51 protein-coding genes, 1 pseudogene and 1 riboswitch (1 of these 53 only partly in view) are annotated in these 55,932 nt (G+C 68.3%); of the genes and pseudogenes, 30 read left to right on the top strand and 22 right to left on the bottom strand.

Annotated elements, in window-relative coordinates; genetic code table 11:
• From adh to AC1RS9_RS10200, 3 genes are all read right to left on the bottom strand, one after another.
• Positions 1 to 1,417, bottom strand: the 5' portion of a protein-coding gene (gene adh, locus AC1RS9_RS10210) for an aldehyde dehydrogenase (protein WP_038566502.1). 107 nt of this gene lie to the left of the window's left edge; the window shows 1,417 of its 1,524 coding nt (coding positions 1-1,417); the start codon lies at positions 1,415 to 1,417; its stop codon lies off the left edge, out of view.
• Between the two features lie 117 nt (positions 1,418 to 1,534).
• Complete coding sequence (locus tag AC1RS9_RS10205) at positions 1,535 to 2,653, bottom strand: GAF domain-containing protein (RefSeq protein WP_083603982.1); 1,119 nt, start codon at positions 2,651 to 2,653, stop codon at positions 1,535 to 1,537.
• 134 nt (positions 2,654 to 2,787) lie between these two features.
• On the bottom strand, positions 2,788 to 3,597 hold the full coding sequence (locus AC1RS9_RS10200) for an acetoacetate decarboxylase family protein (protein WP_074040943.1): 810 nt from the start codon (positions 3,595 to 3,597) through the stop codon (positions 2,788 to 2,790).
• A 219-nt stretch (positions 3,598 to 3,816) separates the two neighbouring features.
• On the opposite strand from AC1RS9_RS10200, the gene AC1RS9_RS10195 reads away from it, so the two are divergent.
• Positions 3,817 to 5,184 (top strand): glutamine synthetase family protein, encoded by a 1,368-nt coding sequence (locus AC1RS9_RS10195; RefSeq protein ID WP_062256238.1) that lies wholly within the window; start codon positions 3,817 to 3,819, stop codon positions 5,182 to 5,184.
• A 65-nt stretch (positions 5,185 to 5,249) separates the two neighbouring features.
• The gene (locus AC1RS9_RS10190) at positions 5,250 to 6,551 is read left to right on the top strand and encodes a cytochrome P450 (RefSeq protein ID WP_074040944.1); all 1,302 of its coding nucleotides are present in this window, start codon (positions 5,250 to 5,252) and stop codon (positions 6,549 to 6,551) included.
• A 143-nt stretch (positions 6,552 to 6,694) separates the two neighbouring features.
• On the opposite strand, the gene AC1RS9_RS10185 is transcribed toward AC1RS9_RS10190, so the two are convergent.
• Entirely contained in the window at positions 6,695 to 7,186 is a 492-nt protein-coding gene (locus tag AC1RS9_RS10185; RefSeq protein ID WP_131940319.1) for a hypothetical protein, read from the bottom strand.
• Positions 7,187 to 7,416: 230 nt separating this feature from the next.
• Between AC1RS9_RS10185 and AC1RS9_RS10180 the strand changes: the two genes are divergently transcribed.
• Complete coding sequence (locus AC1RS9_RS10180; protein ID WP_074040945.1) at positions 7,417 to 8,856, top strand: ATP-grasp domain-containing protein; 1,440 nt, start codon at positions 7,417 to 7,419, stop codon at positions 8,854 to 8,856.
• A 190-nt stretch (positions 8,857 to 9,046) separates the two neighbouring features.
• Here AC1RS9_RS10180 and AC1RS9_RS10175 read toward each other — a convergent pair whose 3' ends face one another.
• Positions 9,047 to 10,666, bottom strand: a complete 1,620-nt coding sequence (locus AC1RS9_RS10175) for a pyridoxal phosphate-dependent decarboxylase family protein (RefSeq protein ID WP_074040946.1) — start codon at positions 10,664 to 10,666, stop codon at positions 9,047 to 9,049.
• 160 nt (positions 10,667 to 10,826) lie between these two features.
• Here AC1RS9_RS10175 and AC1RS9_RS10170 point away from each other — a divergent pair, with 160 nt between their 5' ends.
• Positions 10,827 to 11,744, top strand: coding sequence for a LysR family transcriptional regulator (locus AC1RS9_RS10170; protein ID WP_074040947.1), 918 nt, complete (start codon positions 10,827 to 10,829; stop codon positions 11,742 to 11,744).
• A gap of 224 nt (positions 11,745 to 11,968) precedes the next feature.
• On the opposite strand, the gene AC1RS9_RS10165 is transcribed toward AC1RS9_RS10170, so the two are convergent.
• Positions 11,969 to 12,679, bottom strand: coding sequence for a type 1 glutamine amidotransferase (locus AC1RS9_RS10165; protein WP_074040948.1), 711 nt, complete (start codon positions 12,677 to 12,679; stop codon positions 11,969 to 11,971).
• Between the two features lie 283 nt (positions 12,680 to 12,962).
• On the opposite strand from AC1RS9_RS10165, the gene AC1RS9_RS10160 reads away from it, so the two are divergent.
• Together AC1RS9_RS10160 and AC1RS9_RS10155 are read left to right on the top strand one after the other, a co-directional pair.
• Positions 12,963 to 13,994: a PDR/VanB family oxidoreductase gene (locus AC1RS9_RS10160; RefSeq protein WP_074040949.1), complete on the top strand. Its 1,032-nt coding sequence runs from the start codon at positions 12,963 to 12,965 to the stop codon at positions 13,992 to 13,994.
• Between the two features lie 218 nt (positions 13,995 to 14,212).
• The gene (locus tag AC1RS9_RS10155) at positions 14,213 to 15,601 is read left to right on the top strand and encodes an NAD(P)/FAD-dependent oxidoreductase (RefSeq protein ID WP_144707997.1); all 1,389 of its coding nucleotides are present in this window, start codon (positions 14,213 to 14,215) and stop codon (positions 15,599 to 15,601) included.
• Positions 15,602 to 15,911: 310 nt separating this feature from the next.
• On the opposite strand, the gene AC1RS9_RS10150 is transcribed toward AC1RS9_RS10155, so the two are convergent.
• A complete protein-coding gene (locus tag AC1RS9_RS10150) occupies positions 15,912 to 16,463 on the bottom strand; it encodes a hypothetical protein (RefSeq protein WP_006947027.1) in 552 nt (183 codons plus the stop codon).
• 460 nt (positions 16,464 to 16,923) lie between these two features.
• Here AC1RS9_RS10150 and AC1RS9_RS10145 point away from each other — a divergent pair, with 460 nt between their 5' ends.
• A complete protein-coding gene (locus AC1RS9_RS10145; RefSeq protein WP_492921331.1) occupies positions 16,924 to 17,964 on the top strand; it encodes an FUSC family protein in 1,041 nt (346 codons plus the stop codon).
• Positions 17,965 to 18,028: 64 nt separating this feature from the next.
• Here AC1RS9_RS10145 and AC1RS9_RS10140 read toward each other — a convergent pair whose 3' ends face one another.
• Positions 18,029 to 18,232 carry a hypothetical protein gene (locus AC1RS9_RS10140; protein ID WP_006947152.1) on the bottom strand — a complete coding sequence of 68 codons (204 nt, stop codon included), beginning with the start codon at positions 18,230 to 18,232 and terminating at the stop codon, positions 18,029 to 18,031.
• Between the two features lie 259 nt (positions 18,233 to 18,491).
• Between AC1RS9_RS10140 and AC1RS9_RS10135 the strand changes: the two genes are divergently transcribed.
• Positions 18,492 to 18,944, top strand: a complete 453-nt coding sequence (locus AC1RS9_RS10135; protein WP_492921329.1) for a pyridoxamine 5'-phosphate oxidase family protein — start codon at positions 18,492 to 18,494, stop codon at positions 18,942 to 18,944.
• A gap of 81 nt (positions 18,945 to 19,025) precedes the next feature.
• Here the strand turns inward: AC1RS9_RS10135 and AC1RS9_RS10130 are convergent, their stop codons facing one another.
• Together AC1RS9_RS10130 and AC1RS9_RS10125 are read right to left on the bottom strand one after the other, a co-directional pair.
• Positions 19,026 to 19,634: an SCO6045 C-terminal-like domain-containing protein gene (locus AC1RS9_RS10130; protein WP_492921327.1), complete on the bottom strand. Its 609-nt coding sequence runs from the start codon at positions 19,632 to 19,634 to the stop codon at positions 19,026 to 19,028.
• Entirely contained in the window at positions 19,631 to 20,494 is an 864-nt protein-coding gene (locus AC1RS9_RS10125; protein ID WP_492921325.1) for an MbnB/TglH/ChrH family RiPP precursor modification enzyme, read from the bottom strand. Before AC1RS9_RS10125 ends, AC1RS9_RS10130 begins: the two co-directional genes overlap by 4 nt.
• Before the next feature lie 216 nt (positions 20,495 to 20,710).
• Between AC1RS9_RS10125 and AC1RS9_RS10120 the strand changes: the two genes are divergently transcribed.
• The 7 genes and pseudogenes from AC1RS9_RS10120 to AC1RS9_RS10090 all read left to right on the top strand — a co-directional run bounded on the left by AC1RS9_RS10120 (position 20,711) and on the right by AC1RS9_RS10090 (position 27,628).
• On the top strand, positions 20,711 to 21,013 hold the full coding sequence (locus AC1RS9_RS10120; protein ID WP_074040951.1) for an urease subunit gamma: 303 nt from the start codon (positions 20,711 to 20,713) through the stop codon (positions 21,011 to 21,013).
• An 11-nt stretch (positions 21,014 to 21,024) separates the two neighbouring features.
• A pseudogene (gene ureB, locus AC1RS9_RS10115) lies at positions 21,025 to 21,369 on the top strand (urease subunit beta); the annotation flags it as partial.
• 174 nt (positions 21,370 to 21,543) lie between these two features.
• A complete protein-coding gene (locus AC1RS9_RS10110) occupies positions 21,544 to 23,238 on the top strand; it encodes an urease subunit alpha (RefSeq protein WP_492921343.1) in 1,695 nt (564 codons plus the stop codon).
• A 128-nt stretch (positions 23,239 to 23,366) separates the two neighbouring features.
• On the top strand, positions 23,367 to 24,098 hold the full coding sequence (locus AC1RS9_RS10105; protein WP_492921323.1) for an urease accessory protein UreF: 732 nt from the start codon (positions 23,367 to 23,369) through the stop codon (positions 24,096 to 24,098).
• 148 nt (positions 24,099 to 24,246) lie between these two features.
• Complete coding sequence (gene ureG / locus AC1RS9_RS10100; RefSeq protein ID WP_040015085.1) at positions 24,247 to 24,942, top strand: urease accessory protein UreG; 696 nt, start codon at positions 24,247 to 24,249, stop codon at positions 24,940 to 24,942.
• 117 nt (positions 24,943 to 25,059) lie between these two features.
• On the top strand, positions 25,060 to 25,734 hold the full coding sequence (locus tag AC1RS9_RS10095) for an urease accessory protein UreD (RefSeq protein WP_242600360.1): 675 nt from the start codon (positions 25,060 to 25,062) through the stop codon (positions 25,732 to 25,734).
• Positions 25,735 to 25,969: 235 nt separating this feature from the next.
• The gene (locus tag AC1RS9_RS10090; protein WP_074040954.1) at positions 25,970 to 27,628 is read left to right on the top strand and encodes a purine-cytosine permease family protein; all 1,659 of its coding nucleotides are present in this window, start codon (positions 25,970 to 25,972) and stop codon (positions 27,626 to 27,628) included.
• Between the two features lie 220 nt (positions 27,629 to 27,848).
• On the opposite strand, the gene AC1RS9_RS10085 is transcribed toward AC1RS9_RS10090, so the two are convergent.
• Positions 27,849 to 28,787 (bottom strand): TIGR04222 domain-containing membrane protein, encoded by a 939-nt coding sequence (locus AC1RS9_RS10085; protein ID WP_074040955.1) that lies wholly within the window; start codon positions 28,785 to 28,787, stop codon positions 27,849 to 27,851.
• Positions 28,788 to 28,958: 171 nt separating this feature from the next.
• Between AC1RS9_RS10085 and AC1RS9_RS10080 the strand changes: the two genes are divergently transcribed.
• Positions 28,959 to 29,723, top strand: coding sequence for an ABC transporter permease (locus tag AC1RS9_RS10080; RefSeq protein ID WP_062257244.1), 765 nt, complete (start codon positions 28,959 to 28,961; stop codon positions 29,721 to 29,723).
• A 416-nt stretch (positions 29,724 to 30,139) separates the two neighbouring features.
• On the opposite strand, the gene AC1RS9_RS10075 is transcribed toward AC1RS9_RS10080, so the two are convergent.
• Positions 30,140 to 30,319: a hypothetical protein gene (locus tag AC1RS9_RS10075; RefSeq protein WP_006947113.1), complete on the bottom strand. Its 180-nt coding sequence runs from the start codon at positions 30,317 to 30,319 to the stop codon at positions 30,140 to 30,142.
• A 242-nt stretch (positions 30,320 to 30,561) separates the two neighbouring features.
• Positions 30,562 to 32,061 (bottom strand): UDP-N-acetylmuramoyl-L-alanyl-D-glutamate--2,6-diaminopimelate ligase, encoded by a 1,500-nt coding sequence (locus tag AC1RS9_RS10070; protein ID WP_492921319.1) that lies wholly within the window; start codon positions 32,059 to 32,061, stop codon positions 30,562 to 30,564.
• 463 nt (positions 32,062 to 32,524) lie between these two features.
• On the opposite strand from AC1RS9_RS10070, the gene AC1RS9_RS10065 reads away from it, so the two are divergent.
• A complete protein-coding gene (locus tag AC1RS9_RS10065; protein ID WP_006947131.1) occupies positions 32,525 to 32,827 on the top strand; it encodes a hypothetical protein in 303 nt (100 codons plus the stop codon).
• Between the two features lie 69 nt (positions 32,828 to 32,896).
• Positions 32,897 to 33,574 (top strand): response regulator transcription factor, encoded by a 678-nt coding sequence (locus AC1RS9_RS10060; protein WP_074040957.1) that lies wholly within the window; start codon positions 32,897 to 32,899, stop codon positions 33,572 to 33,574.
• 89 nt (positions 33,575 to 33,663) lie between these two features.
• On the opposite strand, the gene AC1RS9_RS10055 is transcribed toward AC1RS9_RS10060, so the two are convergent.
• The 3 genes from AC1RS9_RS10055 to rpmG form a co-directional block, all read right to left on the bottom strand.
• The gene (locus AC1RS9_RS10055) at positions 33,664 to 35,127 is read right to left on the bottom strand and encodes a sensor histidine kinase (protein ID WP_074040958.1); all 1,464 of its coding nucleotides are present in this window, start codon (positions 35,125 to 35,127) and stop codon (positions 33,664 to 33,666) included.
• 190 nt (positions 35,128 to 35,317) lie between these two features.
• Positions 35,318 to 36,019 (bottom strand): phosphatase PAP2 family protein, encoded by a 702-nt coding sequence (locus AC1RS9_RS10050; RefSeq protein WP_239304295.1) that lies wholly within the window; start codon positions 36,017 to 36,019, stop codon positions 35,318 to 35,320.
• A 220-nt stretch (positions 36,020 to 36,239) separates the two neighbouring features.
• Positions 36,240 to 36,404 (bottom strand): 50S ribosomal protein L33, encoded by a 165-nt coding sequence (rpmG, locus tag AC1RS9_RS10045; protein WP_038566531.1) that lies wholly within the window; start codon positions 36,402 to 36,404, stop codon positions 36,240 to 36,242.
• A 238-nt stretch (positions 36,405 to 36,642) separates the two neighbouring features.
• A riboswitch (guanidine-III (ykkC-III) riboswitch) is annotated at positions 36,643 to 36,707 on the top strand.
• A 14-nt stretch (positions 36,708 to 36,721) separates the two neighbouring features.
• Here rpmG and AC1RS9_RS10040 point away from each other — a divergent pair.
• Complete coding sequence (locus AC1RS9_RS10040; RefSeq protein WP_239304361.1) at positions 36,722 to 37,036, top strand: DMT family transporter; 315 nt, start codon at positions 36,722 to 36,724, stop codon at positions 37,034 to 37,036.
• A 269-nt stretch (positions 37,037 to 37,305) separates the two neighbouring features.
• On the opposite strand, the gene AC1RS9_RS10035 is transcribed toward AC1RS9_RS10040, so the two are convergent.
• Entirely contained in the window at positions 37,306 to 38,373 is a 1,068-nt protein-coding gene (locus AC1RS9_RS10035) for an enoyl-CoA hydratase/isomerase family protein (RefSeq protein WP_239304297.1), read from the bottom strand.
• Between the two features lie 348 nt (positions 38,374 to 38,721).
• Between AC1RS9_RS10035 and AC1RS9_RS10030 the strand changes: the two genes are divergently transcribed.
• The gene (locus AC1RS9_RS10030) at positions 38,722 to 39,642 is read left to right on the top strand and encodes a glycerophosphodiester phosphodiesterase (RefSeq protein ID WP_239304299.1); all 921 of its coding nucleotides are present in this window, start codon (positions 38,722 to 38,724) and stop codon (positions 39,640 to 39,642) included.
• A gap of 84 nt (positions 39,643 to 39,726) precedes the next feature.
• Here AC1RS9_RS10030 and AC1RS9_RS10025 read toward each other — a convergent pair whose 3' ends face one another.
• Positions 39,727 to 40,281: a VOC family protein gene (locus tag AC1RS9_RS10025; protein WP_239304301.1), complete on the bottom strand. Its 555-nt coding sequence runs from the start codon at positions 40,279 to 40,281 to the stop codon at positions 39,727 to 39,729.
• A 181-nt stretch (positions 40,282 to 40,462) separates the two neighbouring features.
• Here AC1RS9_RS10025 and AC1RS9_RS10020 point away from each other — a divergent pair.
• Positions 40,463 to 41,730, top strand: a protein-coding gene (locus AC1RS9_RS10020; protein ID WP_492921315.1) for an IS3 family transposase whose coding sequence is annotated in 2 segments (ribosomal slippage) — positions 40,463 to 40,805 and positions 40,805 to 41,730 — 1,269 coding nt in all. Because the reading frame shifts where the segments join, the coding sequence is not laid out codon by codon here.
• A gap of 454 nt (positions 41,731 to 42,184) precedes the next feature.
• Here AC1RS9_RS10020 and AC1RS9_RS10015 read toward each other — a convergent pair.
• From AC1RS9_RS10015 to AC1RS9_RS10000, 4 genes are all read right to left on the bottom strand, one after another.
• The gene (locus AC1RS9_RS10015) at positions 42,185 to 42,412 is read right to left on the bottom strand and encodes a hypothetical protein (protein ID WP_492921313.1); all 228 of its coding nucleotides are present in this window, start codon (positions 42,410 to 42,412) and stop codon (positions 42,185 to 42,187) included.
• Between the two features lie 128 nt (positions 42,413 to 42,540).
• On the bottom strand, positions 42,541 to 42,942 hold the full coding sequence (locus AC1RS9_RS10010) for a hypothetical protein (RefSeq protein WP_492921311.1): 402 nt from the start codon (positions 42,940 to 42,942) through the stop codon (positions 42,541 to 42,543).
• A 90-nt stretch (positions 42,943 to 43,032) separates the two neighbouring features.
• The gene (locus AC1RS9_RS10005; protein ID WP_492921309.1) at positions 43,033 to 43,524 is read right to left on the bottom strand and encodes a hypothetical protein; all 492 of its coding nucleotides are present in this window, start codon (positions 43,522 to 43,524) and stop codon (positions 43,033 to 43,035) included.
• 131 nt (positions 43,525 to 43,655) lie between these two features.
• Complete coding sequence (locus AC1RS9_RS10000) at positions 43,656 to 43,925, bottom strand: hypothetical protein (protein WP_449758984.1); 270 nt, start codon at positions 43,923 to 43,925, stop codon at positions 43,656 to 43,658.
• A gap of 228 nt (positions 43,926 to 44,153) precedes the next feature.
• Between AC1RS9_RS10000 and AC1RS9_RS09995 the strand changes: the two genes are divergently transcribed.
• From AC1RS9_RS09995 to AC1RS9_RS09955, 9 genes are all read left to right on the top strand, one after another.
• A complete protein-coding gene (locus tag AC1RS9_RS09995; protein ID WP_472607490.1) occupies positions 44,154 to 46,256 on the top strand; it encodes a hypothetical protein in 2,103 nt (700 codons plus the stop codon).
• 535 nt (positions 46,257 to 46,791) lie between these two features.
• Entirely contained in the window at positions 46,792 to 48,372 is a 1,581-nt protein-coding gene (locus tag AC1RS9_RS09990; protein ID WP_074039776.1) for a class I SAM-dependent DNA methyltransferase, read from the top strand.
• Positions 48,369 to 49,532, top strand: a complete 1,164-nt coding sequence (locus AC1RS9_RS09985; RefSeq protein WP_160126168.1) for a restriction endonuclease subunit S — start codon at positions 48,369 to 48,371, stop codon at positions 49,530 to 49,532. The genes AC1RS9_RS09990 and AC1RS9_RS09985 overlap by 4 nt, the downstream gene beginning before the upstream one ends.
• Before the next feature lie 9 nt (positions 49,533 to 49,541).
• On the top strand, positions 49,542 to 52,736 hold the full coding sequence (locus tag AC1RS9_RS09980; protein ID WP_131940344.1) for a type I restriction endonuclease subunit R: 3,195 nt from the start codon (positions 49,542 to 49,544) through the stop codon (positions 52,734 to 52,736).
• Positions 52,733 to 53,806: a Swt1 family HEPN domain-containing protein gene (locus tag AC1RS9_RS09975; RefSeq protein ID WP_131940346.1), complete on the top strand. Its 1,074-nt coding sequence runs from the start codon at positions 52,733 to 52,735 to the stop codon at positions 53,804 to 53,806. The genes AC1RS9_RS09980 and AC1RS9_RS09975 overlap by 4 nt, the downstream gene beginning before the upstream one ends.
• Before the next feature lie 111 nt (positions 53,807 to 53,917).
• On the top strand, positions 53,918 to 54,331 hold the full coding sequence (locus AC1RS9_RS09970) for a hypothetical protein (protein WP_131940348.1): 414 nt from the start codon (positions 53,918 to 53,920) through the stop codon (positions 54,329 to 54,331).
• Positions 54,332 to 54,377: 46 nt separating this feature from the next.
• The gene (locus AC1RS9_RS09965) at positions 54,378 to 54,755 is read left to right on the top strand and encodes a helix-turn-helix domain-containing protein (protein WP_074045901.1); all 378 of its coding nucleotides are present in this window, start codon (positions 54,378 to 54,380) and stop codon (positions 54,753 to 54,755) included.
• A gap of 2 nt (positions 54,756 to 54,757) precedes the next feature.
• On the top strand, positions 54,758 to 55,153 hold the full coding sequence (locus AC1RS9_RS09960) for a hypothetical protein (RefSeq protein WP_074039600.1): 396 nt from the start codon (positions 54,758 to 54,760) through the stop codon (positions 55,151 to 55,153).
• Positions 55,154 to 55,324: 171 nt separating this feature from the next.
• Positions 55,325 to 55,741 carry an ATP-binding protein gene (locus AC1RS9_RS09955; protein ID WP_006947063.1) on the top strand — a complete coding sequence of 139 codons (417 nt, stop codon included), beginning with the start codon at positions 55,325 to 55,327 and terminating at the stop codon, positions 55,739 to 55,741.
• Positions 55,742 to 55,932: the final 191 nt, after the last annotated feature.

Genomic DNA, 55,932 nt, shown 5'->3' with positions numbered 1-55,932 from the left:
TGTAGCCGCCGAACGCGGCGTGGGCCGGGTAGTTGTGGTAGTTGTTCACCCACACGCGGCCCGCCTGGATGTCGCGGCCCGCGCGGTAGGCGGTGTTGCCGTTGCGGGACCACACACCGGCGCCGAGGCCGTAGAGGGTGTCGTTCGCGATCTTCAGTGCCTCGTCGTACGTGCCGAACTTCGCCACGGACACGACCGGCCCGAAGATCTCCTCCTGGAAGATCCGCATGTTGTTCGTGCCCTCGAAGATGGTCGGCTCGACGTAGAAGCCGCCGCCCAGATCGCCGTCCAACTCGGCCTGCCGACCACCGGTGAGCACCTTCGCGCCTTCCTTCTGGCCGATGTCGAGGTAGGACAGGATCTTCTGCAACTGGTCGTTGGAGGCCTGCGCACCGATCATCGTCGAGTCGTCGAGCGGGTTACCGGCCTTGATCTTCTTCGTGCGCTCGACGACGTCGGCCATGAACTGCTCGTAGATCGACTCCTGGACGAGCGCGCGTGACGGGCAGGTGCACACCTCGCCCTGGTTGAGAGCGAAGAGGGTGAAGCCCTCCTGCGCCTTGTCGTAGAACGCGTCGTCGGCCTGCGCGATGTCCTCGAAGAAGATGTTGGGGCTCTTGCCGCCGAGCTCGAGCGTCACCGGGATGAGGTTCTCCGAGGCGTACTGCATGATGAGGCGGCCGGTCGTCGTCTCACCCGTGAACGCGATCTTGCGGATGCGCTTGTTCGACGCGAGCGGCGCGCCGGCCTCGACGCCGAACCCGTTGACGACGTTGACGACTCCTGCGGGGAGGAGGTCCTCGATCAGTTCGATGAGCACCATGATCGACGCGGGCGTCTGCTCGGCGGGCTTGAGGACGACGCAGTTGCCGGCCGCCAGCGCCGGCGCGAGCTTCCACACGGCCATGAGGATGGGGAAGTTCCACGGGATGATCTGCCCGACGACGCCGAGCGGCTCGTGGAAGTGGTAAGCGACGGTGTCCTCGTCGATCTGCGAGAGGCTGCCTTCCTGCGCGCGGATGGCACCGGCGAAGTAGCGGAAGTGGTCGATCGCGAGGGGGATGTCGGCGTTGAGCGTCTCGCGCACCGGCTTGCCGTTGTCCCACGTCTCCGCGACGGCGATCTTCTCGAGGTTCTCCTCCATCCGGTCGGCGATCCGGTTGAGGATGAGTGCCCGCTCCGCGGGCGAGGTCTTGTTCCACGTCGGTGCCGCCGCCCATGCCGCGTCGAGGGCGGCCTCGATGTCCTCGGCGGTGCCGCGGCCCACCTCGCAGAACGTCTTGCCGGTGACCGGGGTGGGGTTCTCGAAGTACTGCCCCTTCTTCGGCGCGACCCATTCGCCGCCGATGAAGTGCTCGTAGCGCTTCTTGAACTCGACCTTGGAGCCCTCGGTTCCCGGGTTGGCGTAGACCGTCATCGCAGCTTCCTTTCCCTGAGCCCGCGGGTGTGACGCGGGGTTGCGTGATGTGCGTCACGTTACGAAGGGCTGCGTTGCATCAACGTTGCACTGCCCGTGCAACGCGCTCTGCGGGCGTCAGTTCGCCTGGCGCAGGCGAGTGTCGAGCTGTTCGAGATGCGTGAGAACGATGGCCCGCTGTGGCGCGCGCGGTGGCAGGACGGTGAGTGCCATGTGCCACGACTCGACGTCATCGGCGGCCTCGGGCAGGTCGAGGTAGCGCAGAAGGGTCTCGGGAGTGGCGTCACTGAGCATCGCTTCGCGTAGCGACCCGGACGTCGAACGCAGCAGGTCGACGACGGGCTCCGCCTCGCTGCGCGTCAGCGAGGCTCCGCGATACAGCTCGAGGGCTTCGTCGTGCTCGCCGCGACGCAGATGCTCCGTGACCTGGACGGCGTCGATGAGCAGTGGCCCCGTGAGGCGGTAGGGGCGGCTTTCGAGGTTCGGCGCGCCGGGAATCGTGTCGAGCCGTCGACGAAGCCGCAGCAACTCGCCGCGGATGGTGGCGGGCGGCGTGCCGTCCGGGTAGACGAGGGCCCCGATCTCGTCGGCGCTGAGGCCTTGGGGTTCGAGCGCGAGTGTCGCGAGGAGTTCGGCGTGGCGGTCGGTGAGTGCGTGGGTGGCCGTACCCGTTTCGATGCAGGGGCGGCCGTGGTGGACGAGACGCAGCCGCGCGCTCGTGTGCGGTGGAGGGGCGACCGGCACCCCGGCGAGGCGAAGTTCACGAGCGGCCGCGGCCGCGGTGGCCTGCACGAGTGCGAGGGTGCGCCGGTCTGCCGCAGCGTCACCTCCCGTCACGTCGAGAGCGCCGAGCACCTCGCCGGTGACGGGGTCGACGAGCGGCGCCGCGGAGCAGCTGAACGGGTGGACGTCCGGGCGCGTGTGCTCCTCGCGATGGATCGAGACCGCCTCGCCGCGGGCCACAGCTCGGCCCGGCGCGTTCGTGCCGACCTGCGCCTCCGACCAGTTCGCCCCCGCGGTGAAGCCGATGCTCTCGGCGCGGCTGCGGGCGCGGGAGTCTCCGTCGACGTAGTGCAGGCGTGCCTCGCGGTCCGCGATGGCGATGACGAGACCCTCGTCGCGTGCCGTCGCGCTCAACAGCGAACTGACGAGGGGGATCGCGTCGGCGAGCCGAGCGTGGACGCAGCCGGGGCCGCACCCGCAGGCGCAACCCTGTGGACGGGATTTGTGCCGCATCCCTTCCCCTCTCGTAGTGACCCAAATCACACTACACCCGTCCGGGGTGGGGTGGGTCGGCGGCGTGACGCTGCGTGCCGTGTGTCCACGAACTCATCTGCGACGCAGGCTGCCGCCCTTCGCGGCCGCCTGGCTCACACGAGACGTTCGAGCGTCTCGCCGCCGTTCCAGACGACGCCGATCTGCCGGTAGTAGCCGCCGATGATCTCGTCGACCTCCAGGGCGGCGAGTTCCTCCGTGGGCGATTCGAACAGGCGCAGGTCGACGTCACCCTTCCACGCCTGGCCACCCTCGAACTCCGACGCGCCCGAGGAGATCAGCTCGCTGTAGGCGTCACCCGTAGCGCCGCGCGCGATGTCGGGGTAGATGCGGTGGTGGGCCATCGGGTGGCCGTTGACGAAGCCGCTCGTCTCGGACGGTTCGCGCAGCGTCAGCACCGCCTCGGCGAGGCGACGGTCGCCCGCCGCGAGCGTCGCGCCGAACATTCCGCCCTCCGCGATCTGCGGCGCGCCCTGGCTGAAGGGGTGCGGGCGCGTCTGCCACATCGAGCCGAGCTTCTTCGGGTAGCCCTGGTGCAGGCCGCGGCCGATGGCGAAGTCCTTGTCGACCCAGATGTAGACGCAGCGGCTGAACGTGCGGCCCTCGTAGGAGCAGCGCACGACGACGAACGCCTCCTTGTACTGCGCGCGCACCGGGTCGAGCAGCTCCTCGCGCGACGAGCTGCACGACTGCCAGTCGGCCCAGATGAGCGCGACGGCGCCCGGGTCCTCGTCGGCGAGCTCCAGCGGTTCGGGCAGCAGTTCGCGTACGCGCTCGGGGTTCGTGCGGTACTCGACGGTGAGCAGGTCGCCCGAGTAGTACCACGGCGGTGACGGGATGATGCCCGACGTGCCGCCGACGGTGCGCGGGTAGAAGAAACCCTTGAGTTCGGGGGATTCGCTCATGGCAGAGCCCTTTCGGTATCGGCGCGTGTGCGCGCGGCGAGGGCGTCGAAGTTCCTTCGCCGTAAATCGTTCGTATCCGTACGACACGCGCTAGGCTATCCGATCATGAGGGTTTGTGTGGCGTGAGTCACACGGTATGTTCGGACCCGAACGAAACGTGCGCACCCCGACCCGGCAACCGTCGAGGTTCGCTCACAACGGCGTGAGAGGCGACGAGGCATGACGAACTCAGGGAGCAAGTCGAGCGAGCCGGGGGCCGTGGCCGAGGCCATGGCGAAGTGTCGGGCGGAGGGCATCGACGTCATCCGCCTCGGCTACTCCGACATCATCGGCACCGACCGCAGCAAGGACCTGCTCGTCAACCGCTTCGAACGCACGACGGGGCACGGCGTTGCGTTCTGCCGCAGCGTGTACGGCACGACGCCGATGGGCGACGTCGTCGACATCGAGGGTGGGCTCGCCGCCGGCCTGCCGGACATCGTCGCGCGCCCCGACATCGAGACGCTGACGCGCGTGCCGTGGGAGCCGGGCGTCGCACACGTCATCGCCGACGTCTTCAACCCCGACGGCTCGCCGTCAGCCGAGAGCCCGCGCTACGTGCTGAAGAACGTCATCGAGAAGTTCTCCTCGATCGCCGGCACGCCGATCTGCGGGCCCGAGCTCGAGTTCTACGTGCTGCAGGAGGACGAGAACTCCGATTCCGGCTGGTCGCGCTACGGCGAGATGAGCGGCAACGTCTACGTCAGCGGCCTGCGTGGTGACCCGGAGAACGTGTTGCTGCAGACGCTGCGTCAGCTCGGCGAGTACGACATCGAGGTCGTCGCCGCGAACCACGAGTTCTCGAGCGGGCAGTTCGAGATCAACCTGTGGCACTCCGACGCGATGGACGCCTCCGACCGCGCGTTCCGCTTCAAGGCCGCCGTCAAGGAGATGGCGCGGGCGCGCGGCAAGCTCGCGACGTTCATGGCGAAGCCGTTCAACGACGAGGGTGGTTCCGGTTTCCACCTGCACTTCTCGACGCAGGACGCCGACGGCAACCACCTGTTCGACGACCCGAACGGCGAGCACGGCCTGTCGAAGGTCGCGCACCACGCGATCGGCGGCATCCTCAAGCATGCGCCGGCGCTGACGGCGCTCGCAAACCCGACGATCAACTCGTACAAGCGGTTCGGGCCCGACACGCTCGCGCCGTGGCTCATCGACTGGGGTCTCGACAACCGCAGCGCGATGGTGCGCATCCCGCCGGAGCGCGGCTCCGCATCGCGTCTCGAACTGCGCCTCGGCGACGCGTCGGCCAACCCGTACCTGCTGACGGCGGCGACGCTGGCCGCTGCCTACCTCGGCATCCGTGACGAGATCGACCCCGGCGAGCCGCTCGTCGGCTACGGCTACGACCCGGAACGTTCGCCGATGCTGCCGTCGTCGCTGTGCGCCGCACTCGACGCGCTCGAGGCGGACACCGAGATGCGTGAGGTGCTCGGCGAGCAGTTCGTCGCGACGTTCCTCGCCTACAAGCGCAACGAGATCGAGCGCTTCAACAGCTTCATCACCGACTGGGAGTTCCGCGAGTACACCTACCACCTGTGATCGCGCCCGCGGCCAGGCGCTTCGCGCACCCTTCCCGATTTTCCTGCTGAACGAGGAGAGACGACATGACCATCATCGACCAGGGCGCAGCTCCCAAGGCCGACGCCGCGTTCGACGTCGCCGACGTCGACTTGTCCAACATCGACCGCTTCCGCGACAACGAGGGATGGGCGCAGTTCGACGCGTTGCGTCACGCCGACCCGGTGCACTGGACCCAGGAGAGCGACGGCAAGGGCTTCTGGGCCGTCACGAAGTACGACGACATCTGGGCCGTCGACAAGGATTCCGAGACGTTCACGTCGGAGCAGTTCGTCAACCTCGAGGACGTCGACGACGACCTCATGGATTTCCGCCGCTCCATCCTCGAGACGGACGGCGCCCGTCACGCCGCGCTGCGCAAGCTCATCCAGCGCGAGTTCTCGCCGCGCAACCTGCTGAAGAACTACGAGGCGTTCCTGCGCGAGCTGACGAAGAACACCGTCGACGAGGCGAAGAAGGCGTCGCCGAACGGCGAGTTCGACTTCGTCGAGAAGATCTCCGCGGACTTCCCGATCCAGGTGCTCGCGCGTCTGCTCGACGTGCCGCGTGAGCACACGGGCCAGCTCATCCAGTGGGGCAACGAGATGGTCGCGAACACCGACCCCGATTACACCGAGCACCTGCTCGACTCGCCCGAGTCGGAGAAGTACCGTCACCTGCCGTTCCGTTCGCCGACGGTTCAGGACGTGTGGGACTACGGCCGCGACCTGCGCGACAAGCGCGTCGGTGGCGACGGCAAGGACCTCGTCTCGATCCTCGCGAACAAGATGCCCGAGGACGGGGTTTCGCTCACCGACCAGGACTTCAACAACTACTTCTCGCTGCTCGTCATCGCCGGCAACGAGACGACGCGTCACGCGATCAGCCAGATCACGCTCGGCCTCATCGCGCAGCCCGATCAGTTCAAGGCGATGAAGGACGACCCGTCGCTCATCGAGTCGGGCCTCGAGGAGCTGCTGCGCTGGGCGTCGCCCGTCTACCACTTCCGTCGGACGGCGACGAAGGACGTCGAGCTCGGCGGCAAGCAGATCAAGGCCGGCGACAAGGTCGTCATGTGGTTCGCTTCCGGCAACCGCGACGAAGACGTCTTCCCCGAGCCGTACAAGATCGACGTGACGCGCAAGAACGTCGATCACATGACGTTCGGCAAGGGCTCACCGCACCTGTGCCTCGGCAACAACCTCGCGCGCCTCGAGATTCGTCTGCTGCTCGAGGAGCTGCTGCCGCGCATCGACTCGATCGAGCTTGCCGGCGACGTCAAGCGCGTGCGCTCGAACTTCGTCAACGGGGTGAAGAAGCTCCCGGTTCGTGTCCAGTGGGCCAACTGACGCGGCGAATGACGCACGGTGGCGGGTAACTCACGGGTTGGCGCGGAACTTCGCGCCTACCCGTGAGTTACCCGCCTTGCTGCGTGGGCAGCGGCGAACGCGATGTCGACGTGGTCGGTCGGTTCGCGCGGCCACCCGAAGCGTCAGTCCTCGACGATGACGAGCAGGCCCTTGTCGGCGATGACGGCGTCGAGGCTGACGCCTGTGAGGTCGCCGACCGCCTTCTTGAGCGTCTTCTCGGGGTCACCGTCGATGACGGACGTCGGCTCTCCCTCGACGGGCTCGCCGTCCTCGGCGGTGATCTGCGCGTCGTCGAGCGACAGCATGCGGCTCGACTCGCCGGCGTCGATGATGAGCAGCCACGTCTTCGAGCCGCCCGCGAAGACGGCGGTGACGGCTTCGTCGGCGATGTCTGGGATGAGGTCGGGCTGCAGCATCAGCTCGTAGCCGACGAGGACGACGGCGTCGCGCTCGTCGTTCGTGCGCGCTGTGAAGGCGCCGACGTAACCGGCCGGCAGGGCGTTCGAGATGGCTTCCTCACCCGTGACGTAGTCGGTCGTCGCGTCGAGGATGCCGCTGGGAAGCTCGTCGATCGTCATGCCGGGAAGGACGGCGAACGCCGTGTTCATAGCCATGCCCCCAGCCTACGGGGCGTGCGATAGAACGACATGACCCGGCGCGGGGTGATTCACCCTCCGCCCGAATCTTCGACTCGCTCGCATACGGCGTCTTGCCGTGGTGCCGGCACGCAGCGCGGGTGTCCCGCGCCGGGGTGCCATCGCGGGGTGCGCTGCGCGGCCTCAGGCCATGGCGCCGCGTGAGAAAATCGGTCGAACGGTGGCCACGAACCGCCCTACGATCGGGTATGGACACCAGCCCGGACCCTCTGCAGCGCCTGAGCAAGCACCTCGCGGCGCGCCGGCGTGACGACATCGAGGGGCGCCCGGTCGTCATCCTCGCACCCGTCCTGGCAAGCGCGACCCGTCACGTCGTGCAGGCCCGCGAGAACGGTGCCGCGCGCATCCTCGTGATCACGTGGGGCGACGGCACCGGCCCGCTGCCCGAGCCAGATCGGATCACGGTTCACCGCTTGGCGATGAGCCCGGTGCATGACGTGGTCGATGAGGTACGCGCCTGGCAGCACCTTCTGCGGGAGTCAGACGACGGGGTGGGCGCGGTGCTCGACGCGTTCGACCCCGAGGCGAGGGCTGTCGTCATCGTCGCGCTCGCTCTCGGCGCTGATTCGTTCTACGGGCGAGGCACCTACGGCGCGCGCAGCGAGACGCAGGAGCGGTTGGAAGACAAGACGCTCAGCCGCGAGCTGTGGGAGGCGGCAGGCGTCCCGCATGCGCCCGAAGAGGTCGTCCCAGCACGCCTCGACGAGGTGCGAGGGGCCGCCGCGCGTCTCGATCGCGGTGTCGGAACGGTCTGGTCGGCTGACGCGAGCGAGGGTCTCAACGGTGGCGCGGTGCTGGTGCGGCACGTCACGGACGACGGCGCGGCCGCATACGAAGCGCTCGCGCCCCATGCCGAGCGGCTGCGTCTCATGCCCTACCTCGAAGGTGTGCCCTGCTCCATCCACGGCCAGGTCGCTGACGACGGCGTCGCCGTCCTCCGGCCGGTGGAACTGGTGATGCTGCAGCCCCACGGCAGCGATCGCTTTCGTCAGGCGGGCATCTCTTCGTGGTGGGATCCGGCGCCGGCTGATCGCGATCAGATGCGCGCCACCGCCCGCGCCGTCGGCGAAGTGCTCGCGCGGCGCCATCACTACCGCGGCTCCTTCGGCATCGACGGCATCCTCACCGCTGAGGGTTTCATCCCCCATGAGCTCAATCCGCGTCACAGCGGCGGCATCTCAACGCTCGGCAAGGGTCTCGAGCGGTTCTCGTTGCTCGACACGCACCAGCACTTGCTCATCCACGGCACGCTGCCTCTGGCGGTGACGCAGTTCGAAGACCTCGTTGTCGAGGCGTGCGGCGCGGCGCGAATCGGCTCTGCCTACCTGGCGACGGAGGCCGTGCAGGCCGCAAAGACGACCACCGTCCATGTCTGCGGTCACCCGGGGCCCGACGCGCTCGTCACCGATGACGTGCGTGGCGCGCTCCAGGTCGTCGCCGACGAGGCCGGGGCGACGGGGCAGCTCGAGATCGGACCGGCGTCGATGGGCGCGCTCGTGCGTTTCACTCCCCTCGACATCGAGCAGGGTGAACGACTGGCCCCCTGGGCGCTCGCGGCCTATGAACTGGCTGACCGCCTTTGGGGCACCAAATATGGCGACCTCGTCGCTCAACCGCAGGTGCGCTGACGAAAGGCACTGTTCGTCCCGGCGGCGCGTACCTCGGGCGCACGGTCTCGAGGCGTCGGCCCGGGTGTTCGCGGCGGCTATCCAGGACGCAGGTGAGTCACGAAGTGCAGGGTGAGTCGCTTTCACATGACTCACCCGGCACTTCGTGACTCACCTGGCCGTACGCGCGTGTGACGGGCCCGGCGATGCGTCAGATGCCAGGCTCGGCGACCTCTTCGTCGGGCAGGGGAGCGTCGCGTTCGGCCGTGGCGGCCTGTCGGGCGAGGGCCTCGGCAGCCGCGTGGATCTGGTCGATGACGGGTTCGGTCTCGGGCTTCATCGTCACGCTGCGCAGGATGCGCGCGCCGACGAGGGGTTCGCCCTCCTGCGCCGACCCGGCGCTGCGCTCGTCGATGACGTGCCCGCGCGCGGCCATGTCGTCGGCGTCCACCTGGTACGTCGCGACGAACAGCGACTCGTCGCGTGGGGCGTTCATGCCGGCGGTGAGGATCGCGCCGGAGCGACGGTCGATGTCGGTGAGCGAGTCGCCGATCGGGAAGTAGCTGACGATGTCGAGGTCGGGCTCTTGATACAGCTCGAACACGTCGGACGCGCGCAACTTCTCGGCCCACGCAAGCGCAGCGCGACGCCCCGGCGCGACGACCTCACCCATGCCCTCACGCGTCAACGGCAGCAGCTGCAGCGTCATCCACAACGCGGCCGCCGACGCACCGGAGCGCGAGCACTCGAGCGAGATCTCGCCCATGTGGATGTCGTCGCCCGTCGTGAAGTACGTGTACGGCGAGGTGTGGTCGTAGAAGTTCGCGACGTTCGGATCCTTGAAGATCACCGCGCCGCAGCCGTACGGCTGAAGGCCGTGCTTGTGCGGGTCGATGACGACGGATTCGGCCTCGTCGATCGCGCGGAACGCCGCCGCCACCTCGGGCGCGAGCAGGGAGTCGTCGTCGGCGAGGAGGCGGAAGAACCCACCGTACGCGGCGTCGACGTGGACGCGGACGCCGTACTTGCGGCACAGCGGAATCGCCTTGTCGATCGGATCGACGGCGCCGAGCCCCGTCGTCCCGGCCGTCATGACGACGGTGCCGATGCCGCCGCCCTTGAGGAACCACTCGAGCGCGTCAAGATCCATGCGTCCGCGGCTGTCGGTCGGGATCGACACCGACGGCACGTTGAGCAGGTGGCTCATGCGCCCATGCGTGTAGTGCGCGTCAGCGCTGTGCGCGATCGCCTTGCGCGGATGCGTCTCCCGCGCCACGAACAGCGCCTCCAGGTTCGCGACGGTGCCCGAGGTCGTCAGGTGGCCGAGGTGGCAGAGTCGGTTCCCGTCACCACATTCCTCTGGCTCGTCTCGGCTGCTCGCTCCGGGCCTCGCGTCGCTCGTGTCCTCACTCGCAGTTCGACGAGCGGTGCACCCGAACATGCGCGCAATCTCATCGACCGCCTCGACCTCCATGCGCGTCGTCGCGGCGCCGGCGTCGAGGTCGTGGTTGTTGGGGTTGATGAGCATCGTCGTGAGATACCCGACGACGGCCGCCGGGTGCGGCGGCTTCAACATCTGCCCGACGTAGCGAGGGTGGAAGAACGGGTAGTTGACGCTCAGACGCGACGTCAGTTCGTCGAATGCCGCCTTGAACTGCGCGTGCTCGACGCTCTGCGCCGGATGCGGGGTGGAAGGGCCGTACTCGTTCATCCACTCCGTGATGAATCGCGTTGCCTCGCCGAGGTATTCGGTCAGCTGCGGCATCGCGTCGGCCGACAGCCCGGGCACGCCGGCAGCAGCTGTGGCGCCGTCAGGCGGGGTGATCGTCATGGTCGTCTCCGATGCTCGCGCGTGATGTCAGGCAGTGGTGCCCTGCACATTCTGTGACGTGGGCCACGTGAAATCGACGAGATGGGGCTAGGCTCCTCGATACCTGTTCTCACTCTCTGCCATGCCTTCTAGGCATGGCCTCATCGGAAGGTCGCCCGTCGTGGAGCTGCGAGTCCTGCGCTACTTCGTCGCGGTCGCCGACGCCGGATCGGTGACGGCGGGGTCCGCGGCGTCGCACGTCAGCCAGCCTGCGGTTTCGCGGCAGTTGCGGGCGCTCGAACGCGAGCTGGGGGTCGAGTTGCTCGTCCGTTCCGAGGGTGGGGTGCGGCTGACAGCGGCCGGGGCCGAACTGCTCGTGCTGGCCCGCGGCCTGCTCGAACAGGAGGCGACGCTCAAGCGCACTGCGGCGTTTCTCGCGTCCGGGAGGCTCACGTCGTTGACGATCGCCGCGCCGAGCACGACGCTCAGCGACGTCATCGCACCGTTCCTCGCGGCGGGCCCGGCGCGGGGTGCGTTGGCGCCGGAGGTCAACGTCGTCAGCCGCTCGACGAGTGAGGTCTTCGCGGCGCTCGGGGAGGGCGCGGACATCGTCGTCGCACCAGCCGTTCCGCCGCCGGAGGTGGCGTCGATGCTGATCGCCGAGTTGCCGGTGCGCGCGTACGTCGGCGCCCGGGGCGTGCTCGATGGTGAGGGCGCCGAGCGTGACCGCTCGGTGAGTCTCGAGGCGCTCGCACGCGTCGACCCGCTCGTCATGCTGCCGGGCCGACACCCCGTCAGCCAGGTGTTGACGCGCGCGTTCGCCGAGGCGGGCCTCGCGCCACAGCACGTGCAGGAGGTCGACTCGCCGGAAGCCGCCCAGGCGCTCGCGGCCTCGGGGCGCGGCGTCGCGGTGCTGACGAACGACACCCGGTTCGGGCTCATCCCGCGCCGCGTGCGTGACGCCAACGGCTCGGTGCTGACGATGCCGCTGCACGCCGCGTGGACGCCGACGCATCACGCCGTCGACGAGATCGCCGCCCTCGCCGCCGAGCTGCGTGACTTCTGTGCGCGGCTCTACCGCGACGACCTCACGTCCTGAAAGGCGCGTCCGCCTGATCGGGCGTGAACATCGCCCGAGAACGCGTCGACCGTGATGCGGATCCGGGCAACGTTGACGCCCGCGTCAGTCGAGGCTGTCGAAATGCTCCGCGCTCCAGCCGACCAGGGGGTCGAGGTCGTCTCTTACGTCGGTCTCTTCGAGAACTCGGGCGTCAGCCGGCGCCATGTGGCGCCGAACCTCGCGTTCGAATAGGTCAGCGCTCATCAGCTCGCGGCGACCTGCTCCAGGAACCCGTCGACGAGGACGCCGGCGCGGCGGCGTCCCTCGTCATCCCATTCCTTCGCGGCAGCGATCTCGGCGTCGGCGTCGCGCCCGAGGGAGGCGAGCATCTCGCGTCCGCCGTTGTCGCACCAGCCCGTCAGCATCTCGCTGGAGAGTTCGGGATGGAACTGCACGGCGAGGTTCTTGCGCAGCACGAAACCCTGCGACGCCATGTCGTTGCGCGCGAATTCGACGGCGTCCGGCGGCACCTGCCAGCGGTCGTAGTGCCAGGCGAACCACTTGCCACCGGGCACCATGTCCTCGCGTTCGCTGCTCACCTCGACGAACCCGATCTCCGGTTCGGGCGCGCGCCCGACCGAGCCGCCGTGCGTGCGCGCCAGAAGCTGCCCGCCGAAGCAGATGCCGAGGACGGGGACGCCCGCGGTGTCCGCGTCGCGCAGCAGCTGCATCTCGGGCGCCAACCATGAGCCGATCATCTCGTCGTCCCACGCCGACCAGTACGAGCCCATGACGACGAGCGCGTCGAACTCGCGCACGTCGGGAAACTCGACGTCGACGCCCGGGTTCTCGAAATCCTTCTCCGGCACGACCTGGAAGAGCGTCTCCTCGTAACCGCACTCGCGAAAGCGATCCGCGACGGCGCCGGGGGGCGAACAGTGGTCGTGCTGGACGATGAGGACACGCTTGGTCATGATGAACTCCTGGCGACGGCCCGCACGACGATCGAGGCGTCAGGCGGGGGCGATGGGGCGGCGTGCTCCCACGCTAGGCCAGATCGTTCGCCCCCGAAAGACTTTGCGGCGATGGAATGTTTCCTGGGTCACGCACCCGTCACGAACATGCGTAGACTGACAACTCGTTCGCACCCGAACAACATCGCGTCCTGCCTCGCCTCCCTGCGTGCAGATGCACCCGGGTGCACGTGCACGCCAGGGGGGGCGAGACGGCGCGCTGTGCCCAGTGAAGGAGACAGGCATGGTTTCGGAATCGACTCAGCCCGAGGCGAAGACGCTTCTCGTCGTCGACGGGATCGACGACGCCGCCGACGGCGTCCGCCTCCTGACGCTGCGCGCCGCCGACGGCGCAGACCTGCCCGAGTGGGCCCCCGGAGCGCACCTCGACCTCGTCCTCGGCGGCGTGAGCGACGCCGAGTTGAAGGACGCCGAGCAGGGCGACCTGCCCGAGCACGACCCGTTCGACGAACTCATCCGTCAGTACTCGCTGTGCGGCGACCCGGCCGACCGCAGCCGCTTCCAGGTCGCCGTCCTGCGCGAGAGCGAATCGCGAGGCGGTTCCTCCTACATCCACGAAACGCTGAAGGTCGGCGACGAACTCGTCAGCTACGGCCCACGCAACCACTTCGAACTGCGCAAGGCGCCGACGTACGTCTTCGTCGCGGGCGGCATCGGCATCACCCCGATCCTGACGATGGTGCGCGCCGCGCAGGCGCAGGGCAAGAACTGGCACCTGTACTACCTCGGGCGCAGCGGGGCGACGATGGCCTTCCGCGACGAACTCGCCTCCTTCGGTGACAGGGTGACGTTCTGGCCCAAGGCCGACAAGGGTGCTTTCGACCTCGCCGCCACCCTCGCCGACGCCGACGCTGCGGGCCCCGCGCTCGTCTACTCGTGCGGGCCGGAGCGTCTGCTCGCGGCGATCGAGGACGGGTGCAAGAGCCGCGCCAACCTCGTCGCGCACGTCGAACGCTTCAGCCCCAAGGAGATCGACGACTCGGGCAACACCGAGTTCGACGTCATCCTCGAAGAATCCGACATGCGCCTCACCGTGCCCGCCGACAGGTCGATCTTCGAGGTCGTGCGCGAGGCCGGTGTCAGCGTCCTCGGCTCCTGCCTCGAAGGCATCTGCGGCACGTGCGAGACGGGCGTCATCGCCGGCGAGATCGACCACCGCGACTCCGTGCTCGAGGACGACGAGCGTGAAGAGGGCGACATCATGATGATCTGCGTGAGCCGCTGCAAGGGCAAGGAACTGACGCTCGAGCTCTGATGCTCGATTGTCGATGCTCAGGATGTCGATGCTCAGGACCTGACGCGCGGGCCCCTCTTTCTGCGTGCAAGTGCACCCAGGTGCACTTGCGCGCAGAAAGAGGAGGGGCTCTGGAAAGTCGCGCGGCTCACAGACCCCCGCTGCGCCTTACTGTCCGGTAACATCAGTCGTTTGGTCAGCGTTTCGCCGAACGTACTCGGCGGTTCTAGAGTTGTTGCATGGCTTTCACGCAGAACACCAACGTGCGTCCGCGCATCCTCGTCGTCGGCGGCGGGTACCTGGGTTTCATCACCACCAAGAAGCTGCTCGCCTCCCTCAAGGACGGCGAAGGTTCGGTGACGGTCGTCGACCCGAACCCCTACATGACGTACCAGCCCTTCCTGCCGGAGGTCGCCGCCGGTTCGATCGAGGCGCGTCACGCGCTCGTGCCGCTGCGCCGTCACCTCAAGGGTGCGGAGATCATCACCGGCAAGGTGACGTCGATCGACCACGCGAACCGCACGGTCAACGTCGACCCCGAGCTCGGTGACGACTTCACGCTCGAGTACGACCACATCGTCATGGCCGCCGGCTCCGTGCCGCGCGCGCTGCCGATCCCCGGCCTCGCCGAGGAGGGCATCGGTTTCAAGACGATCGAGGAAGCCGTCACGCTGCGTGACCACGTCCTCGCGCGCCTCGACGAGGCCGCCGTCCTCACCGATCCCGAGGAGCGCAAGCGTGCGCTGACGTTCGTCTTCGTCGGCGGCGGGTTCGCCGGCATCGAGGCGATCGCCGAGATCCAAGACATGGTGAAGGACGCCATCAAGCACTACACGCGTCTGTCGCCCGAAGACCCGCGCTTCGTGCTCGTCGAGGCCATGAGCCGCGTCATGCCGGAGGTCAGCGAGGAGCAGGCGAAGTGGGTTGTCGCCTCCCTGCGCGAGCGCGGCGTCGACGTCTACCTCGACACGCAGCTCAAGAGCTGCGAGAACAAGCACATCGTCTTGTCGACTGGTGAGGAGTTCGACGCCGACACGATCGTGTGGAATGCGGGCGTCAAGGCCAATCCCGTCCTCGTCGACTCCGACCTACCGATCGACGACCGCGGCCGTCTCATGGTCGGCACCGACCTGCGTGTGCGTGACGACGAGGGCAACGTCGTCGAGGGCGCCTGGGGTGCCGGCGACAACGCCGCCGTCCCCGATGTCACGGGCATGGGCCCCGGCGGGTTCTGCGTGCCGAACGCCCAGCACGCGCTGCGTCACGCGCCCGTCCTCGCCGCGAACATCCTGACGACGATTCGCGGCGGCGGCGAGATGAAGCAGTACAAGCACAAGACGATCGGCTCCGTCGCCGGGCTCGGCGTCGGCAAGGGCGTCGCCCAGGTCGGCAAGTACGGCCTGCGCGGCCTGCCGGCGTGGATGATGCACCGCGGCTACCACGCGTACGCGATGCCGACACTCGAGCGTAAGGCACGCATCCTCGGCAACTGGGCCGTCGGCATGATGTTCGGCCGCGACGCCAGCGCCCTCATGGACCTCGAGACGCCGCGCCACGCGTTCGTCGACGCCGCCAACTCGAAGCCGGCGCCGAAGAAGGAGCCGAAGCACGTCGAGGCCGCCAAGTGAGCTGACGCCCGACGTCGCCGTCAGCGCGCGTGGTTCTGCGTTTCTGCCCGCGGAGCACGCGCGCTGTCGTGTGTGATGGGTGGCGCCCCGCCAGCTGGGTGAGGCTGACGGGCGGGCCCGGCCGCAACGGCCGTGTCTGAGTGGCCTGACGTGGCGGTCTGAGTGGCCTGACGTGGAGGGCGCCGGGGCGATGGGTTCCGGCGTCACGAGCGTCGAGAACGATGAAGGCGCCGCACCCTCGCTGGGGTGCGGCGCCTTCGTCATGGGCGGCGCGATCCGGTCGGTGACGCAGACCGTCGTCGCGGTGAGATCAGTTGCGGTAGTGGCGCCCGTCGGTGGCGCGCTCGTCGACGACACCGTCGACACGGTTGCCGATGACGTCGCCCTCGCCCGCGCGACGACCCTCGGCTGCGCGTTCGGTGCCGACACGCTCCGTGCTGATGTGCTCGGTGGTGCGGTGGTCCTCGGGGTAGCGCTCGACGTCGCGCTGCGCGACGCGCTGGCGGGCCTCGGCGGTCTCGCGCAGATCGTGCTCCTTGTCGCGCTCGGCGGCGAGGCGCTCACGCTCGCGCTCGGCCTCGAGGCGCTGCTTCTCGCTGAGCTGGTGCTCCTTCTTGAGCTCCTTCGTCTCCTTGTGCTGGCGGTACTTGCGCTTCGTGCCGGCGGCGATCAGGCGCGTCGCGGCCCACACGAGCAGTAGCGTCAGGGCGCCGAGGAGGAACACGGTGAGCGGCGTGAGGTTGGCGTCGATGCCGAAACCGTGGAAGTGGACGTCGTTGTTGTTCTCTCCGTTGAGCCCGAAGAGGACCCACAGGACGAGGGCTGCTGCGGCGATGAGCAGCAGGACGGCGAGAGCGAACATGGCAACTCCTTGTGCAGATCTGGCCGATCCGGGCGAGCGTCGCTCCGGATGGTGGGGGCGACGGCGCCGCCCAGCTTGCTGCTCACAGTAGGCGGTTGACGCAGACGGGTACAGCCCCCGCGGGGTGAGGGGGCGTAAGAATAGACCTCGAACGCCCCGTCATGGCTGGAGAGTGTCATGAGGTTGCTCGGGCGCTGCGTGAACCATCTCACACGATGGTCGAGTCTGAGAGCGGTGTGGGCTCGAGGGGTGATGACCAACCGCGGTGTCGGGGTCGTGACCCCAGCGTCGCGCGGCGGAAGGGAGCTGGAGGCGGTCGCTCGTCGCCCCGACGAGCCGTGTCGTCGTCATGAGGATGGATGGGGTGGAAGGAGCTCTGCCTGGGTGGTGACGAGTTGTGGCTGTGGCGTCCAAACGCGGCGCATCCGGCTGCTGCGGGCACGGCTTCTAGGATGGCGTGGTGACGACGCCTGCCCATCCCAGTTTTCTCCAGGAGTTCTTCCGCTTCGGCCCGCACGCGGGTGCTCACCGGGTGGCGGCGCGGGCCGGCGTTTCGGTCTTCGTCCCGCTCACTCTGCTGACGGTGACCGGACACCTCGACTGGTCGGCTTTCGCGGCCTTCGGGGCATTCACGTCCCTCTACGGACGCGCCGCGCCGCATGCGCAACGCACGGCGTTGCAGATGACGATCGCCGGCGTCCTCGTCATGGCGGTGACGCTCGGATGCGCCGTCGGGCTACTGCCGCATCACCAGTGGTGGCTCATCGCCGCCGGTGCGCTCGTCGCCGCGGCGGCGTCGTTGTTGTCGGACGCCTTCCGCTGGCACCCGCCGGGGCCATTGTTCGTCGTGTTCGCGTTCACCGTCTGCGCGACGCTGCCCGCGGCGGCGTCGAACGTCGCCGTCGGCTTTTTCGTCTCCGCGGCGTCGGCTGCGTTCTCGGTGCTCATCGGACGTGTCGGCCTGTTGCGCGAGACGGGGGAACGTCGTTGGATTCCGTTGCCGCGGGCCAGGATCCGTGAGGCGTGGCAGGCTGAGGGGACGCGCGTGCACCTCGCCCGGTTCGTCATCGCGGTGGGCGCGGCGGGCGTCGTCGGCAAGCTGATCGGGACGCAGTACGGCGGCTCGCATCCCTATTGGGCGATGGTTGCCGCCGTCGCGGGATTGTCTGGCGCGACGCACCGGGCGCGCATGATCCGCGGTGGTCAGCGGTTCGTCGGCACGCTGTTCGGCGTGCTCGCGGCGGCCGCCATCCTGCCGTGGCACCCCCAGGGTTTCGCGGCGGTGCTCGTCATCGCGGCGCTGCAGGTGGGCGCCGAACTGCTCGTGGGCCGCAACTACGCGCTCGCGCTGCTGTGCATCACGCCGCTCGCGCTGATGATGGGGCAGATCGTGCACGAGGTGCCCGTCGGGCCGCTACTCGTCGACCGCGCGGTCGAGACGCTCATCGGCTGCGGCGTCGCCCTCGTCGTCCTGCTGGTCGTGCGCGACCCCGCGCACTGACGGTGCCTGGGGCGGGCGGAGCCGAATGTGGACGAAGATCGCAGATGGGTGAGGTGCATCGCCGTCAGAAGGGGCGATAGGGCGGTTTGGGGCGTTTCGCCGGCTTCGACAGTTCTCGGGCGTTGTCGGGGATGCGGACGTGGCTGATGTCGCCGAAGTAGCGTTCGCGCTGCTGCCGTTCGATGCGGGTGTTGATGATGAGCAGGAACGCGACGATCGCGACCATGAGCACACCCGAGACGATCATGAGCAACACTGCGGCCAGCATGTGCTTTCCTCCCTCGTCCCGTCGCTCCTCCCAGGGTAATCGCGCTGGCCCTGACGCGGCGAGGCATGCGCCCCTCCCGTCGAGAAGCGGTCGTTGCCGAAGAAAGTGAGGAGCGGACGTGGCTCGTCGAAGTGCGGGAACGGGGCGAGCGGGCAGGGACGAAGGGCCCGGACGCGTCTTGCCCCATCGGCGGCTTCGACGCGGCAAGCTGGTGATGTCGAGAACGGCACGAGGACACGCCCGCCCGAAGGAGACCACCATGCCCGACTTCCAGGCCGACCACGACGTCATCAACGCCCTCGCCGAGGACGAGTGCTGGGCGTTCCTGGCGCAGCACTCGTTCGGGCGACTGGCATACACGCTCGTCGGTGAGGCGCAGATCGTCCCGATCAACTACGTCAGCGACGCGGGAGCGATCTTCTTCCGCACGGCCGAGGGCAGCAAACTGCTCGGGGTGACGATGAACTCCGACGTCGCGTTCGAGGTCGACGACCTCAACGGCAGTGGACGGTTCGGCGACGGCGAGGCGTCGAGCGTCATCGTCCGAGGACGCGCTGAGGTGCTCGAGGGCGCCGAAAAGGCTCGTGCGGAACAGTTGCCGCTGCGCCCCTGGGTGCCGACGGAGAAACACACGATCGTCCGCATCACCGTGAACGAGATCACCGGCCGACATTTCCAGCTCTCCAAGCCCTGGCGCCACATGCAGCCCTGACCCCACTGCGATTTCCGTCTACGTCCAGCGGGCGTCGACCGCGAACGGTTCTGTGTCGGTGTCTATCGTTCAGGTCGGTGCCTACCGTTCAGACGGGCGTCCGAGCGTCGTCACGCGACGGCCGCGGCGCACGAGCATGCCGCCGGGAAACCGTTCGACGGCGACGCGGGACGTGCGCCGCACCGGCGCTGTTGGCATGCCGGACGTGTCGGTCGGAAACGTCCAGAACAGGCGTGCCTCGGCCAGTTCGAGGTTGGCGGCGAGGGGGAGGTCGCCGCGTCGGCGCAACCATTGCGCGAACGCGTGACCGTCGGCGCGCGAGCCACGTGTCGGACGCTCACGAGCGAACGCGGCGAACAACGGGTGCAATCGCGGGCCGAGTGACACGATGAGGATCGGCCACACGAACTGCAGCTCGTTCGCTCGCTTGCGCAGCAGCGCTCGTCGCGCGACGTCGAGATGACGAGCGTCGAAGCCGGCCGGGGCGGACGCCAACCCCGTCAACGCTGCCACGATCTGCGCCTGGCGTGCGGCGAGATCAGCGTGTTCATCCGACGCAGAATCCATGGGGGACGCGGCCTCCGTCCCGCCGTCGAACTCGTGGGGGCGGCCCCCCTCGTCGGCCAATTCGGGCGCGGACGTCGAACTGTCGCTGTGCCCGGCCGGCGACGATGCGCGGTGGATCGTCATTGCGCGGCCGTGACGCGCGGCATGCCGGCGGCGTCGGCGATGGCGTCGAGCTCCGTGAGCAACTCCTCGGCAGGCGGGTAGTCGCCGTCGCGTTCGAGCATCGCGGCCGGGAATGTCGTGCGTCGCGAGAGCTCCGAGATGAGGTGCAGCACTTCGGGATTCACCGCGGCCGCATGCGTGTCGTGGTAGATCCCGTCGTTCTCGACCCCACCCGCGACGTGCATGTACGCGAGCCGTTCGAGGGGCATCGCGAGGGCAGTCCCGAGCGCATTGCCCCCGTGGTTGCGGGCGTTGGCGTAGACGTTCGCGATGTCGAGCAGCAGCAGCGCGTCGGTGCGTTCGATGATCTCGGCGACGAACTGTGCCTCGCTCATCTCGTCCTCGGGGTAGGTGAAGAGCGCCGCGACGCATTCGAGCGCGAGCGGGACGTCGAGCTCGGCCTGGACGCTGCGGACGTTTCGCACCATCACGTCGACGGCGGCGCGCGTGCGCGGCAGCGGCGTCAGGTGGCCGACCTCGACACCACCCGCCCGCACGAACGAGATGTGCTCACTGACGAGCGGCGCGCCCGTGATGGCGGCCGTCCCGACGAAGTGCGCGACGCGATCGACGTCGAGGCCCTCGGCGTCACCGAGCCCGACCTTCACCCCGTGCGGGACGACGGTGACGCCGCGCTCGCGCAGCTGCCTCAGGGCTGGCGGCATGCCGTGCATGACGGATTCGGCGACCACTTCGACCCACGTCAACCCAGGTTGGGCGGCGAGGACGTCCGCGATCTCGGGGCGCCATCCGATGCCGACGCCCGCAGGCATCGACGTGGCCGGTGCGGGCCGTGTTGCGTCGGACGTCGTGATGCTCATGTCTCGCATGATGCCGCACCGACAGGTGTGGCGTGACGTCACCTGCTCGACTCTTGTGCATCTGCTCGAGCTATATGACGCACATTCCTCGGGCAGATGTGTATTTCTCGCGCAGCTGTGGCTCCGGCCCGCCGTACTCGCGGCGATTCGTGGTCACCTCCCCTCCGCCAGGACCGGCGAAACACCGGCGAAACATCGCCTCGCTAACCTCCTGCCATGCATCTGACGCCCGCCGACACCGAGAAGCTGCTCTTGTCCGTCGCGGGAATGGTGGCGCGTGATCGACTCGAGCGCGGCGTGCTGCTCAATCACCCCGAGTCCGTCGCGCTGCTGTCGACGTGGGTCATCGAACGTGCCCGCGAGGGTCGCAGTGTCGAAGAGTTGATGAGCGCCGGACGCGAGGTGTTGACACGTGAGCAGGTGATGCCGGGCGTCGCCGAGATGATCCCCGACATCCAGGTCGAGGCCACCTTTCCCGATGGCCGCAAGCTCGTCACCCTCCATCACCCGATCGCCTGAAGGAACGAGCCATGACAGCGAACTCAGGCCGTCGGCCGCAGGACGCAGCCGACGACCCAGCAACCCCCGGGGCCACGAGCGCTCCTGGCGCCATCCGCGTCGCCCCGGGGCACATCTCGCTCAACACCGATCGTTCAGTGAACGAACGGCTGCGCGTCGTCGTCGAGAACACGGGCGACCGGCCGATCCAGATCGGCTCGCACCTGCATCTGCCCGCTGCCAACGCGGCGCTCGCATTCGACCGCGAGCTGACGCAGGGCTACCGCCTCGACATCCCGAGCGGCACGTCGGTGCGCTTCGAACCGGGCGTCAGCCGCGAGGTGGCGCTCGTCGCGTTGCGGGGCGAGCGGCGTGTGCCGGGACTGCAGATCCGCGACACGGCCGCGTCTTTCGGAGACACTTCGCAGGCTGACGCAGGTGGGGCCGACGAGTCACACGACGACCTCGGGCCCGGTGCGACGGCCCCGCACGGAACGACGTCCCACCCCGAGGTGCCGGCTGTCCGCCCACGGCCGTCCGAACCGACGACCATCACACGTGACGCCTACGCCGCGCTCTACGGTCCGACGACGGGTGACCAGATTCGTCTCGGCGACACCGACCTGTGGATCGAGGTCGAGCACGACCACACCGTCGGCGGCGAGGAAGCCGTCTTCGGTGGGGGCAAGTCGATCCGCGAGTCGATGGCGCAGGGCCTCACGACCCGCGCGGGCGGGGCGCTCGACACCGTCATCACGAACGTCGTCGTCCTCGACCACTGGGGTGTGGTGCGCGCCGACGTCGGCATCCGTGACGGGCGCATCGTCGCGCTGGGCCGCTCCGGCAACCCCGATGTCGCGGACGGCGTGCACCCGGATCTCCACATCGGCCCGGGCACCGACGTCATCGCGGGGGAGGGCAAGATCCTCACCGCCGGTGGCATCGACATGCATGTGCACTTCCTGTCGACGTCGCAGGTGCACGAAGCGCTCGCGACCGGTCTGACGACGCTCGGTGGCGGTGGTACCGGCCCGTCCGAGGGGTCGAAGGCGACGACGGTGACACCCGGTGCCTGGCACCTCGGGCGCGTCCTGCGCGGCTTGGATCACCTGCCCGTCAACCTGCTGCTCATGGGCAAGGGCAACACCATGAGCGCCGAGGGCCTCGCCGAGCAGGCGCTCGCGGGCGCGGCAGCGTACAAGGTGCACGAGGACTGGGGCGCGACGCCCGCCGCCATCGACGCTGCCCTGCGCGCGGCCGACGAGCACGGGCTGCAGGTGGCGCTGCATAGTGACTCGCTCAACGAAGCCGGTTACGTCGACTCGACGCTGCGCGCCATCGGCGGGCGCAGCATCCACGCCTTCCACACCGAGGGCGCCGGGGGCGGGCATGCGCCCGACATCATGTCGATCGCGTCGCACCCCAATGTCCTGCCCGGTTCGACGAACCCGACGCTGCCGCACACCGTCAACACGGTCGCCGAGCACCTCGACATGCTCATCGTGTGTCATCACCTCAACCCGGCGGTGGCGGAAGATCTCGCGTTCGCCGAATCGCGCATCCGGGCGACGACGATCGCCGCCGAAGATCTGCTCCACGACATCGGCGCGTTGTCGATGACGAGCTCCGATGCTCAGGCGATGGGTCGCATCGGTGAGGTCATCACGCGCACCTGGCAGGTCGCGCACGTCATGAAGTCACGCTATGGCTCGCTCGGCGAGACGCTGCCGGCCGACAACGAACGTGCCCGTCGGTACGTCGCGAAGTACACGATCAACCCGGCGGTCGCGCACGGCATCGACCATCTCGTCGGGTCGATCGAGCCCGGCAAGCTGGCCGACCTCGTGCTGTGGGAGCCCAAGTTCTTCGGCGTGCGGCCGTCCGTCGTCCTCAAGTCGGGTGCCATCGTGTGGGCTGCCCTCGGCGACCCGAACGCGTCGATCCCGACGCCACAGCCCGTGCTGATGCGCCCGGCGCTCGTGGCGGACGACGCTGCGTCGCTCGCGGTGTCATTCGTGTCGCCGGCGGCTGCAGAGAATGGTCTGCGGGAGTCGCTCGGGTTGCGGCGGGAGGTGGAAGCCGTGCGGCCGACACGCGAGGTGACGAAGGCCGACATGATCAACAACTCGGCGACACCGCGCATCGACATCGATCCCGAGACGTTCGCCATCGCCGTCGACGGTGAGCTCGTCACCCCGCAGCCGGCGACGGAACTGCCGCTCGCGCAGCGGTATTCGCTCTTCTGATCGCCATGTCCTGCTGCGGCTCAGCTCCCACGTCCGACGTCCGGCGTGCAGATGCACCCGGGTGCAGCTGCACGCAGGGGCGGGGCGGTGGCGTCATGAGGCCCGACGCGGCGACGGACGGTGCGGGGATGGCGAGCCTGCTGCTCGCTGATTCGAGGCTGCCTGTTGGCGGCTACACCGCCTCAGGTGGTCTCGAACCGGCGTTGCTCGGGGGATTGCCGGTGCACGAGGTGCCCGCCTTCATCGCGATGCGCCTCGCGACGGTGGCACGCGTCGAGGCGGGAACGGCCGTCGTCGCGTCCGCCGCCGTCCGTCATCTGCGTGCAGGTGCACCCGGGTGCACCTGCACGCAAGGCGGGGATGCCGCCACGGCCGTGCCCATGCCCGAGCCCGCGTTCGCGTCCGAGGACGTCGCGTGGGCCTGGGCGGCCCGCAACCCCGTCGCGGCGGTGCGTGATTCATCGATCGCCCAGGGGCGGGCGATGTTGCGCCTCGTGCACCGGCTGCGTCCTGACGGCCCCGCGGCACAGTGGCTCGAGGGGTTGTCCCGCCCGCTCACCGCCCGCGCCGTCGTCCTCGGCGCTTTCGCCGGCGAGCTGGGCCTCGACGGTGCGTCCGTCGCCCGCGTCGTCGGATATGACGACGTCCAGAGTGTCACCGCCGCCGCGTTGAAGCTCGTACCGCTCGACCCTGTGGATGCCGTGGCCTGGACGCTCGATTCGGCGTCCCATCTCGACGACCTCGTCGCGGCCTGCGCCGACCTGGTCGCGCCGTACGACATCCCAGCCCATTCCGCACCCCAGCTCGAGGCGTGGCATGCCGCTCACGCCGCCACCGAGAGGAAGTTGTTCCGTGTCTGAGATCGCCATGACCTCGCGCCCCGGCAGTGAAGCCACCGCCACCTCCGGCATCGATACGCCCGCCGCCGGACAGGGCGCGACGACGTCCCAGAAGATCACGGTCGGCGTCGATTCGCGCCGTGACGCGGCACCGAATCCATGGCGCCCCATGCGGCTCGGGGTGGCCGGTCCGGTCGGTACGGGCAAGAGTTCGCTCATCGGCATGCTGTGCCGCGAACTCGGCGAGGAGATCTCGCTCGGCGTCATCACGAACGACATCTACACCGACGAAGACGCCCAGATGCTCAGGGCCGCAGGCGTTCTCGACGTCGATCGCATTCGCGCCGTCGAGACCGGGGCATGCCCGCACACCGCGATCCGTGATGACGTCAGCGCCAACCTCGTCGCCGTCGAGGATCTCGCAGCCGATCATCCTGACGTCGAGCTCGTCCTCGTCGAATCGGGCGGCGACAACCTGACGGCGACGTTCTCGCCAGCCCTCGCCGACGCGCAGATCTTCGTCCTCGACGTCGCCGGCGGCGGTGACGTCGTCCGCAAGGGCGGGCCGGGCATCGCACGCGCCGACCTGCTCGTCGTCAACAAGACAGACCTTGCGCCGCATGTCGGGGTCGACGCCGCGCTCATGGAGCAGCAGGGCCGTGAGGCTCGTGACGGACGCCCCGTCATCGCGCTGTCGCGCACCGATGCGGCCTCCGTCGAGCGATTGACGGCCTGGGTGCGCGAGGTGCTCGCGGCCTACCAAGGCGGCGGGCACGTCGCGCAGGATCCGGGTCCGATGGCGCCGCATGTCCACGCCGACAGCGAGGGTGAGCACACGCATGACGGCGTCACTCACACGCACTGAGCGACGCGAGCCGTGTGCGGCCTGGGGGCCGAAACACCACCTGGCGCCTGGCCGGGTTTCAGTTCTCGCGGAGCAGGAGGCGCGAGCGTGGGCTCCCCGGCCGGCCGGTGGTGAGCGATGAAGCTCCACGTCGAACGAGGCGCCGCGGGCTCAGCCGTTCGGGTCCGTACCCGCGCGAGCCTGCTTGCGCCGCGCATCCTGCGGGTGACGCCGACATCCGCGCGCGTCGCCCTCGTCGCGACGACGGCTCTTCTGCTCGCGGGTGACGAGGCCGAACTCGACATCGTCGTCGGTGACGGTGTCGCACTCGAGATCGTCGAGGTCGCGGCGACGGTCGCCTACGCCGGGCGTGGGGGAGCGTGTTCCTGGTCGGCGAATCTGAACGTGGCGGAGGGGGCGTCGATTCGCTGGCCCGGGGAGCCGTTCGTCGTCGCCACCGACGCCCGCGCCACCCGGACGACTCGTGCGGACATCGCCGACGGTGGGTCGCTCATGCTGCGCGACACCCTCGTCCTCGGCCGCCATGGTGAGGCGGGCGGCGAACTCGTCGCTCGCACGGACATCTCTCATGCGGGGCGCCCCGCGCTCGTCGAGGAGTTTCGCCTCGCAGCCGACGACGACGCGCCCGGCATCCGCGGCGGGCGCCGCGTCGTCGATCAGGTGACGATGCTGGGCTCGGCGCCGGCGGGTCATGACCTCCCGGTAGGCGTCACGCGCCTCGACCTCTTCGCGCCTGGACGCATCGAACGCTGGCTGGGTGACGACGTCCACCTCAGCCCCTTACGGCGCTGACGGCGGGTCGCCGACGCGTCCGGCCCGCCGACGCCTCGTCCAGTCGCGATGTTGCCCGCTTTTCGCGGCGCGGGTGACCGAAAACGCGGGCAACATGGGGGTAGGGGGCTTAACTCTCGTGAAACATCGTCACGCATCCGTCGAAAACATCGGCTGCCTAGATTCCTGCCTACCGAATGGCGATACCGCTACCTCGGTTGTCGAAACGCAGGACGAGAGCAGAGGGGCGCACAGCATGGCGACGTCGCAACTGGAACCATTGGTCGACGAGCGGGCCACCGCGTCCGCCGTCGGGACCGCGAAGGCGAAGAGCGAGACGCTGGAGGACTACACGCTGCGGTTCGCGCCGCGCAGTTATCGGCGCTGGGCCCCAGGCATCGTCGCGACGTCGGCGCTCGGTGGGATCGCCTACCTCGCCGACTTCTCGATCGGCGCCAACATCGGCATCCAGCACGGCACGACGAACGCGATTCTCGGCATTCTCGTCGCGGCCGCCATCATCTTCGTGACAGGTGTGCCCCTCGCCTACTACGCGGCGCGCTACAACCTCGATCTCGACCTCATCACGCGCGGCAAGGGCTTCGGCTACTACGGCTCGGTGCTGACGAACGTCATCTTCGCGAGCTTCACCTTCATCTTCTTCGCGCTCGAGGGCTCGATCATGGCGCAGGGGCTCAAGCTGGGGCTCGGGGTGCCGCTGTGGGCGGGTTACCTCGTCAGCAGTCTCATGGTCATACCGCTCGTCGTGTATGGAATGAAGGCGCTGAGCAAGTTGCAGGTGTGGACGACGCCGCTGTGGTTGCTGCTCATGGGTGTTCCGCTCGTCTATCTCGTTCAGGCGCACCCCGGCTCGGTCGACACCTTCCTCGACTACAAGGGCGCCCATGGTGGTGGCGTCAGCTTCAGCGCCGTCATGCTCGCCGCAGGTGTCTGCCTCTCGCTCATCGCGCAGATAGCCGAGCAGATCGACTACCTGCGCTTCATGCCCGCGAAGACCCCGGAGAACTCGCGACGCTGGTGGACGGCCGTCATCGTCGCCGGCCCCGGCTGGGTCTTCTTCGGTGCACTCAAGCAGATGATCGGGCTGTTCCTCGCCGTCTACCTCATCGCCAACGTCGCGGGCGGTGCGTCGATCGCCAACGAGCCCGTGCACCAGTTCCTGTCGGCGTACGAGCAGATGATGCCCCACTGGCTCGCGATGACGCTCGCCGTCGTGCTCGTCGTCATCAGCCAGATCAAGATCAACGTGACGAACGCGTACTCCGGCTCGCTCGCGTGGACGAACTCGTTCACCCGTGTGACGAAGCACTACCCCGGCCGCATGGTGTTCGTGCTGTTCAACGTGACGATTGCCCTCGTCATGATGGAGGCGAACATGTTCGACTTCCTCAACGACATCCTGGGCTTCTACGCAAACCTTGCCATCGCGTGGATCGTGACCGTCGCGAGCGACATCATCGTCAACACCTATCTGTTGAAGCTCTCGCCGAAGACTCCCGAATTTCGCCGGGGCATGCTGTACGCGATCAACCCGGTCGGGTTCGTCTCCGTCATCGTCGCGGGGGGTCTGTCGATCGTGGCCTTCTTCGGCGGCCTCGGCAGTGGGTTGCAGCCGTACTCGCCGATCATCGCCGTCGTGCTCTCCGTCGTTCTGCCGCCCGTCATCGCCGTCGCGACGAAAGGTCGCTACTACCTGCGCCGCGACACCGACGGGCTGGCGCACGAGATGTTCGACGAGCACGGCAACCCGTCGGCGGCCGAGATCGACTGCGAGGCCTGCGGCGACGTGTTCGAACGCCCCGACATGCTGGCCTCCGCGACGGCTGACGGTGCTGTCTGCTCGCTGTGCGTCGCCACCGACCGCGACGGTAAGCACGTACTGCCGGCACGGTGACGTGTGACTTCCGTCGGATGGCTGACGTGAAGCTCCCTGCGTGAGTCAGCGTCGACGTGAGGAGCTGCGAAGGCTGTCGCGCACCCGCTGACGTTGCACGAGGAATGTGCATCTGCCCGAGAAATACGCAGCATGTTCCTCGGGCAGATGCGCATTTCTCATGGAGCTGACGCGGCAGCCGATGGTGCAGGCCTTGACGACGCGGTGGCCGTGCGGAGCGTCAGCTCGAGCAGCTGCTGCCGCCACCGCAACTCGAACCGCACGACGAGCCGCCGCAGGACGAGCCGCCGCCGCACGAACCCGAATTGCACGATCCTGCACTGCCGCAGCAGTTTCCGCCGCTGCACCAGGCGTCACCGGAACCGCCGGAATGGGTGTCGCACGACCAGTCGGAGCTCGACGTACCCGACGAGCACGTGTACCCGTTCGTACTCGACGGCTCTGCGCCCGAACTCGCCCTCGCGTGACGCTGCATCTCCTCGTCGACGACGTGGTCGCTCAGCCCCCATCCCAGGGCCGCGGTGGCCGGGAACGCGATGAGCAGCGGCCGCGTCCCGTACAGGCCGACGGAGTAGCCGAGCCCGCCGCGCATCGGTGGCTGCGTGAGCCCCGCCGCAGGGCTCGGCACGCGCAACCGCATCTGCTCCAGGGCCGCAGCCCCGGCCTGCGTGCGGCGCCCCTGCCGTGTGGTGCGGACAGCACGCACGAGGTTGTACGCCCCGAAACACGTGAAGCCCAAGCCGACCAGCACGCCACCCATAGACTTTCCGGTGGCGGCGATGATCGCCATGGCGACCCCGAACAGGGTCATGAACGTCGTCTTCAGGGTCTCGCCCCTACCGCCTCTGCGCGGCGGATTGAGCAGGCCACGGCGCACGGCGTCACGCTGCAGTTCGTCGAGCGCCGCACGCACGGCGGGGACCTTCTCGAGACGTGGCGCGCGGCAACGGACGGCGTCGACGACCGCGCGCTGCAGGGGCGTGACGTCGGCGGGTGGGATCGTCCACGCCTCGAGGCGCCCGTACGCCGTCTGACGCAGATATCCCCGTTCGAGCAGATCCGCCGTCGCCGCCTGCAGTGCGGCTGCGCGGCCGTTGAGCATGCCGACCTGCTCGGGTGTCATGTCGCGTGCGCCGACGTGGTGCGCCTGGGTCGTCATGGTGTGCTCCTCCCCTTGAAACACATCATGCCCGCCGAACGCCTGACAGGAGTGAAACGTCCCTAACGCTGGGGCGAGTGCCCCCGCCTGCAGCCGGGCGGTGCGCGACGGGCGAGGCCCCTGGCGTCGTGCGGTGTGCGAAGCGGCGCCGGCGTCGGTGAGAATGGCCGTATGACAACAGGGTTCGGCTGGCACGTCGTCGTCGCCATTGCATGTCTGCTGGTCATGATCCAGGTCGGCTACCGGGCTTCGGGCGTCAAGCTGACGCGGACGTCGCTCGTCGCCGTCGCCCGTGCCTGTGTGCAGCTGACGCTCGCCGCCCTGCTCATCACGAGCGTCGTGCGCTACCTGTGGGCGTCGGTGCTCGCGGTTGCCGTCATGTTCATCGTGGCTGTGCTGACGACGACGAAGCGGTCGGGCGCGACGGACGTGCGGGCTCGGCTCGCTGCGGCGCTCGCGATGGCGGCAGGGCTCGTGCCTGTCCTCGTCATCCTCACCGTCAGCGGTGTCGTGCCGATGAAGGGTGTGTCGATCATCCCGACGGCGGGCATCGTCATCGGCAACGTCATGAGCGTGCACACCCTCGTCTCGCGGCGCGCGTTCGACGGGCTGCGCGAGGAGAAGAACATGTATGAAGCGGGGCTGTCGATCGGCATGCTGCCCCGCGACGCGATCAGCGAAGTCATTGCGCGACGCCTCCCCGAGTCGCTCATCCCCGTGCTCGACCAGACACGCACAGCCGGCATGGTGACGCTGCCCGGCGCGTTCATCGGCGTCATGCTCGGCGGCGGATCGGCCGTGCAGGCGGCTACGGCGCAGGTCGTCGTCTCGACGTCGATCCTGGCTGCGCAGGCCGTCACGTCGGCCGTCGAACAGCGCATGATCTGCGCACGGCGGTTGCTGACGCCCCAGCTGCGCGAGACGCTCATCGACTGACGGGATGCCCCATCGTCCGGCTGGCGGCTTCCGTCTGGACGGCTGGTAGGTGACGCCTGACGTCTGACGCGATCGACGTTCGTCGGCCTCGCACCTGCCGCCGGTGCCGCCCCGGACGTGACGAAGCCCGCGTCACCTGTGGTGAGGTGATGCGGGCTTCGTCGTCGACCACTGCGAGCAGTGGCGCTCGAAGGCTTGTGGCCTTCGAAGCTGGCGGCCAGGTAGGCCAAGATCTTTTATAGCAAGTCGATCGACGCCGTCCTGAGTCGGGGTAAGTCGACTCCCTCGTCTGACTGAGGCTGCGCGGGTGGCCGGTGCATCCGTGGCGGCTGCGTCCCTGCGGCACGACGAGCCGTGGTGCGACGGGCTGGCGACGAGAGGCGCGGAGCGACGTACCTGGCGACGAGCGGTCTGCGTCAGTGCGCGGCGACCATGCGGCCGTAGTAGCTGGGAATGCTCTCGTGGCGTTCGAGGCGCACGGGACGGTTGGCCTTGACGATCTGGGCGCCCCACGTGGCGAGGAAGCCGAAGAAGGCGACGACGCCGACGGCGCTGATCGTCATGAGGATCCAGAAGACGGTGTTGAGGTTGTCCATGGGAAACGCTCCTTCTACATCTGTAGTGCTGGTGTCTGATGTGAACACTACGCCTGTAGTAAGAGTGTGGCAAGCGGGGGGTGGTGTCACCTCCGACACATCGGGTGGCCGCGCCCGCGCCCGCCGTCCCCTTCTGCGATTCCCGTCCACATCGGCGACCTACGTCCCCTTCCGCGATTTTCGGTCACCTGTGCACGCCGTTCGCAGAGGTGGACAGGAAGCGCAGATGAGGACGGGGGGCATCAGAGCTCGGCGAGCAGCTCGGTGACGACGGTGGTGTCGTGGAAGTCGACGTCGCCTCCGGGCAGGTGCTGCACGCGCTCGTGGCCCTTGCCCGCGACGACGACGATGTCGCCCGGGCGCGCCTGTGTCAGCGCCTGACGGATGGCGTCGCGGCGGTCGAGGACGATCGTCGTGTTCGACGGATCCGCGCCCGCCATCACCTCGTCGGCGATGGCCTGCGGATCCTCGTCGTACGTGTCGTCGTTCGTGATGATGTTGACGTCCGCGAGACGACTCGCCGCCTCGCCCATCTTCGGGCGCTTCGCCGGGTCGCGCCGCCCCGCTGCGCCGTAGACGCACATGACGCGTCCGCCTTCGCTGCGGACGCCGCCGTCGGCGTGGTCGCGGCCCACGACGGCGCGCGCGACGTCGAGGACGAGTTCGAGGCCGACCTCGGTGTGGGCGTAGTCGACGACGACCTCGAAGCCCTTCGCGGTGGCCGCTGGCACGCGCTCGAAGCGGCCCGGCACCTGTGCCATGTGGGCGACGGCGCCGACGAGGGTGTCGAGCGGCATGCCCATCTCGAGCGCGATCGCGGACGCGCCCGCGACGTTGTGCACGTTGTAGTCGCCGAGCAGCGGCATCTGCAGGTCGATGACGCCGGGGGCGTCGCGTCGGTCGAGAAAGCGCTCGGGCGTCGTCAGCGTGAACGCCGTGCCGCCATCGCTGGGGTGAACATTCGTGATGCGGTAGTCGGCGTTCTCGCTCACGCCGAACCCGAGCGTGCCGGGCACCTCGGCGACGATGCGCGCTCCGTAGGCGTCATCGACGTTCGTCAGCTTCGGCCCGTCGGTCCACTCGAAGAGGCGCCGCTTCGTCAGGAAGTAGTCCTCCATCGTGCCGTGCAGGTCGAGGTGGTCGCGGGTGAGGTTCGTGAACAACGCTGCGGCGTAACGGGTTCCGGTGACGCGATGGAGGTGGATGCCGTGCGAGCTTGTCTCGAGCACGACGTGCTCGACGCCCGCGTCACGCATCCGCGCGAGGTTGCCCTGCACCTGCGGAGCCTCACCGGTCGTGCGGACGGCCGGCTCACGCTCGCGGCCGACGACGATCTCGGCGGTCGTCAGCAGGCCCGTCTTCTCCTCGCCGTACGCGGCGCTGAGGATGCCGTGCAGGACGTAGCTGCTCGTCGTCTTGCCGTTCGTGCCGGTGATGCCGTAGACGGTGACGTCGTGGCTCGGATGCCCGGCCGTCGCGGTGGCGAGGGCGGCGAGCGCGACGCGCGCGTCTGGCACGACGACGGTCGGAGCGCCCTCGACGTCACGCTCGGCGACGACAAGGCTCGCCCCGTTCGCGAGAGCCTGCGGCACGAACGTCACACCGTCGACGGTGAATCCGGGGATCGCGACGAACGCGCCACCCGGCTTCGCGGCCCGAGAATCATGGGTGACGGCGTCGATGCCGTCGACGCTCTCGGGCACGCTCGCGCCCAGGATCTTCTCGAGTTCTGCGCGGCTCACATACACCCTGCGAGCCTAACAACGCGTGGCCGAACGCCCGTCGCGCCGCGCGGGGAACGGTGATGTCGTCTGGTGCGTCGCAGTGTGGACATGCTCGAGCGATGGCTCGAGCGGCGACGTGAGGAGAGGCAGAGTGCAATGGGCGAGATGAGTGGCACAAGGCCTCAGGAGGGCGCGGCAACCCACGGCCGAGAAGCGCGCTTCGGGCCGGAATCGGCGTCGTCGGCGTCGTCGCGGCGATCGTCGGCCACTTCTTGATGCTCGCCGCCCGGTCATGACGATGAGTGCCGTGCTGACCTGCGCCGAACCCGACGGTGCGTGCGTTCGACGCCCGGACCCCTTTGCGTGCAAATGCACCCGGATGCATTTGCACACAAAAGGGATGAGGACGCACCGTTCGCCCCACAGCCACGCCACAGGCGCGCACGAGGTGTCGCCTGGGTGTGACGCGCATCGTCGAGGCATGAACCTCGCCCCGCGCTCACGCTTCACCGACCTCGCCGTCGCCTGGGTCGCCGCCGTCGCCGCGATGCTGGCGCTGGGCACCGTCGTCGGGCAGCTGATCGGCGACGTATGGCCCGCGTCGGCCTGGGGGTCGCTCGCCTCGTCGACGCTGCTCCTCGCGCCCGTCGCACTCGCCATCGGTCTCGCCGGATGCTGGTGGCTGACGCGCCGTCGCGCCGCCGTCGAACCGCTCGAGGTGCTCGGCATCGGGCTTGTCGCGCTGCCCCTCATGCTCGCCGGGTGCTGCATCGTCACGTCCTGACGCGTCGCGTCGGCTCACCGGTGTCGTGTAGACCTGGGGCATGACGATCGACGCGCGCGAGGAGGCGGCATGAGGGTTCTGCTCGTCGAGGACGAGAAGCACCTTGCCGACGCTGTCGCGAGCGGTCTGGGGCGTGAGGGATTCGTCGTCGACGTCGCCGGTGACGGCATCACCGGCCAGTGGCTCGGCACGCAGAACCCGTACGACGTCATCGTCCTCGACATCATGCTGCCCGGCCGCAACGGTTACGACGTGCTCGCCGGGCTGCGCCGCGACGGGGTGTGGGCGCCCGTGCTGATGCTGACGGCGAAGGACGGCGACCTCGATCAGGTCGACGCGTTCGACCTCGGCGCCGACGATTACCTGACGAAGCCGTTCAGCTATCCCGTGCTCGTGGCGCGGCTTCGGGCGCTCGCGCGACGCGGGGCGCCGGAGCGGCCGACGGTGCTCGACGTCGGCGGGCTGACGATCGACCCGGCGCGCCATGTCGTCATGCGTGGTGACGTCGAGATCTCTTTGACGGCAAAGGAATTCGCGCTGCTGCTCTACCTCGCGCGGCGTGGCGGAGAGCCCGCGTCGAAACCTGAGATACTCGACAACGTGTGGGGCGCCGACTTCGAAGGCAACGACAACGTCGTCGAAGTGTACGTCGGGTATCTGCGTCGCAAGATCGACGCGCCGTTCGGGACGTCGAGCCTCGAGACGGTGCGGGGTCACGGCTACAGGTTGGTTGAGGCGGCGGAGTGACGCTCGCCGAGCGGTGGGCGCCGCAGGGGTGACGCTGGGGCGAGGGGTGGACGCGGCGGGCCGCACCAGGTCGGGGGGGCGTATGAGGCTCAGCCCAGCGGCAACCGGAGTGTGAAGCGGCACCATCCGTCGGGTGATTCTTCGGCGACGAGCGTCCCGCCGTGGGCCTGAGCGATGGCCCGCGCGATGGCGAGCCCGAGACCGCTGCCGCCGGCGTCGCGGCTGCGGGCGTCATCGAGGCGGACGAAGCGGCCGAAGATCGCCTCACGATCGCCGGCGTCGAGGACGCTTCCGTCATTGTCGACGGTGAGAACGGCCGTTCCGCGTGCGTCGCGAGGGCGCTCGTTCACTCGGCCCGCCCCGTCCCTGTCCGTGGCCGGCTCGCGGCTGCCGGCATCCTCCACCCGCGTCGTGACGCGCACGGCACTCGTCGCGTGACGCAGTGCGTTGTCGACGAGGTTGCGCACGACCTGCGCGAGACGCTCGCCGTCAGCGACCACGCGCACGGGCGCGAGGTCGGTGCTTACCACGACCGGCTCGCCGTCACGGGTCGGGGCAGCGCTGCGGGCGCGCAGCACCTCGGTGTGGGCGACGTCGTCGAGATCGACGTCTCGAAGGGTGAGCGCAAGGGCGTCGTCGTCGGCGCGCGCGAGGGCGAGCAGCGACTCGACGATGCCTTGCAGCCGCAGCGTCTCGGCGTGGATGACGCGCGTCGATTCGGACGGTTCGGGGTCGGTCTCGGTGAGGATGCGGATCGTCGCGAGGGGGCTGCGTAGCTCGTGGGAGGCGTCGGAGATGAACGCGCGCTGGCTCGCGTCGGCGGCGTCAAGACGGTCGAGCATCGCGTTCATCGTGATGGCGAGCCGCTCGATCTCGTCGCCCGTCGCGGGCACCGTCACGCGTTCGGGACGGTGGGAGGAGCGGATGCGTTCGACGTCGAGACGGATACGTTCGACGGGGGCGAGCGCGCGCCCGACGACACGGTGGATGCCCCAGCCGGTGACGACGAGCAGGCATCCCGCCGTCAGTGCGAGCAGGACGATCGTCGTGTCGACGATCGTGTCCTCGTGGTCGATCGGCGCGGCCGCCACGACCCAGCGCTCGGCGCCGGATCGCGTGTGCGCGGCGAGCGTCACGACGACGTAGTGGTCGCGGTCGCCATCGAGGGTGATCTCCGTGCGACGCGTGCTCTCGTCGGGGCGGGCGAGGGGCGTCGAGGCGTGGGAATCATTGGTCGCGAGCAGCGCGCCCGAAGCGTCGAGCACCTGCACGACCTGGGTGTGGACGCCCGCGGCACGCAACGCTGCGGAGGCGTCATCCGTCGTGCTGAGTTCTTTCGCGACCTGCTGCGCCTCCGTCGTCGCGCTGTCGCCGGCGCTCGAGGTGAGGATCTGCCTCAGCCCGAACGTGAACGCCGCGAGCGCGATGGCGAGTGCGACGAGGGCCGCGACGACGAACGTCGCGACGACCCGCACGCGCAAGCCCCGTACGCGGCGAGGGAGGTGATAGTGCACCCCCTCACCGTATGCGGGGCCTGTGGGTGGGGTGGTCATCGATTCGTCCTCGACGTGCGGCAGTGGTGTCGGCCGGTCGACGGCCGGGGCGTCGGTTGGGTCGTTGCTCGTATGTCGCTGCCTGGGCCGGGGGTCGTCCGGTGTGGCCCCGGTTGTGGGTGGGATGCTCGCTGGAATGTCGATGCCGGCACCCCGCATTTTCCGGGGCCGCAGGGCGTCGGCGCAGTCGTCAGTGATCCAACCGGCGTGCGACGAGCGGCGCGAGTGCTGCGCCGACGAGCGCGAATCCGGTGACGAAGACGAGGGAGGCGGTGACGTCGCCGAGGAAGTGAGCGCCGAGGTAGAGACGCGACGCCGCGACGACGAGCGCGAACGGGATGCCGATGGCGAGGACGAGGCGCGTGGGTCGACCGAGCGAGCGAGCCGCGAAGAACGCCCCGGCGACGATGGCTGCGGCGAGCGCGGTGTGGCCGGACGGGAAGCTGTCGCGCGCCGTCTCGTGTACCAGGGCGTGCACCTGATCCGCCGGCGGGCGCGCGCGGGTGAAGACGAGCTTGAGTGACGACGTCGCGAGCCACAGGCCAGCCGTGCTCAGCGCGAAGATGACGGCTGCTCGACGGTGGCGCACGAAGAGCAGCGCCGCGACGATGGCGACGAGCAGCGGGCCGACGATGGGGCCGATGACGACGTCGATGCCGTGCGCGAGGCTGACGAGCGGGCTGAGGCGGTCGTGCGAGAGAGCCGTGTCGAGGCCGAGCTCGCCCGTCGCCGCAGCACCTTCGTGGGTGATGACGGCGCCGAGGCCGAGCCCGCCGGCGACGAGCGTCGCGCCGGCTGCGCCGGCCTTGGCGGTGAGGTGGTGTGCAGCGGGGGCGCGGCGGGCGTCGGCGGTCGGCGAGCGACGGGGGCGGGTGGCGACGACGGACGACATGAATGGCCTCTCTCGGCGAGCGAGCATCCACCGGGTGCTCGCCTGGGTGGTGAATGGTTAGACCTCATCACCGCGTGGCTGAGAAAGAGCTAAGAGAGTGCGTTAGGGCTGGCCTCGGCCATGTGCAGGACCGGGTCCGCCGTTCGAGGAGCGGGGGCGCGCGCATCAGCCGAGGAGCGAGGTTTCGCTCCTCGGCTGTCTGACGCGTGCTCCTGCGAGGTCAGCGGGCTTCGGCGAACTCGACGATGCGGCGCGCGATCGGGTCGTACTTGCGCAGCACGAGACGGTCGGACGTCGTGCGGCGGTTCTTGCGCGTCGTGTAGCTGTAGCCCGTGCCCGCGGTAGAGCGCAGGGTGATCTTCGGGCGGTTCGTCGTGCGGGTCATGATCTTCTCCTTCGTTCGACGGTGGGTTCAACATCCCTTTAGTGAGAATCATTCCCATATAGGCGGGCGTGGCGCTGGGGTACGTGGCAATCGCACGAGATGGCGGGTAACTCACGAGTAGGCGGGCAACTACGTGCCTACGTGTGAGATACCCGCCATCCTGTGGAAGTTGGCTGCGGTTGCCGGGGCACCCCTGGACAGAGCGAAGCGAGGGAGCGCCGTTCGTGTGACAAGCTTGCACGAGCTCGTCGATGCGGGCCCGGACGAGGGAGCCGTACCCGGCAGCGCGACAAGACGGCCATCAGGAGTGATCAGTGATGGCGTGGTTCGTGCTCGTGGTGTCCGGTGCGATGGAGGCCGTCTGGGCGACGGCGCTCGACAAGTCGGACGGGTTGAGTCGCCTCGGCCCGAGTGTCGTCTTCGCCCTCGGGTGCGCTCTGAGCATGGGTGGTCTGGCCTATGCGATGAAGACCCTCCCTGTCGGAACCGCCTATGCCGTGTGGGTCGGCATCGGAGCCGTGCTCACCATCGTTTACGCGATGATGACGGGCGCCGAGTCCGTCTCGATCGTCAAGATCTGCCTCCTGCTCGGCATCATCGGGTGCGTGATCGGACTCAAGCTCGTTCACTGACACGGGCGTGCATCTGAGCGCTGGCGGGCGTCGTCAAGATGGCGAGTAACTCACGAGTGGGCGGGAAGTTGCGCGCCAACGTGTGAGTTGCCCGCCATCCTGCGCGAGCACCGGCGATGCGACGCGCTCGTGACCATCATGACTGTCTCCATCGAGGGCGTCGTCGCAATGGCCGTTGAATGTGCACAAGAATCGCAGATGGGTACACGCAGTGCGAAGACGAGGCCCCGGCGACGCCATGAGTGCCCCACCGGCGTCCCGCCGAGGGCTCAGCCCTCGAACAAGCGCGCGACGTCGGCGTCGCTGATCTCGTCGAACGAGGCCTGCGACCACATCGGCTGGCGATCCTTGTCGACGAGTTGCGCGCGCACACCTTCGACGAAGTCGCCGTGTTCGATGAGGCCGCGCGCGAGCACCATGTCCTGAGCGAGCACCTCGTGCACCGAGTCCATGCCCGCCGCGCGCCGCATCGCCTCGACCGTCGCGGCGACAGACAACGGTGAACGCTGCGTCAGCAGGTCGGCCGCCTCACGTGCGGCCTCGACGTCGGACGTACGCAGCGTCTCGAGCACCTCGGACGGCGCGCGCAGATGCTCGCCGGAGCCGAAGGCCTCGTCGATCCAAGCCCGCTGCGCACCGAGAGGTGCATTGCCAGCGGCATCGAACGACGCGAGCCGCGCGACGGCTGCGTCAGCGTCAGCACCCTCGGCGAGACGCTCGAGAACCGTTGCCCACGAGTCGGATTCGATGACGACGTCACTCAGCCCGACGTAGCAGGCGTCGGCGCCACCAACCGTCGTGCCTGTCAGTGCGAGGTAGGCGCCCGTGCCGCCCGGCGCGCGCGAGAGAAGGTAGAGCGCGCCCACGTCGGGGAAGAATCCGATGATCGTCTCGGGCATCGCGACCCTCGTGCGCTCCGTCGCGACGCGCAGCCCGGCGAACGCCGAGATGCCGACGCCGCCACCCATGACGATGCCGTCTTGATGGCTGACGATGAGCTTCGGGTAGTCGGCGATGAGCGCGTTCATGCGGTACTCGTCGCGGAAGAACTCGAACGCGCGCTCGCCGTCGCCGTCGACGAACGCTTCACGGACGCTGCGCACGTCACCGCCCGCGCACAGGCCGCGCTCGCCGGCGCCCTCGATCGTGATGGCGGTGACGGAGTCGTCGTCGCCCCAGTGCTCCAGCGCGGCGCTCACGGCGTTCACCATGTCGGTCGTGAGCGCGTTGATGGCCTTGGGCCGGTTCAGCAGGATGCGCGCTAGTGAACCGCGACGTGCGACGCGGACGTCCGGCGTCGCGGTCTCGGTGAAATCGTCGGGTGTCGTGTCGGGCATGCGCGCCTCCTCGGGCGGGTGCGGCCAGTGCGGCTGGTGATCCCGGTCACCATAACCTCCACGCCCGACAACCCCGCCATTCCGCGGAAAGGGAGGGAGCGCCGAGCGCGTTGGCCCGTACGAGACGCGCCCCCACCCGTCAGAATCGCCAGATCGCCGACCGTTGCCGGCCGACGCGAGAGGCGCGCGCCGCGGACTGCGCGCCTGCGACGAACCGCGAGGAGCGGTGGCCCGCCCGCGAGGTGCGTTCACGAATGAGAGCCACGCGCCGAGACCGTAGCGTCTGTGGTGCGGACGAGTGGCGCCTCATTAACCCGCTATTCATGCGCGGGGGGTAGGGATGTAGTGGTGAGTTCGTCGAAGTCTCGTCTTGCCGTCCCGCGCCCGGCCAAGGCGCTCGCTGCAGGTTATCGCGCGGCTCGCCCAGCCGTCGCGCCGCTCGATCTGCCGACGCTGTCCGGTGAGCGCCCTCAGGTGGTGGCGCATCGCGGGGCGTCGCACCACGAACCGGAGCACACGCTCGAGGCGTACGAACGCGCCATCCGCGTCGGTGCCGACGCGCTCGAGTGTGACGTCCGGCTGACCGCTGACGGTCACCTCGTCTGCGTGCACGACCGCACGGCGAAGCGGACGTCGAACGGGCGGGGCGCGATCTCGAACCTGGAGCTTGCAAAGCTCGAGGGCCTCGACTGGGGGTCGTGGAAGGCGCGTCTCGAATCTGACGACACCGACGACGACTGGGAGATCGCCGACCGCAGCGGCTCACGCCTGCTCACGTTCAAGGAGTTGCTGCGCACGACGCTCGACGCCGGGCGCCGCGTCGACCTCGCCGTCGAGACGAAGCATCCGTCGAAGCACACCGGACGCGTCGAGAAAGAACTGGCGCGCGCGCTCGCCGAATTCGGCCTCGACACACCGGACCCGTCGCGTTGCAACGTCCGCGTCATGTCGTTCTCGCTGCCCGCCGTCTCCCGCATGACGACGCTGGCGCCGCAGGTGCCGCTCGCGTGGCTCATGGAGGGTGTCGTGCCGCAGCGCGTCCGCGGCGGCCAACTGCCGCCCGGTATCTCGATCGCGGCGACGAGCGTCGGCATGCTGCGCCGCAACCCGGGCCTCGTCGCCGAACAGCACGCACGCGGACACGAGGTGCACGTGTGGACGGTCGACGACCCCGACGACATCCAACGCTGCCTGCGCAACGGTGTCGACGCCATCATCACCAACAAGCCCAAGAAGGCGCTCAAGGCTCGCGAGGCGTTCTGGGGCTGAGGGCAGGCGACACGAGGGAGCCGCAGCCCTGCTGTATCGGGGCGTGTGGGGGTGGGACGCGGTCAGACGTGCTGACGTGGCACATCACCGCGGCTGCGGCATCCAGACCTCCGACTCGGAGTCGTCGGGGTAGTAGTGGCCGTTGGGAATCGTCTGCAGCTCGATGAGCATGCCCCACGGCGCCTTGACGTAGACGCTGCCGTTGCCCGGCGAATCCTCGTACCGGCTGTTGCCGTGCACCTCCGACAGCGCGATGCCCCCGGCGTCGACGAGGCGCTGTAGCGAGCCGTCGATGTCGTCGCAGTAGAAGCTGATGTGATTGAGTCCGAAGTCGGCGAGTCCCGCCGCGGGGCGTTGCTCGCCACTGATCTCGAAGACCTCGAGGCCCGGGCCCTCGCCGATGACGAACATGCGCTGCTTGTGGATCGCGGCGCCCCGCGGCAGCCCGAGCTGCCGCTCGACCTCGTCGCCGCTGCGTGGCTCGTCGTCGGTGCTCAACCCGTCGTAGGCCACCTTCGCGCCGAGACCGTCGACGAAGAAACGCGTGGCGGCCTCGAGATCGGGCACGGTGACGCCGATGTGCTGGATGCCGCGGGGCAGGGGGTGTGATGTGGGTGCGCTGGTGTCGTGGTCGCTCATGTCGTCGACCGTAGGCCCGAGCCGCGCATCCTGCACGCTTCTGTCCAGCTCGGCGGTCGTGAAATCGAGCGAAATGGGCGGATACGAGCGGCAGAGGGCTCGAAGTCACCCGGGGCCTGACCCCGGTTCTTGGACACGCTGAATCCAGCATCTGCTGGGGAAGCGAGATGATCGAAGAATCATGGCCAGGAAGAACTACTCCGAAGAGTTCCGTCGTCAGGCCGTCGACTTGTACGAGACCACCCCGGGCGCCACGGTCCGCGGCATCGCCGATGACCTCGGCATCGTCCGCGGCACGCTTCGGCACTGGCTCGAGGTCTACGGGACCGGCAAGAAGACCGCCGCTGACGGGACGTTGACCTCCAGCCCGCTGAAGCCCAGAACGACACCGTCTTCGCCCGTGAGAGTCGAGCCGCTTGAGCAGCGGGTCGCCCGGCTCGAAGCTGAGAACGCGGCGTTGCGAGCAGAGACGACCAAGCTCACGACCGAGCGGGAGATCCTGCAGCGGGCGGCCAAGTATTTCGCCGGGGAGACGCGCTGGTGAGTCGCTTCCAGTTCGTCGCCGATAACTCCGCCACCTTCGAGGTGAAGCGACTGTGCAAGCTCGTCGAGATCGAGCGCTCCTCCTACTACGCCTGGCTCAACGCGGCCCCGGCACGAGAGGCCAGAGCCGCTGACGACGCAGCGCTGGCTGAGCGGATCCGGACCGTCCATTCCGCCGACAACACTCAGGGCGCGCCACGGATCACCGCCGAGCTCAACGCTCAACTCGGTGACAGCGCGGCTGCCGGTGAGCGGGTCAACCACAAGCGTGTCGCGAGGGTGATGCGCTTTGAGGGCATCCGCGGCTACATGAAGCGCCGCAAGGTCCGCACCACGATCCCCGAGCCGTCGGGGCAGAAGTACCCCGACCTGCTCAAACGCGACTTCACCGCCGAGCGCCCCAACGAGCGCTACGTCGGCGACATCACCTACCTGCCGATCGCCGACGGGACGAACCTGTACCTGGCGACCGTGATCGACTGCTACTCCCGACGGCTCGTCGGATGGGCGGTCGCCGACCACATGCGCACCGAGCTCGTCGAGGACGCGCTCAAGGCAGCCGCCGCAACCCGCGGCAGCCTCAAGGGCGCGATCTTCCACAGCGACCACGGCTCGGTCTACTGCTCGAAGGCCTACGCCCAGCTCTGCCGCAAGCTCGGCGTCACCCAGTCCATGGGCGCCGTCGGCACCAGCGCGGACAACGCCCTCGCAGAGTCGTTCAACGCCACCATGAAGCGCGAGGTCCTCCAAGACGCCGCCTGCTGGAGTGACGAGCTGACCTGCCGTCGGCAGGTCTTCAGATGGCTCGTCCGCTACAACACCAAGCGACGCCACTCGTGGTGTCGCTACACCTCGCCGGACGCCTTCGAGACCGGCTACACCGCTACGCTGCGACCTGCTGCGTAATCACACCCCGTGTCCAAGATCCGGGGGTAGGGCCCCCATTTCGCTCGAATTCGTCGCGCCGCACCGCACGCTGGAATGAAGGCGCGGACCCCGAAAACCGGTAGTAACCCACCCTCTCCAGAAGGGCAGCGGCCTCCACCGGGCGACCGACATGCAAGCCTCGACTAGTCATGAGATCAACCTGCTCGACCGACGTCAGGCTCGGTTTCATCGGTGCCCCCGGATATGAAAAGGCCCCTCCCATTTGAGCATCGCGGAGAGGCTTGGGAGGGGGTCTATTGCTCCGAATTCTACACCCTGAGCGCGGCGTGGGGGCATCCATGGTTTCTCCTCGCGTAGCAGACAGATCGCTCACGTGGAGGTGGGACATGAGTTTCGTCGGTGCACCGTCGACGTCGACGGTGGCCGTCCCGGGTGCCCGGCCGACGTACCTTCAGCATCAGGTCTTCCCCGGTCAGAGCCGCGGCTCGTCCGCTGTGAGGACGGCGTCGACGGCCTGGACGGCGCAGTGCCGCTCCACGGTTGCGCGGGCCATCGTCGCGGCGGACTCGGCGTCCACGGCATCAACGGTCAGGAGGATGTTCGCTTCGGTGCCGCTCAGTCCGACGGCGGGGCCGAGGCCTACGAGGCCGTCGAGCAGGTCGTCGATCGTGTCGTCACCAGGGCGCTCGCGCAGTGTCACGGTCGCGTTGTATTCCCGGGTGGGTCGCGGTTCGGTCATCGGGTCCTCAGATTCGTCGGTGATTGTCAGGCGGTGATCGCGGTGTCGATGTCGACACGGTGACGCGTGTGGTGCCGGAGCATTCAGATCTACTCGACCAGGACGTTCGCAAGTGGTATCGCCCCGGCACGTTCGGCGCCGGCGCGGGCGACGGGGCGCGCGATGGCGACCCAATGATCGAGCTGCTCAAGCGTCATGGATTCGAGGTCGACGTTCACCAGGTTGTAGAGATCGAGTGCCTCGTCGATCTCGTCGTACCGGCTGGCGAGGTAGGACTTTACGGTGCCGTCGGCGATGCCATGCTCCTGATCGAGTTCGAGTTCGTCTTCTGCTTCCCAGTAGATCTGCTTGAGTGCCCACAGAACGTCAGCGGGGTGGGGCAGGTGCCCATCGAGGTCGGATGCGACCTCGTAAGCCTCCGCCCATTCCAGCTGCTGAACCATTTCGTCGGTCAGTTCTTCGTCCTCGTCAAGGTCGATCTCGAGTGCCATGGCCATCTCCCTTTCGTGTCGTTGTGGTGAGTCTGTCTCCCGGCACCGACAACGCGGTCGGTACCGGGAGACGGGACCCATGCGCGGGGCTTACCGAAGGCGGTCGTTCGTGACGACGAAGGCGATCACCCCGGCGACGACCAGCGTGCCCAGCGCCACCGGGACGGAAGCCAGGTATTCATAGAAGTGATCCGCGGCGATGGAGAGGAGCAAGGCGGTGAGGCCGCCGGTTGCGACGCTGAGGACGCACGAGGCGTCAGGGCGCAAGAATCGCCCCAGCAGGGCGGCCGCCAGCGTCACGACGATGAAGGCCACCACAGCGCCACGGAACAGCGCGGTGCTGTCGGGATGAATGGCACGCAGGTACCCGGTCTCGGCCCAGACGGCAGCGAAAGTTCCAGCGAGCCAGCATGTTGCCGCGCCCCTATCGGAATGCTCCCACGCGATGCCGGCGGCGATCAGCAGGGCCAGGCCCACGGCGAGCGTGATCCCGTACCCGAGCTGACCCCAGAGGGTGATGGGGTCGACGCGGTGAGGCGGGTCGGTGAGGTTCGCGCCGAGCGACGCGATGAGGTCTGCCATGATCGATTTCCTTTCATGCGCACCTACCGGGTGCGTGCGGGAGGGCGGTTTTTGTGCCCTGGTGAAAAGAACGCCTGACGGTGCCCGCTGAATCGGACAGGTGAGGGAAGGCTTTTTTCAGAACGTCGTTTTCACGCAGCGGCGAGGTCGCGCATCGACGTCAGGTGGAATCCCTGGCACATGGCGCACGCGTAGATGCGGCTCTCGCGACGACGGGTGTCGTTGCCGGCCAGTTCGGCGAAGTGGCGGGCCGTCGCGGCGCTGTGCAGGGCGCTGACGGCGGCGGCGTGATCGCGGTAGCGGATCTTTCCGGTGTCGCAGCTGCGGTCGGGATGCTTCTTCGCGAAGTGCCGCGGGGCACGGCGGGTGGTGCGGATGTGGGACGGGGTGCGGCGGCTCATCGTCAGCTCTCCTTCGTTCGGTGCGGGTGGTGCGTCGTGTCCCCACCATCAGTCCCCGACGCGGAGTGGAGGAACCAGCAACGCGATAAGACCACTTATCGCGCAGTCCATATGCAAGCGAGCTCAGCGCCGTAGAGTCAGTGCCGAGGGGCGACCGCAGCCGCCGCATCGGTCAGCTGTCGCCTCCAGCCCCCTGAGAACCGCCCGAGACCATGAGAGGAGCCGCCGATGCCTGACACCCTGACGATGCAGCAGGTGGCCGACCTCGCGGGCGTCCGACGAGCCGTCGTGTCGATGTGGCGATCGCGCTACCCCACGACCGAGGGTGGGTTCCCGGCCCCTGTTGACGTGCGCTCGCTCACTTTCAGCGCCGACGCGGTCGGCGAATGGCTCACTCGTACGGGCCGCGGCAACAACCCGGACGCGGCGGTCGATGCGGCGCTCCATTCGTCCCGTTTCGCGACGATCCGTGAGCATCTCGACGCCGCGTCGAGTCTGCTGCTCCTGCAGGCCCTCACCGGCGAACTCCTCGCCGACCTCGACGCGGAGACGGCGCTCGACGCGATTCTGGACGCGCAGCTGCCGGCGTTGCTCCCGCCGCGCGAGATGCTCGCGGCTCTCGATGACGCAGCCCTCGTCGCCGACGTCGACACCCTCGCTGAAGCCGGCTACGGCGGTGAACGCGTGCTGTGGCGGCTCGTCGCGGCGGAGCACGCACGGGGCGGAGCCTTCGCGGAGCACTCGCTCACGGTCGACGCCGCCGCGATGTTCACGTCGCTGCTGCGTGCGGTGGCGACGGCTGACCATCACGTCGTCCTTCACGGACAGGGCGCGCTGGCCCTGCTGACACAGGTCGCGGCGGACATCCCCGCCGACGGAACGTCATCCCTCGGCCAGGGCACCATGCCGCTCAACGCCGGGCTGAGTGTGCGCGAGAAAGGCGTCGAGGTGGCACCGGGCCGGGCCTCGGCTGCGTCACGCCTGGCTCTACGCGCCTTCGCCGCGCGCGGAATCGAGACGACGGGCACCGACGCAGGCGACAACCTCCACGTCATCGTCGAGAACCGCGCCGACGCGCATGCTGCCATCACGCTGTTCGAGAAGGTTCGCGCCGTCTCCCATGACCTTGCAGATCGCGACGTGGCCCTCGTCCTCGCCCCCGCCGATCTTCTCGTCGGCACCCTCGGCGAGGGATCGAACCTCGACGAAGCCCGCCGTGAGTGCTTCAACATCAGCCAGGCCCAGAGGGCGGTGTCACGTCATCGTCAGGAGCAGCGAGCCGGCCCCGCACCGGATTACACGCTGCCGCTACGCTACGTCGCTACGCTGCCGAAGGGGATGCTGCGCGCGACGGGTCGCCGCCGCCTCGCACTGTGGGCACTGGCCCCGAACACCGACGACACGCGCCCGGCTTTCACGACGTACGGCGACCACGCGAACCACGCGCTAGACCCCGGTGAGTGCGATGCCCTTGCTGCGGATGTCGCCGCCGCCTGCTCGGGTGATCGCGCAACGCACGCATTCTTGCGGGCGCGTCATCGCGCGACGTACAACCTGCTCGACGAGCCGTCGCTCGTCGTTCCGCCCGGCGTGCGCGAGCCGCGTGACGGCGGTGAGGTGCTTGCCCAGGCGTGGGGTCACGAGAGCCGCGCCGGCGCGCCGTTGGCGTCCGAGGTCGACCTCGTCTCCGCGGGGTTGGTTGCCGCCCAGGCGCCCAAGACCTGGGCTGACGTCGTCAGCACGTGGGCGAGTGTGCGTCGGGGCCACCGCGTGCCGGACGAGATCACCGCGGCGACGCGAGGCGCGCTCGTCGACGTCATCGGTGCTGACGAGGTGCGGGGCCTGCGCGCGGTCGGTGCGCGGCGCGTGGATCGTCTCGAGGTCGAGCGTGTCGTGCCGCAGGTGCGCTACACCGAACCTGGGGATGTTGTGTTCGTCGCCGTCGAACGGCCGGCCGCGATCGTCGACGAGCGGGGTGGACGCGTCGTGCAGACGCCGGCACGCATCCTGCGACCTCGAAGTGGCGCGCCCGACGGTTTGCGCTTGATCTCGGCGCAGGCTGCGCTCGACATCAACGCTCAGCGCGGCGTCGACACCGCCGGTTGGCACCTTCATCTCACGCCGGCCGAGCAGGCCGACGCGGCGCAGCGTGTCGCGACGACGGTGGCCGTGCGGCGACGGGCCTTGCGCGACCAGCTCGCAGCGCTCGACGCGTACGAGACGACGGTGCTCACCGGCATCGCAGAAGGCGTCTTGCGCGCCGAGATCTCGTCCACGCGTCCTATGCATGACATGCAAGAAGAAGCAGCGTCGAGGGGCGGCGCCGCATGACCGTCCGTGATTGGCAGTGGCAGGGGCAACTGTCCACCTGCCTTGTAAACAGGTGGTTGTGGAACACCTATGAGGTCGGCGTCTCGACCTACGGAGCAACAGTCCGTCGATGGCCGCAGGCAGAAACGCCGCGAGTAACGGGACTTGAACCCGCGACTCGAGCGGCGCGCTTTCTGCAGCCGGGAGCAATGTCGTGTGATCAGTTTGGAAGACTGATCGTCCGATCCGCGCGACCGCCACTGCAGTGGCTCGTCCAAGCGAGGCCACAACACCGATGTAAAGGGACTCGAAGCCTTGACATCGATGGTGGGCCCCAGGCGTGCCCCCACTCTGCCGAGCAGCGCGTCCCCTCCTGTCGCCGCAGGGGATGGCCACACCAGCAACAGGGACTCGAACCTCGTCGGTGCGTCCCCGATCCCGCCACATCCATCTGCCGTGAAACGACGCGCACACGTCTCGACGCGGCACCGAAGACTCGAAGCTCGTACCTGCAAGGAGAGACCCCGTGACCCCACCCAAGGCCAAGGCTGCCGCGATGGCGCCGTCGTCGAAGAAGGAACTGCACGACACGTTGTGGAAGGCCGCGGACAAGCTGCGCGGCTCGATGAGCGCGAGCCAGTACAAGGATGTCGTGCTCGGCATCGTCTTCCTCAAGTACGTCTCGGATGCGTTCGAGGAGCGCCGCGAGCAGATCCGTGAGGAGCTCGCGGACGAGGCGGAGAACTACGTCGCCGAAACGCTCGAAGACCGGGACGAGTACGTCGGCAACGGGGTGTTCTGGGTGCCGACGAACGCGCGCTGGGAGTTTATCGCCCGTCACGCGAAGGGCATGGAAGCCTCCGCGGGCCAGGAGAGCAAGAGTGTCGGCAAGCTCATCGACGAGGCGATGGCGACGCTGATGAAGCAGAACGAGTCGCTGCAGGGCACGTTGCCGACGATCTTCGGGCGCGACAACATCGACCAGCGACGCCTCGGCGAACTGATCGACCTGTTCAACTCGGTGCGCTTCACCGGTGAGGGCGCGACGAAGGCGCGCGACCTGCTCGGCGAGGTGTACGAGTACTTCCTCGAGAAGTTCGCCAAGGCCGAGGGCAAGCGGGGCGGCGAGTTCTTCACGCCGCCGGTGCTCGTGCGCACGCTCGTCGAGATTCTCGAACCGCACTCGGGGCGCGTGTACGACCCGGCGTGCGGCTCCGGCGGCATGTTCGTGCAGGCCGAGAAGTTCCTCGAACGTCACGACGAGGATCCGAGCGCCATCGTCGTCTACGGGCAGGAGAGCATCGAGGAGACGTGGCGTCTGGCGAAGATGAACCTCGCCATCCACGGCATCGACTCGAAGGGTCTCGGGCCGCGCTGGGGCGACACGTTCGCGCGCGACATCCACCCGGGCATGAAGGCCGACTACGCGATGGCCAACCCGCCCTTCAACCAGAAGGACTGGTCGCGCAACACCGACGACGCGCGCTGGACGTACGGGGTGCCGCCGGCCCGCAACGCCAACTACGCGTGGATGCAGCACATCCTGAGCAAGCTGACGCCGCGCGGTGAAGCGGCCGTCGTCATGGCGAACGGCACGATGGCGTCGAACACCGGCGGTGAGGGCGACATCCGCAAGGCGATGCTCGAGGACGACGTCGTCTCGTGCGTCATCGCGATGCCGGGCAACCTCTTCCGCGGCACGGCCATCCCGGTGTGTGTGTGGTTCTTCGCGAAGGACAAGGCGGCCGGCACGGCAGGCGCCGAGGATCGCCGCAAGCAGGTGCTGTTCATCGACGCCCGCGAGGTCGGCCACATGGTCGACCGGGTGGAGCGCACGTTCTCCGACGACGACATCACGCGCATCGCCAACACGTTCCGCACGTGGCGTGGCCGCGCCTCGGCTGAGGGTGAGTACGGGGACGTGCCCGGCTTCTGCAAAAGCGCGACGCTCGACGAGATCCGCGCCGCCGACTACGCGTTGACGCCCGGACGATACGTGGGCGCCGCTGCGGCAGAAGAGGATTCCGAACCCATCGACGAGAAGATCGCCCGCCTGACGAAGGAACTGACGGCCGCGCTCGACGAGTCGGCATGCCTCGATGCCGTCGTGCGCGAGCAGTTGAGGAGGTTGGCGTGACGACGTTGGGGGAGGTGCCAGAACTGCGCGCCGTGCAAACTGGCCCGTTCGGAACCCAGCTAAAGGCGAACGAATACGCCAGCGATGGCGGGGTGCCGCTGGTCTCGGTCGGAGAGATCCGGGCAGGTGCAGTCCAGATCAACGATTCCACGCCGCGAGTTTCTGCAGCGACGATTGAGCGCTTGCCGAGGTTCACTCTTACGAGCCATGATGTGGTAGTTGCCCGGAAGGGGGGCGTCGAGCGTAGTTCTTGGATCTCGCCGGAATACGGTCCACTATTCCTAGGTAGTGACGGTATAGCACTGCGATTCGAATCGGAGGTGGACGCGCGCTTCTGGGGTTTGTACCTGCAACAACGTTCGTGTAAATCCTGGCTGCTTCAGCACGCGGCGGGGTCAACCATGTTGTCCATGAATGGGGAGATTCTGCGTCGGCTTCCCGTGGTGCTCTTTGACGCCAGTGAACGCAAGCGTTTAGCCGAGGTGCTGGGGGCGTTGGATGACAAGATCGCCGCCAACCGTCGGGTCGCTGAGCTTGCGGTCTCGCTCTCCGAGGGCATCGTGAGCGGAGCCTTCTCCTCTCAGTCCCTGCCCCTGGAGGAGCGGGCGCAAGTGGTCATGGGTTCATCTCCTAAGGGCGAATACCTCAATGAGGACGGGGGCGGCGTTACCTTCTTCCAAGGTGTGCGTGACTTTGGGCTGCTGTCGCCGACACGCAGGGTCTTTGCGACTCAGCCCGTCAGGATGGCCCAGGCGGGGGACGTTCTGTTCGCTGTGCGCGCTCCGGTCGGTGAGGTGAATGTCGCGATTGAGCCCACGTGTATCGGCCGAGGCCTTGCTGCGCTGCGTGCATACGAGAACCCTGTGTCCTTCTTCTACACCGTGCGGGCGAGTTCACATGCCTGGAACGAGTTCCAGGGAACCGGCACAGTCTTCGCGTCCGTCAACGGAAAAGAAGTGCGTCAGACGCGCCTCCCCGTCATCGATCGGGCGGCAGCCCCGGAGGTGGAAGAGCGCGTGAGCGCGATGCATGTGAGGGCTCTGGGCGCGTTGGCGGAGAACGAAGCCCTCGCGAAAACTCGCGATGAGCTGTTGACGCTGCTCATGTCGGGCAAGATCACCGTCAGGGACGCGGAGAAGCGCGTGGAAGGGGTGGTGTGAGTGCCGGTCATGACTGAGGCCGATTGGGAGCAGCTCGTGCTCGATCAGCTCGGCGAGTTGGAGTGGCAGCCGAAGCACGGCAAGGAGCTGGCACCCGGCTCGAAGGAGCGCGAGTCGTGGGCCGACATCGTCCTGCACGGCACGCTGAGTCAGAAGCTGCGCGACCTCAACCCCGGGGTGCCCGAGGAGTACCTGCAGCAGGCGAAGGCGGAGGTACTCGCGCCGCAGTCGCAGGACGCGCTGGCGGAGAACAAGCGCCTGCACGACATCCTCATCCGCGGCTACGCGGGCATCACGTACGTCGACGACGAGGGCCGCGAGCAGAGCCCGACGATCCACTTCATGGCTCACGGCGACGTCTCGAAGAACGCCTACCTCGCGGTGCAGCAGGTGACCATCCGCAGCCGTGAGCGCGAGCGTCGCTTCGACGTCGTCCTCTACGTCAACGGCCTGCCGCTCGTCATCGTCGAACTCAAGCAGGCCGCCGCGAAGAACGCGACGGTGGAGGGCGCCTACAACCAGTTGCAGACGTACCTGCGCGAGTTTCCGATGGCGTTCCGGTTCTGCGCGTTCGTTGTCGCGAGCGACGGCATCAGCGCGAAGTACGGTACGCCGTGGACGCCGTACAACCACTTCGCGCCGTGGAGCGTCGACGAAGAGGGCCACCTCATGGAGTTCGGCGAGACCGACCTCGACGGCGAGGCGACGACCGAACTCGACCTCACACTGACGGGCCTGTTCAACATCGACCGGTTCGGGCAGATCATGCGCGACTTCATCGCGTTCGATCAATCCGAAGAAGGCCTCGGCAAGCGCATCGCCAAACCCCACCAGTACTTCGCCGTGACGAAAGCCGTCGCGTCCACCATCAACGCCGTCGACAGTGACGGCCGCGCCGGCGTCGTCTGGCACACGCAGGGCTCCGGCAAGTCGATGGAGATGGAGCTCTACACGGCCAAGGTGATGCGCCACCAGCGCCTCGCGAACCCGACGGTCGTCGTCATCACCGACCGTCAAGAACTCGACACCCAGCTCTTCGACGGGTTCCGGGTGAGCGCCCTGCTGCCGGAGGAACCAAAGCAGGTGGCCTCGCGCGACGAGCTGCGGCGCCTGCTCAGCGAACAGCTGACGGGCGGCATCTACTTCACGACGCTGCAGAAGTTCGGCCTCACCCAGAGCGAACGCGAAGCGGGCGCCGACCATCCGCTGCTGTCGGATCGGCGCAACATCATCGTCATGGCCGACGAGGCGCACCGCAGCCACTACGACACCCTCGACGGGTACGCACGTCACCTCAAGATGGCGTTGCCGAACGCGACGCTCATCGCGTTCACCGGTACCCCCATCGCCGAAGGTGAGCGCGACACGCGGCGCGTGTTCGGCGACGACATCGACGTCTACGACCTGCTGCGAGCCGTCAAGGACGGCGCGACCGTGCCGGTCGCGTTCGAGCAGCGCCTCATCCAGGTACAACGCGTCGACGGCTTCGGCGACGAAGACATCGACGAACGCGCCGAGGAGGTCTCCGCCGGGCTCGACGACGCCGACAAGGCGCGACTGCAGCAGAGCATCGCCAAGCTCGACACGATCTACGGCTCCGACGAACGTCTCGAGAAGTTGGCCGCGGACGTCGTGAGCCACTGGGAGAGGCGGCGCGAACTCATGGCGCCGTTCATCGGCGGGCCCGGCAAGTCGATGATCGTCTGCGCGACGCGACGCACCGCGGCGCGTCTCTACGCGAAGATCGTCGCGCTGCGCCCGGAATGGCACGACGACGCCGACGACAAGGGCGTCATCAAGGTCGTCTACAACGCCACGCCGAGCGACGACGCCGAGGTGACGAAACACCTGCGACGCCCCAGCGCGACGGCCGCCGTGAAGAAGCGGATGAAGAACGCGGACGACCCGCTCGAGATCGTCATCGTCAAGGACATGATGCTCACCGGCTTCGACGCGCCGGCGCTGCACACGATCTACATCGACCGTCTGCTCAAGGGCGCACTGCTCATGCAGACCCTCGCCCGGGTCAACCGCACCTACCGGGGCAAGGCCGACGGCCTGCTCGTCGCGTACGCGCCGCTCGCGGAGAACCTGACGAAGGCGCTCGGCGAGTTCACCCGCGAGGCCGGGACGCCCGGCGAGAAAGCCGTCGGGCAGACGGCCGGTGAAGCCGCAGAGATCGTGTTCGACCTCGTCGACTCGCTGGAGGAGACCGTCACCGCTGCCGGCGTCGACTGGCGTGCCCTGGCGAACGAGGACACGCCGCGCGCGTGGCGCAACGCGGCGCTCGCCGTCACGAATGCGTTGCGTTCGCCGTTGACGCCGGGCAACCGCGACGAGGGCGACCCCGACGTGCGGCCCCTGGGTGAGCAGTTCCGGGTGACCGCCGCGAAGCTCGCGCGAGCGTGGGCGCTCGCAGCCGGTGAGACGACGGTCGAGCGGGTGCGCCCGCAGGTGCGTTTCTTCGGTGAGGTGCGCGAGTGGATGGCGAAGCGCGACGCCGCCGATCGTGTCGCGCGCGGTGAACCGATCCCGGAGGACATCCGACTGCAGCTCGGGGCCCTCGTCGTCGAGTCGACCGAGGCGACGGGTGTCGTCGACATCTACCGTGCCGCCGGGCTCGAACCGCCGACGCTGTCGGACCTGTCGCCGACCTGGATCGAAGAGGCCGCACAGCCCGACCGTGCACAGGCCGCGATCGACGCGCTCAAGGCGCAGTTGCTCACCGACGCGCGCACCGCGACCGCCGGCAACGAGGTGCGTTCCAAGCTGTTCTCCGAACGCGTCAACGAACTGATGTTCAAGTACACCAACCAGCAGCTGACGTCGGCCGAGGTGATCGCCGAGCTCGTCGAGCTCGCCAAGGAGGCCGCAGCCGAGGGGCGGCGTGGTGAGCGGTTCTCACCACCGCTGGAACATGACGAGTTGGCGTTCTACGACGTCGTGGCCGAGAACGAAGCCGCCGTCGACGTCATGGGCGACGACGTGCTCGCTCAGATCGCGCGTGATCTGGTGGCCGCCATGCGACGCGACACGCGCATCGACTGGACGGTGCGTGAAGACGTGCGCGCCAAGCTACGCACCACCATCCGACGACTGCTGCGCAAGTACGGCTACCCGCCGGATCAGCAACCCGAAGCCATCGTGAGAGTCATGCAGCAGATGGAAACCCTGGCCCCGAAGTATGCGGAGGACGCGCGATGAGTGACCCAGTGCAGACGAGGCACGAGGTCCGCCGGGCTCTCGACGCTCTCGAAGAAAGACTCGAGCCGCTGATCGACGCGCGTCTTCGTGAGTTCCTCCACGGTCTGGAATGGACGGAGATTCTCCGAGCCCTCGACGAATCCCGGGGGCGTCCACGCGGCCAGTACTCGCGAAACGACCTCGCCGCGCAGTTGCGCATGCTCACCGAGAGACTGGGTGAACTCGGCTACCCATTTGACGATGACCCGCGACATCCCCGACGCGTCTCGTCCCTCGGCACCCAGCTGCGCCAGCTCCGGAACACGGAAAGACACAACGACGTTCTCGAACCCCACGACGCATGGCGCGCCGGTGACCATGCTGCGCAACTCCTCGATGCGCTGGGAGACGTTGAGGGGGCGCGCCGTCTCGCTGCGATTCGTGACGACGTTGGACGCGCACTGTACGGGGGTGGGCAGCCCATGCCAGCGCGGCGCGAGCTTATGCCCGCGGAGGACATCGACGGGGCCGTCACGCCGGAGGTCCCCATCCCCGCCATCCCCGCAGTGCTGGACGGTGCCCCACTCGGCGACGAACGGCTGGCATACGAACCGTGGCACCCCGTCATCCTCGGGGAGCGTTCGGACATCGAGAACTTGAAACGGGACGCTTGCCGTCAACGTGTGCAAGGCGCGCTGAAGATCATCGTAGAGACAGAAGGGCCGGTGTCGACGGAACGGCTGGCGCGGCTTACTGCCGCAGCCTTCGAGCGTCGCATCTCACCTGCCCTGCGGCGGAGCCTGATGCGCCAGATCAAGCAGCTCCCGGGCGACATCGACAGTGATGGCTTCATCTGGCCGGTGGACATCAAGCTCGCGGAGTGGACGCAATTCCGGCCCGGGCCCCGGGCAAAGCCGGAGGATCTGTGTCCACGCGAAGTAGCGAACGCGCTGCGCTACTGGACCGACCAGCTCGGCGCTCCGGCGTCAGCGCCCGAAGTCCAGGCCGCCACGCTCGCCACGTTCGGCCGCCAGCGGCGTACCGCTTCGGTTCGTGAGGTGCTGAACCGCGCTGAGGCCCTACTCGAGTGAGCGTTGAGCGTTGTCGGTGGCGGGTGGCACTCTCGGGATCATGATGAGTGAAGGTGCCGGATGAGGCTGGCGTGGCCGCCCGGAGTCCGGTCGACGCGTGACGGCGCCGCGATGTGGGTGACGCCGGATGTTGCGCGAGCAGACCCTGGCCTGCGCGAGATGCTGGCGTCCCTGCCGCCGGCGGTTCGCGCCGACCTGCGCGCTCAGATCAAGCGCAAGCGCGACCGGGCGTTGGAAGGCACATTGCAGTTCTGTCCCTGCGGCCCGTCGCAGAGGGGATGCGCGCACGACGTCAAACAATCCGTGCGGCGGCCACTCGTGCTCGAGATGCGGTGGAAGAACGTCATCGACGAGGACGGTGCTCACCTGGCAGCCCGGCTGTATTTCACCGAGCCCGAGCACCTCGATGAGCTCACCTTTTTGACGTTCCGGGCCAAGTACCCCGACACAGCAGGGTGGCGCGCAGCCCAGAACGGGCACATGGACGAGGCTGAGGCGGTGCGCCTCGCGCATTTCAGTTCATGAGTCATACTGGGGCATATGACTCTGAGTGCATACGTGGGGGTGTGTGATGGATTTTCTCGATGACATCTTCGGGCCAGAGACGGACGAGGATCGTCTCGCCGAGCGCAACCTCGTGCACGAGGAGGAGTGGCTGAGCCGCCTCGTCGAGCTGCGCAAGGCGAAGAACCTGTCCCAAGGTGACGTGGGCGAACGCATGGGGATCTCGCAGAGCGGTGTCGCGCGCATCGAAGCAGGAAACCGCGATCTCCACCTGTCATCGCTGCGTCGCTATGCCATCGCCGTGGGCGCAGAGGTGCGACACGTCGTCAACCCTGCCCGCCCGACGTTGACCGTCGACATCGAGCCCGAAGATGTCGCTCCGGTGGTGGGAGTGCCTCGTGCGCGACGCGATGCCCGCACCATGATCTTCGCCGTGGGTGCCTGACCGTGCTGATCGCCGGGGTCGACGTGGAGCTGCGAGCGGTGACGGTGTTGAGCACCAGCGCGGCTGTGAAGGCTGACGACGAGCTACCCGAGTGGGCTCCTCTCGCGGGCAAGATGAGTGCGAGTTTCGACGCGGCCCACTTCGAGAAGGCGGCCCGGGTTCGTATCGACATCACCGCCACCGGGGACGACGGCATGTGCGCCGTTCGCGCTGAGCTTCTGTGTGAGTTCGCAGTGCCGAATGATGAGAGTTTCGCTCGGGATTGGCCCGAATCCGACGCTCACGGAGCCCTGGATGCCGTGTGGCCCCACGCTCGCGGAGCCCTGCAGGCGGCAGCATTCAGCATCGACCAGCGCCTGCCTCTTCGGCGACTGCCTCCCGAACCGCACAGCCACTGACACCGAGGCCGGGATGCCAGCTCCATCCCCGGCCGGTTCGCTCAGATCCGCCGCGGCGCACCCGTGGGGCCGCGCACTCAACCCCACGCCCGTTGCGATGTGTGGCAAGGTTGAACGAACGCTGAACACCACCCCGCCCCGCGAGGTCCGACCGCACGAGGTAGCCACGACATGTCGAGCGACGCCCGCGTCCGCACCGTCCGCCTGGACTGGACGCTCGAATCCGTGCCCAGCATCCGCCGCACCATCGTCGACGACCTCTCCGACGGCGAGATCAGCGACGAAGTCATCGGCGAATGCGAGATCGTCGTCAGCGAACTCGTCACCAACGCCATCCGCCACGCCAAGCCCCTGCCCGACGGCAGCATCCGTGTGCACTGGAAGGTGCGCGCCCCGCGCGTCGAGATCGAAGTGACCGACGGCGGCGGCGACGACATCCCCATGCCCAAACCCAAGAGTGAATGGGTCAACTCTGGCCGCGGCCTGCGCATCGTCCGCTCCCTCGCCCACGAATGGGGCGTCAGCGACGAACGCAACGGCCGCACGGTGTGGGCCAGTTTGGGCGGCCCGTCGCGCAGGCGCGCCTGACCTCGCAAGCTCGGGCAGGCCGCCTCCGCGGCCGCCCGCCCAAACATTTCTCTGCGCGTCTTGCGGCGCATCGGCCTCGCACGCTCGGCAGATGCACTCGCTGCGACACGCGTGCGGCCCGTCGCGCAGGCGCGCCTGACCTCGCAAGCTCGGGCAGGCCGCCTCCGCGGCCGCCCGCCCAAACATTTCTC

Source organism: Dermacoccus sp. MPR-E5 (assembly GCF_058809565.1).
This window is presented reverse-complemented; position numbering and strand designations above follow the sequence as displayed.

What these genes read in the sequence shown, in the direction of transcription:
- AC1RS9_RS10205 (WP_083603982.1), bottom strand. Translation starts at nt 2,653, where the DNA reads ATGCGGCACAAATCCCGTCCACAGGGTTGCGCCTGCGGGTGCGGCCCC.
- AC1RS9_RS10200 (WP_074040943.1), bottom strand. Translation starts at nt 3,597, where the DNA reads ATGAGCGAATCCCCCGAACTCAAGGGTTTCTTCTACCCGCGCACCGTC.
- AC1RS9_RS10195 (WP_062256238.1), top strand. Translation starts at nt 3,817, where the DNA reads ATGACGAACTCAGGGAGCAAGTCGAGCGAGCCGGGGGCCGTGGCCGAG.
- AC1RS9_RS10190 (WP_074040944.1), top strand. Translation starts at nt 5,250, where the DNA reads ATGACCATCATCGACCAGGGCGCAGCTCCCAAGGCCGACGCCGCGTTC.
- AC1RS9_RS10185 (WP_131940319.1), bottom strand. Translation starts at nt 7,186, where the DNA reads ATGGCTATGAACACGGCGTTCGCCGTCCTTCCCGGCATGACGATCGAC.
- AC1RS9_RS10180 (WP_074040945.1), top strand. Translation starts at nt 7,417, where the DNA reads ATGGACACCAGCCCGGACCCTCTGCAGCGCCTGAGCAAGCACCTCGCG.
- AC1RS9_RS10175 (WP_074040946.1), bottom strand. Translation starts at nt 10,666, where the DNA reads ATGACGATCACCCCGCCTGACGGCGCCACAGCTGCTGCCGGCGTGCCC.
- AC1RS9_RS10165 (WP_074040948.1), bottom strand. Translation starts at nt 12,679, where the DNA reads ATGACCAAGCGTGTCCTCATCGTCCAGCACGACCACTGTTCGCCCCCC.
- AC1RS9_RS10160 (WP_074040949.1), top strand. Translation starts at nt 12,963, where the DNA reads ATGGTTTCGGAATCGACTCAGCCCGAGGCGAAGACGCTTCTCGTCGTC.
- AC1RS9_RS10155 (WP_144707997.1), top strand. Translation starts at nt 14,213, where the DNA reads ATGGCTTTCACGCAGAACACCAACGTGCGTCCGCGCATCCTCGTCGTC.
- AC1RS9_RS10150 (WP_006947027.1), bottom strand. Translation starts at nt 16,463, where the DNA reads ATGTTCGCTCTCGCCGTCCTGCTGCTCATCGCCGCAGCAGCCCTCGTC.
- AC1RS9_RS10140 (WP_006947152.1), bottom strand. Translation starts at nt 18,232, where the DNA reads ATGCTGGCCGCAGTGTTGCTCATGATCGTCTCGGGTGTGCTCATGGTC.
- AC1RS9_RS10135 (WP_492921329.1), top strand. Translation starts at nt 18,492, where the DNA reads ATGCCCGACTTCCAGGCCGACCACGACGTCATCAACGCCCTCGCCGAG.
- AC1RS9_RS10130 (WP_492921327.1), bottom strand. Translation starts at nt 19,634, where the DNA reads ATGACGATCCACCGCGCATCGTCGCCGGCCGGGCACAGCGACAGTTCG.
- AC1RS9_RS10125 (WP_492921325.1), bottom strand. Translation starts at nt 20,494, where the DNA reads ATGAGCATCACGACGTCCGACGCAACACGGCCCGCACCGGCCACGTCG.
- AC1RS9_RS10120 (WP_074040951.1), top strand. Translation starts at nt 20,711, where the DNA reads ATGCATCTGACGCCCGCCGACACCGAGAAGCTGCTCTTGTCCGTCGCG.
- AC1RS9_RS10105 (WP_492921323.1), top strand. Translation starts at nt 23,367, where the DNA reads ATGGCGAGCCTGCTGCTCGCTGATTCGAGGCTGCCTGTTGGCGGCTAC.
- ureG (WP_040015085.1), top strand. Translation starts at nt 24,247, where the DNA reads ATGCGGCTCGGGGTGGCCGGTCCGGTCGGTACGGGCAAGAGTTCGCTC.
- AC1RS9_RS10095 (WP_242600360.1), top strand. Translation starts at nt 25,060, where the DNA reads ATGAAGCTCCACGTCGAACGAGGCGCCGCGGGCTCAGCCGTTCGGGTC.
- AC1RS9_RS10090 (WP_074040954.1), top strand. Translation starts at nt 25,970, where the DNA reads ATGGCGACGTCGCAACTGGAACCATTGGTCGACGAGCGGGCCACCGCG.
- AC1RS9_RS10085 (WP_074040955.1), bottom strand. Translation starts at nt 28,787, where the DNA reads ATGACGACCCAGGCGCACCACGTCGGCGCACGCGACATGACACCCGAG.
- AC1RS9_RS10080 (WP_062257244.1), top strand. Translation starts at nt 28,959, where the DNA reads ATGACAACAGGGTTCGGCTGGCACGTCGTCGTCGCCATTGCATGTCTG.
- AC1RS9_RS10075 (WP_006947113.1), bottom strand. Translation starts at nt 30,319, where the DNA reads ATGGACAACCTCAACACCGTCTTCTGGATCCTCATGACGATCAGCGCC.
- AC1RS9_RS10065 (WP_006947131.1), top strand. Translation starts at nt 32,525, where the DNA reads ATGAACCTCGCCCCGCGCTCACGCTTCACCGACCTCGCCGTCGCCTGG.
- AC1RS9_RS10060 (WP_074040957.1), top strand. Translation starts at nt 32,897, where the DNA reads ATGAGGGTTCTGCTCGTCGAGGACGAGAAGCACCTTGCCGACGCTGTC.
- AC1RS9_RS10055 (WP_074040958.1), bottom strand. Translation starts at nt 35,127, where the DNA reads ATGACCACCCCACCCACAGGCCCCGCATACGGTGAGGGGGTGCACTAT.
- AC1RS9_RS10050 (WP_239304295.1), bottom strand. Translation starts at nt 36,019, where the DNA reads ATGTCGTCCGTCGTCGCCACCCGCCCCCGTCGCTCGCCGACCGCCGAC.
- rpmG (WP_038566531.1), bottom strand. Translation starts at nt 36,404, where the DNA reads ATGACCCGCACGACGAACCGCCCGAAGATCACCCTGCGCTCTACCGCG.
- AC1RS9_RS10040 (WP_239304361.1), top strand. Translation starts at nt 36,722, where the DNA reads ATGGCGTGGTTCGTGCTCGTGGTGTCCGGTGCGATGGAGGCCGTCTGG.
- AC1RS9_RS10035 (WP_239304297.1), bottom strand. Translation starts at nt 38,373, where the DNA reads ATGCCCGACACGACACCCGACGATTTCACCGAGACCGCGACGCCGGAC.
- AC1RS9_RS10025 (WP_239304301.1), bottom strand. Translation starts at nt 40,281, where the DNA reads ATGAGCGACCACGACACCAGCGCACCCACATCACACCCCCTGCCCCGC.
- AC1RS9_RS10010 (WP_492921311.1), bottom strand. Translation starts at nt 42,942, where the DNA reads ATGGCACTCGAGATCGACCTTGACGAGGACGAAGAACTGACCGACGAA.
- AC1RS9_RS10005 (WP_492921309.1), bottom strand. Translation starts at nt 43,524, where the DNA reads ATGGCAGACCTCATCGCGTCGCTCGGCGCGAACCTCACCGACCCGCCT.
- AC1RS9_RS10000 (WP_449758984.1), bottom strand. Translation starts at nt 43,925, where the DNA reads ATGAGCCGCCGCACCCCGTCCCACATCCGCACCACCCGCCGTGCCCCG.
- AC1RS9_RS09995 (WP_472607490.1), top strand. Translation starts at nt 44,154, where the DNA reads ATGCCTGACACCCTGACGATGCAGCAGGTGGCCGACCTCGCGGGCGTC.
- AC1RS9_RS09990 (WP_074039776.1), top strand. Translation starts at nt 46,792, where the DNA reads ATGGCGCCGTCGTCGAAGAAGGAACTGCACGACACGTTGTGGAAGGCC.
- AC1RS9_RS09980 (WP_131940344.1), top strand. Translation starts at nt 49,542, where the DNA reads ATGACTGAGGCCGATTGGGAGCAGCTCGTGCTCGATCAGCTCGGCGAG.
- AC1RS9_RS09975 (WP_131940346.1), top strand. Translation starts at nt 52,733, where the DNA reads ATGAGTGACCCAGTGCAGACGAGGCACGAGGTCCGCCGGGCTCTCGAC.
- AC1RS9_RS09970 (WP_131940348.1), top strand. Translation starts at nt 53,918, where the DNA reads ATGTGGGTGACGCCGGATGTTGCGCGAGCAGACCCTGGCCTGCGCGAG.
- AC1RS9_RS09965 (WP_074045901.1), top strand. Translation starts at nt 54,378, where the DNA reads ATGGATTTTCTCGATGACATCTTCGGGCCAGAGACGGACGAGGATCGT.
- AC1RS9_RS09955 (WP_006947063.1), top strand. Translation starts at nt 55,325, where the DNA reads ATGTCGAGCGACGCCCGCGTCCGCACCGTCCGCCTGGACTGGACGCTC.